Origin of the sequence: Gordonia sp. WA4-43 (genome assembly GCF_020520305.1) — a bacterium.
GTDB classification, from domain to species: Bacteria; Actinomycetota; Actinomycetes; order Mycobacteriales; family Mycobacteriaceae; genus Gordonia; species Gordonia hongkongensis.
The window spans coordinates 3,449,005-3,506,675 of record NZ_CP084736.1 but is presented as its reverse complement, the minus strand read 5'-3'; the positions used below and the strand labels follow the sequence as shown (position 1 = coordinate 3,506,675).

The 57,671-nt window shown below is 68.1% G+C and carries 47 protein-coding genes (2 of these 47 only partly in view); 15 read left to right on the top strand and 32 right to left on the bottom strand.

Annotated elements, in window-relative coordinates; genetic code table 11:
* The 3 genes from LEL84_RS15655 to LEL84_RS15645 all read left to right on the top strand — a co-directional run.
* A protein-coding gene (locus tag LEL84_RS15655; protein WP_226512081.1) for an LCP family protein crosses the window boundary here: on the top strand, positions 1-396 show its final stretch. 837 nt of this gene lie to the left of the window's left edge; 396 of the gene's 1,233 nt are visible here — the last part of the coding sequence; its start codon lies off the left edge, out of view; the stop codon is at positions 394-396.
* An 85-nt stretch (positions 397-481) separates the two neighbouring features.
* A complete protein-coding gene (locus tag LEL84_RS15650) occupies positions 482-1,018 on the top strand; it encodes a ferritin (RefSeq protein ID WP_058253734.1) in 537 nt (178 codons plus the stop codon).
* Between the two features lie 287 nt (positions 1,019-1,305).
* A complete protein-coding gene (locus LEL84_RS15645) occupies positions 1,306-2,709 on the top strand; it encodes an IS1380 family transposase (RefSeq protein ID WP_319005242.1) in 1,404 nt (467 codons plus the stop codon).
* Between the two features lie 268 nt (positions 2,710-2,977).
* Here the strand turns inward: LEL84_RS15645 and LEL84_RS15640 are convergent, their stop codons facing one another.
* From LEL84_RS15640 to LEL84_RS15620, 5 genes are all read right to left on the bottom strand, one after another.
* A complete protein-coding gene (locus LEL84_RS15640) occupies positions 2,978-3,901 on the bottom strand; it encodes a DUF5926 family protein (RefSeq protein ID WP_159369796.1) in 924 nt (307 codons plus the stop codon).
* 55 nt (positions 3,902-3,956) lie between these two features.
* Positions 3,957-4,766, bottom strand: a complete 810-nt coding sequence (locus LEL84_RS15635) for a glycerophosphodiester phosphodiesterase family protein (protein ID WP_058253733.1) — start codon at positions 4,764-4,766, stop codon at positions 3,957-3,959.
* The gene (locus LEL84_RS15630) at positions 4,763-5,800 is read right to left on the bottom strand and encodes a DUF4328 domain-containing protein (protein WP_137809858.1); all 1,038 of its coding nucleotides are present in this window, start codon (positions 5,798-5,800) and stop codon (positions 4,763-4,765) included. The genes LEL84_RS15635 and LEL84_RS15630 overlap by 4 nt, the downstream gene beginning before the upstream one ends.
* On the bottom strand, positions 5,797-6,147 hold the full coding sequence (locus LEL84_RS15625; RefSeq protein WP_205333324.1) for a rhodanese-like domain-containing protein: 351 nt from the start codon (positions 6,145-6,147) through the stop codon (positions 5,797-5,799). The genes LEL84_RS15630 and LEL84_RS15625 overlap by 4 nt, the downstream gene beginning before the upstream one ends.
* Before the next feature lie 397 nt (positions 6,148-6,544).
* Positions 6,545-7,408 (bottom strand): S49 family peptidase, encoded by an 864-nt coding sequence (locus LEL84_RS15620; protein WP_226512079.1) that lies wholly within the window; start codon positions 7,406-7,408, stop codon positions 6,545-6,547.
* Positions 7,409-7,497: 89 nt separating this feature from the next.
* Here LEL84_RS15620 and LEL84_RS15615 point away from each other — a divergent pair, with 89 nt between their 5' ends.
* Positions 7,498-8,244, top strand: coding sequence for a VOC family protein (locus LEL84_RS15615; RefSeq protein WP_226512078.1), 747 nt, complete (start codon positions 7,498-7,500; stop codon positions 8,242-8,244).
* Between the two features lie 95 nt (positions 8,245-8,339).
* Here LEL84_RS15615 and LEL84_RS15610 read toward each other — a convergent pair whose 3' ends face one another.
* Positions 8,340-9,413 (bottom strand): winged helix DNA-binding domain-containing protein, encoded by a 1,074-nt coding sequence (locus LEL84_RS15610; RefSeq protein ID WP_065631281.1) that lies wholly within the window; start codon positions 9,411-9,413, stop codon positions 8,340-8,342.
* A gap of 51 nt (positions 9,414-9,464) precedes the next feature.
* Positions 9,465-10,175, bottom strand: coding sequence for a peptide-methionine (S)-S-oxide reductase MsrA (gene msrA, locus LEL84_RS15605; protein ID WP_226512077.1), 711 nt, complete (start codon positions 10,173-10,175; stop codon positions 9,465-9,467).
* Between the two features lie 174 nt (positions 10,176-10,349).
* On the opposite strand from msrA, the gene LEL84_RS15600 reads away from it, so the two are divergent.
* Positions 10,350-10,502 (top strand): hypothetical protein, encoded by a 153-nt coding sequence (locus LEL84_RS15600; RefSeq protein ID WP_175401143.1) that lies wholly within the window; start codon positions 10,350-10,352, stop codon positions 10,500-10,502.
* 208 nt (positions 10,503-10,710) lie between these two features.
* Positions 10,711-11,340 carry a superoxide dismutase gene (locus LEL84_RS15595; protein WP_004021423.1) on the top strand — a complete coding sequence of 210 codons (630 nt, stop codon included), beginning with the start codon at positions 10,711-10,713 and terminating at the stop codon, positions 11,338-11,340.
* A gap of 200 nt (positions 11,341-11,540) precedes the next feature.
* On the opposite strand, the gene LEL84_RS15590 is transcribed toward LEL84_RS15595, so the two are convergent.
* The 3 genes from LEL84_RS15590 to LEL84_RS15580 form a co-directional block, all read right to left on the bottom strand.
* On the bottom strand, positions 11,541-12,617 hold the full coding sequence (locus LEL84_RS15590; RefSeq protein ID WP_137811085.1) for an IS110 family transposase: 1,077 nt from the start codon (positions 12,615-12,617) through the stop codon (positions 11,541-11,543).
* A 420-nt stretch (positions 12,618-13,037) separates the two neighbouring features.
* Positions 13,038-13,790, bottom strand: a complete 753-nt coding sequence (locus LEL84_RS15585) for an energy-coupling factor transporter transmembrane component T family protein (RefSeq protein WP_065631284.1) — start codon at positions 13,788-13,790, stop codon at positions 13,038-13,040.
* Positions 13,787-15,928, bottom strand: a complete 2,142-nt coding sequence (locus tag LEL84_RS15580; RefSeq protein WP_226512076.1) for an ABC transporter ATP-binding protein — start codon at positions 15,926-15,928, stop codon at positions 13,787-13,789. Before LEL84_RS15580 ends, LEL84_RS15585 begins: the two co-directional genes overlap by 4 nt.
* A 214-nt stretch (positions 15,929-16,142) precedes the next feature.
* Here LEL84_RS15580 and LEL84_RS15575 point away from each other — a divergent pair, with 214 nt between their 5' ends.
* The 3 genes from LEL84_RS15575 (at position 16,143) to LEL84_RS15565 (ending at position 18,407) form a co-directional block, all read left to right on the top strand.
* Positions 16,143-16,664, top strand: a complete 522-nt coding sequence (locus LEL84_RS15575; RefSeq protein WP_058253731.1) for a hypothetical protein — start codon at positions 16,143-16,145, stop codon at positions 16,662-16,664.
* A gap of 148 nt (positions 16,665-16,812) precedes the next feature.
* Entirely contained in the window at positions 16,813-17,508 is a 696-nt protein-coding gene (locus tag LEL84_RS15570) for a TMEM165/GDT1 family protein (RefSeq protein ID WP_205333921.1), read from the top strand.
* Positions 17,509-17,645: 137 nt separating this feature from the next.
* The gene (locus LEL84_RS15565; RefSeq protein ID WP_165629234.1) at positions 17,646-18,407 is read left to right on the top strand and encodes an SDR family NAD(P)-dependent oxidoreductase; all 762 of its coding nucleotides are present in this window, start codon (positions 17,646-17,648) and stop codon (positions 18,405-18,407) included.
* A gap of 61 nt (positions 18,408-18,468) precedes the next feature.
* Here the strand turns inward: LEL84_RS15565 and LEL84_RS15560 are convergent, their stop codons facing one another.
* The 3 genes from LEL84_RS15560 to LEL84_RS15550 form a co-directional block, all read right to left on the bottom strand.
* On the bottom strand, positions 18,469-19,635 hold the full coding sequence (locus LEL84_RS15560; protein WP_226514329.1) for an MAB_1171c family putative transporter: 1,167 nt from the start codon (positions 19,633-19,635) through the stop codon (positions 18,469-18,471).
* Positions 19,636-19,686: 51 nt separating this feature from the next.
* Positions 19,687-20,199 carry a hypothetical protein gene (locus tag LEL84_RS15555; protein ID WP_058253708.1) on the bottom strand — a complete coding sequence of 171 codons (513 nt, stop codon included), beginning with the start codon at positions 20,197-20,199 and terminating at the stop codon, positions 19,687-19,689.
* A gap of 124 nt (positions 20,200-20,323) precedes the next feature.
* Positions 20,324-20,899: a helix-turn-helix transcriptional regulator gene (locus tag LEL84_RS15550; protein ID WP_058253707.1), complete on the bottom strand. Its 576-nt coding sequence runs from the start codon at positions 20,897-20,899 to the stop codon at positions 20,324-20,326.
* Positions 20,900-21,192: 293 nt separating this feature from the next.
* On the opposite strand from LEL84_RS15550, the gene LEL84_RS15545 reads away from it, so the two are divergent.
* On the top strand, positions 21,193-22,146 hold the full coding sequence (locus LEL84_RS15545) for a hypothetical protein (protein ID WP_226512075.1): 954 nt from the start codon (positions 21,193-21,195) through the stop codon (positions 22,144-22,146).
* A 44-nt stretch (positions 22,147-22,190) separates the two neighbouring features.
* On the opposite strand, the gene LEL84_RS15540 is transcribed toward LEL84_RS15545, so the two are convergent.
* Complete coding sequence (locus LEL84_RS15540; RefSeq protein ID WP_226512074.1) at positions 22,191-23,843, bottom strand: TM0106 family RecB-like putative nuclease; 1,653 nt, start codon at positions 23,841-23,843, stop codon at positions 22,191-22,193.
* 227 nt (positions 23,844-24,070) lie between these two features.
* On the opposite strand from LEL84_RS15540, the gene LEL84_RS15535 reads away from it, so the two are divergent.
* Positions 24,071-24,763 carry a DUF6474 family protein gene (locus LEL84_RS15535; protein WP_068969999.1) on the top strand — a complete coding sequence of 231 codons (693 nt, stop codon included), beginning with the start codon at positions 24,071-24,073 and terminating at the stop codon, positions 24,761-24,763.
* 207 nt (positions 24,764-24,970) lie between these two features.
* Entirely contained in the window at positions 24,971-25,648 is a 678-nt protein-coding gene (locus LEL84_RS15530) for a hypothetical protein (protein WP_226512073.1), read from the top strand.
* On the opposite strand, the gene LEL84_RS15525 is transcribed toward LEL84_RS15530, so the two are convergent.
* From LEL84_RS15525 to LEL84_RS15500, 6 genes are all read right to left on the bottom strand, one after another.
* On the bottom strand, positions 25,628-26,530 hold the full coding sequence (locus LEL84_RS15525) for an alpha/beta fold hydrolase (protein ID WP_226512072.1): 903 nt from the start codon (positions 26,528-26,530) through the stop codon (positions 25,628-25,630). The genes LEL84_RS15530 and LEL84_RS15525 overlap by 21 nt on opposite strands.
* Positions 26,531-26,661: 131 nt before the next feature.
* Positions 26,662-27,819: a PQQ-dependent sugar dehydrogenase gene (locus LEL84_RS15520; RefSeq protein WP_226512071.1), complete on the bottom strand. Its 1,158-nt coding sequence runs from the start codon at positions 27,817-27,819 to the stop codon at positions 26,662-26,664.
* Between the two features lie 349 nt (positions 27,820-28,168).
* Positions 28,169-29,722, bottom strand: coding sequence for a succinic semialdehyde dehydrogenase (locus LEL84_RS15515; protein ID WP_226512070.1), 1,554 nt, complete (start codon positions 29,720-29,722; stop codon positions 28,169-28,171).
* A gap of 67 nt (positions 29,723-29,789) precedes the next feature.
* Positions 29,790-30,284 (bottom strand): ribonuclease E activity regulator RraA, encoded by a 495-nt coding sequence (gene rraA / locus LEL84_RS15510; protein WP_226512069.1) that lies wholly within the window; start codon positions 30,282-30,284, stop codon positions 29,790-29,792.
* A 34-nt stretch (positions 30,285-30,318) separates the two neighbouring features.
* The gene (locus LEL84_RS15505) at positions 30,319-31,227 is read right to left on the bottom strand and encodes an alpha/beta fold hydrolase (RefSeq protein ID WP_065631298.1); all 909 of its coding nucleotides are present in this window, start codon (positions 31,225-31,227) and stop codon (positions 30,319-30,321) included.
* Between the two features lie 67 nt (positions 31,228-31,294).
* Complete coding sequence (locus LEL84_RS15500) at positions 31,295-31,909, bottom strand: sigma-70 family RNA polymerase sigma factor (protein ID WP_226512068.1); 615 nt, start codon at positions 31,907-31,909, stop codon at positions 31,295-31,297.
* Positions 31,910-32,285: 376 nt separating this feature from the next.
* On the opposite strand from LEL84_RS15500, the gene LEL84_RS15495 reads away from it, so the two are divergent.
* Entirely contained in the window at positions 32,286-33,218 is a 933-nt protein-coding gene (locus LEL84_RS15495; protein WP_226512067.1) for an MBL fold metallo-hydrolase, read from the top strand.
* Positions 33,219-33,333: 115 nt separating this feature from the next.
* On the opposite strand, the gene LEL84_RS15490 is transcribed toward LEL84_RS15495, so the two are convergent.
* Both LEL84_RS15490 and lysX read right to left on the bottom strand, forming a co-directional pair.
* Positions 33,334-33,876, bottom strand: coding sequence for a hypothetical protein (locus LEL84_RS15490; protein ID WP_226512066.1), 543 nt, complete (start codon positions 33,874-33,876; stop codon positions 33,334-33,336).
* 135 nt (positions 33,877-34,011) lie between these two features.
* Positions 34,012-37,425 carry a bifunctional lysylphosphatidylglycerol synthetase/lysine--tRNA ligase LysX gene (gene lysX / locus LEL84_RS15485; RefSeq protein WP_226512065.1) on the bottom strand — a complete coding sequence of 1,138 codons (3,414 nt, stop codon included), beginning with the start codon at positions 37,423-37,425 and terminating at the stop codon, positions 34,012-34,014.
* A 119-nt stretch (positions 37,426-37,544) separates the two neighbouring features.
* Between lysX and LEL84_RS15480 the strand changes: the two genes are divergently transcribed.
* Positions 37,545-37,790 (top strand): RNA-binding S4 domain-containing protein, encoded by a 246-nt coding sequence (locus tag LEL84_RS15480; RefSeq protein ID WP_226512064.1) that lies wholly within the window; start codon positions 37,545-37,547, stop codon positions 37,788-37,790.
* A gap of 726 nt (positions 37,791-38,516) precedes the next feature.
* Here LEL84_RS15480 and LEL84_RS15475 read toward each other — a convergent pair.
* The 4 genes from LEL84_RS15475 to gltB form a co-directional block, all read right to left on the bottom strand.
* Positions 38,517-39,188, bottom strand: coding sequence for a DedA family protein (locus LEL84_RS15475; protein WP_226512063.1), 672 nt, complete (start codon positions 39,186-39,188; stop codon positions 38,517-38,519).
* 122 nt (positions 39,189-39,310) lie between these two features.
* Positions 39,311-40,198 (bottom strand): cutinase family protein, encoded by an 888-nt coding sequence (locus tag LEL84_RS15470; RefSeq protein WP_226512062.1) that lies wholly within the window; start codon positions 40,196-40,198, stop codon positions 39,311-39,313.
* A 184-nt stretch (positions 40,199-40,382) separates the two neighbouring features.
* Complete coding sequence (locus tag LEL84_RS15465) at positions 40,383-41,837, bottom strand: glutamate synthase subunit beta (protein WP_205333930.1); 1,455 nt, start codon at positions 41,835-41,837, stop codon at positions 40,383-40,385.
* Entirely contained in the window at positions 41,830-46,413 is a 4,584-nt protein-coding gene (gene gltB / locus LEL84_RS15460) for a glutamate synthase large subunit (RefSeq protein WP_226512061.1), read from the bottom strand. Before gltB ends, LEL84_RS15465 begins: the two co-directional genes overlap by 8 nt.
* A 504-nt stretch (positions 46,414-46,917) precedes the next feature.
* On the opposite strand from gltB, the gene LEL84_RS15455 reads away from it, so the two are divergent.
* Positions 46,918-47,967, top strand: a complete 1,050-nt coding sequence (locus LEL84_RS15455) for an alpha/beta hydrolase (RefSeq protein ID WP_226512060.1) — start codon at positions 46,918-46,920, stop codon at positions 47,965-47,967.
* A 429-nt stretch (positions 47,968-48,396) separates the two neighbouring features.
* Here LEL84_RS15455 and LEL84_RS15450 read toward each other — a convergent pair whose 3' ends face one another.
* From LEL84_RS15450 to LEL84_RS15425, 6 genes are all read right to left on the bottom strand, one after another.
* Positions 48,397-49,773, bottom strand: a complete 1,377-nt coding sequence (locus LEL84_RS15450; RefSeq protein WP_319005279.1) for an IS1380 family transposase — start codon at positions 49,771-49,773, stop codon at positions 48,397-48,399.
* A 177-nt stretch (positions 49,774-49,950) separates the two neighbouring features.
* On the bottom strand, positions 49,951-51,360 hold the full coding sequence (locus LEL84_RS15445) for a carotenoid oxygenase family protein (RefSeq protein ID WP_226512059.1): 1,410 nt from the start codon (positions 51,358-51,360) through the stop codon (positions 49,951-49,953).
* 45 nt (positions 51,361-51,405) lie between these two features.
* Positions 51,406-52,029 carry a hypothetical protein gene (locus tag LEL84_RS15440; protein WP_065631305.1) on the bottom strand — a complete coding sequence of 208 codons (624 nt, stop codon included), beginning with the start codon at positions 52,027-52,029 and terminating at the stop codon, positions 51,406-51,408.
* A gap of 122 nt (positions 52,030-52,151) precedes the next feature.
* On the bottom strand, positions 52,152-54,308 hold the full coding sequence (locus tag LEL84_RS24850; protein ID WP_319005241.1) for a helix-turn-helix transcriptional regulator: 2,157 nt from the start codon (positions 54,306-54,308) through the stop codon (positions 52,152-52,154).
* 49 nt (positions 54,309-54,357) lie between these two features.
* A complete protein-coding gene (locus LEL84_RS15430) occupies positions 54,358-56,559 on the bottom strand; it encodes a DUF2254 family protein (RefSeq protein WP_226512058.1) in 2,202 nt (733 codons plus the stop codon).
* Between the two features lie 54 nt (positions 56,560-56,613).
* Positions 56,614-57,671, bottom strand: the 3' portion of a protein-coding gene (locus LEL84_RS15425) for a phytoene desaturase family protein (RefSeq protein WP_226514327.1). It continues 358 nt past the right edge of the window; 1,058 of the gene's 1,416 nt are visible here — the last part of the coding sequence; the start codon falls outside the window, past its right edge; it ends in the stop codon at positions 56,614-56,616.

Below are 57,671 nucleotides of genomic sequence, written 5' to 3'. Positions count from 1 at the left end.
CTCGACGGCAGGCAGGCTCTCGGGCTGGTCCGGACGCGCGCATTCCCGCGCGCCGACCTCGCGCGAGTGGTCAATCAACGGAAGTTCCTCGCCGCACTCGTGTCTCGGGCGACCAGTCCGTCGGTCCTGCTCAACCCGTTCCGACTCTTCGGATTTGTCGGCGGCGCCATCGACGCGCTCACCGTCGATGAGCGAGATCACATCTGGAACCTCGCGTCCCTCATGTTCGCGCTGCGCGACCCCATCACGACGACGACCCCGGCCGGCGAGAGCACCTTCACCGACGAAGGACTGGCGCTGCCCGTCACCGAGCAGACCGAGGAGTTCTTCGGCTACCTCCGCGCAGGTCAGCCCGTCCCCGACGAGCTTCTCGTCGACGCCGGCGGGCCGTCGTGAAAGGGTCGCCAAACGCAGGCCAGACTTGCCTTACTTAGCCTGAACTTGCTGGTGAGAGCCATTTTTCGGTTCTACGATGGGCCGCATGTCCGAACACACGAAGTTCCATCAGCTGCTGCACGACCAGATCAGCAACGAGTTCTACGCCTCGCAGCAGTACATCGCGGTCGCCACCTATTTCGACAACCACGACATGCCCCAGCTGGCAAAGCTCTTCTACCGCCAGGCCGTCGAAGAGCGCAATCACGCGATGATGATCGTGCAGTACTTCCTCGACCGCGACATGGAGGTCGAGATCCCCGGCATCCCGGCACCGAACAACCGGTTCGAGGACTACCGTGCGCCCATCGATCTCGCTCTCGCACAGGAGAAGACGGTGACCCAGCAGGTCGTCGACCTGGCGAAGTCGGCCCGCGACACCGGCGACTACCTCGGCGAGCAGTTCGTGCAGTGGTTCCTCAAGGAACAGGTCGAGGAGGTCGCGACCATGACGACCCTGCAGACCATCGCCGAACGCTGCAACGGGAACCTCTTCGACCTGGAGAACTTCGTCGAGCGAGAGTTCAACGGCGAGAAGACATCCGACGCCACCGCACCGGTCGCGGCCGGCGGGAACATCTGACGGAGTTCCATCCGCCCCAATCCGAAAGAGCCGCGAAACCCCCGCTCCAGATCCGAGAGAACGACATAACCCTCGCTCCCTGAGGTGCGAGGAGCGCAAGCGACGAGCCACGAAGGGCTGGCGACGGACGTCACCACGCCCTTCGTGGCTCGCTTCGCTCGCACCTCAGCCTGGATATTTCACTGATGTTGCTGGTGTTCGGCGTGTGATACGCGAAAGTGCCTGTCTGCCTTGTGATTATTGATTCACCACAAACAAATAGTCACAAGAAGAAAGGCACCTCGCAGGTGAAGAATAACGTGTATCCCGAGTTGATTGTCGACCCCACGCGCACTGAGTCGGTGGTGACAACCTCGGGAGCGGTGTTGCTGACGAAAACCGTGCAGGTCTGCGGCCTGGGCGCCGCCCTGACCGCGGCAATGGCGCCATGGCGAACGACAGCCACGGTCCATGATCCGGCCAAGATCGTGCTGGATCTGGCGATGACCTTGGCGACCGGTGGTGACTGTGTGGCCGATGTGGCCACAGTCCGTGCTCAACCACAGTTGTATGGGCAGGTGGCCTCTGATCCCACGATCTCGCGGGTGATCACCCGACTCGCTGCTGATGTCGAGGCGGTCAGTACCGCGATCGGTGCGGCTCGCGCCGCCGCGCGGGAACGGGTGTGGGACATCGCCCGCCCACTGGAAGGCGCCGCGGGCAGCGTCGATGGCGGGCTGGTGACCGTCGATCTCGATGCCACGACCGTGACGGCCGGATCGGCCAAAGAACAGGCCCAGAAAACGTATAAACGGGTGTTCGGGCATTCCCCGATGTGTTCGTTCGTCGACCACGGCGCCTACGGCACCGGGGAAACACTGAACCTGGACCTGCGGCGTGGGGGCGCCTCCCCCAAGGGTGCGGACATGCACATCGCCGCCACCGAAAGGGCGGTGGCGCAGTTGCCCGCTGCCGAACGCGCCCACGTGCTCATCCGTACCGATTCGGCCGGGTGTGCCAAAGAGTTCCTGGCCTACCTGGCCGAGCAGAATCTGCAGTACTCGGTCGGGTTCACCATCACCGAACTGGTCAAAGAAGCCCTAGACGTGCTGCCCGAGGCTGCCTGGGTCACCGCGGTCAACAACGCCGACGCCGATCCGCGAGCTGATGCCCAGGTCGCCGAGATCACCCGCTACCTACCGCCGGCCACCCGTGCCGCAGAACCCGGCTACAAGTCCTGGCCATCGGGGATGCGGCTGATCGTGCGCCGCGAATATCCCCACAACGGAGCCCAACACCTCATCACCGATATCGAGGGCCGCCGCTACACCGTGTTCGCCACCAACACCCGCGGCCGCGGCTGGACCCTACCGACCCTGGAACTACGACACCGTCAACGCGCCCGCGCCGAGGACCGTATCCGCTGCCTCAAAGACACCGGCATGGCCAACCTGCCCTTCGAGGAATTCGCCAAAAACCAACTGTGGCTCGACATTGTCGCCCTAGCCTCCGACCTACTCGCCTGGACTCAAACCCTCGGCTACACCCGCCACGACCCCATCCGCCGCTGGGAACCCAAACGCCTACGCCACCGCCTACTCACCGTCGCCGGCAAAATCATCACCCACGCCCGCACCACCACCCTGCGACTACCCACCGACTGGCCCTACAACCACCACATACACCACGGCTGGCAACGCCTCACCGCCTAACCAGCCCCCTGTCACACGCACCCGGTCACCGCAGCCCCCACCCCCACCAGGAACTGAGAACAACCAGCGAACCGAACGCTGGCGACCCACCCTGCCCACACACCAACACCAACCCCACAACCCCACACCGACCGTTGATCGACGAAAACCCAGCCACCCATGAAAGATTCAGGCTCAGGGAGCTGAAGAAGGTTCGCTTCGCTCGCACCTCAGGGAGCAGAAGAAGGCTCTCAGGGAGCAGAAACAGCGCGGTTACGGACCACGCCGGTCAGCGCAGCGTGACCTGGCGACCGCGAATGCCGTTGCGGGAGCTGCGCTGTTCGATCGTCAGCGGCGAGGTGTCCGCGAGTGCTTCGCCGAGGCGGCGATCGAGCTCGTTGAGACCCGCGTACCACTCTTCGTGGTGCATCTCGTTGTCGAGGTCGAAGACCGGGACGAGCAACCCGTGGGTGCGGAACGATCCGGCGAACCGGGAACCCTCACCCATCGTCAGATGACCGGCCGCGTGGAGCCGGGCCATCGCCGACATCAGGTCGTCCTCCGGCTCGGGTCGAATCCAGCGCAGGTGCGCACGTTCGCCCGCATCGACCCACCAGGGCGCACCGGCGCCGCTGTCGACCACGAGCCGCGCGGTCGGCAGCACCGAGTCGTTGGCGCGCTCGAACATGGCCGTGATCTCCGCCGGGACCTCGGTGCCCTCCACGAACCACCAGCCGAAGTCCTGGTGCACCGTGATGTCCAGGGTGGCGTCGGTCTTCACGACCTCGTCGAGGCTGGGGGCCTCGTCGGCAGCCTCGAGGTCGAACTCACTGCCGGCGTCGGCGTGAGCGGCCCACGCGATGGCCGCGGCGAGTTCGACGGTCAGCGCCGAGCGATCGGGGTCGGTCTGCAGACCCACGAAACCCTCTGTCGCACCGTCGAGGTCGCGCGCGAGAGCAGGTACCGCGCCCGGCAGGATCGTCACGATCGAGACGTCGTTGCGGGAACCGGCCGGCTCGGTGAGCTCCAACCGCGCAGTCGCCGAGGCGACGAAGGTCCGCAGCGCGACGAAATCGCATTCGGACGCGAACCCGGCGAAGGGCCGGGGCGGCGGCGCCAGAGCTGCGGCCTGGCGTGCCTTACGTGCTGCGACGCGCTCGGCGCGATTGCTTCCCGGACGTGGTCCACTACCCCGTTTGCTCTTCTTGCCCATCGGTCCACTCTCTCACGTCGGCCCGCGGCGCCCGACAGGTCGTGCGGGCGGCAGCTCAGTCGACGGTGACCAGCCAGTCGCGCACCTTCGCCGGGTGGTTGGTGGCCAGCCACCGCACACCGAGATCGGCACACAGCTGGACGTCGACCTGCTCGTCGACGGTCCAGCAGTAGGTGACCCGACCGGCGGCGGCGGCGCGATCGACCAGGTCCGGGTACTGCCGCAGGGTCATCACCGACGGTCCGATGCCGGTCGCCCCGACCGCGGTCGCGGCGCCCCCGCCCAGGACCCGGGCGGTGTCACCGAGCAGGATCGTCGGCAGCATCGGGGCGTGGCGCCGGATCCGCCAGACCCCGGCCGACGAGAACGAGATGACCACGGCGCGGCTGTGATCGGCCGACGGCGGCGTCGCCACCCCGAACTCGTGCAGCATCTCGAGGAGCTTCTGCTCGACGAGACTGCCGAACCGCACCGGATGCTTGGTCTCGATGAACAGGCGGACGGGTCGGCGCCAGTCCAGGGTCAGCGTGAGCAGCTCCCGCAGCGTCAGGATCGACGCGGGTCCACCAGCCGCATGCCAGCTCCCGAAGTCGAGCTCGCGCAGTTCGGCGAGCGTCATCTCGCTGACGATCCCCGAGCCGTCGGACGTCCGGTCGACGGTCCGGTCGTGCACGCACACGAGTTCGTGGTCGGCGGTCAACCGGACATCGCACTCGAGGCCGTCCGCACCCTGTGCGAGAGCCAGTTCGTAGGCGGCCAGGGTGTGTTCCGGACAGTCGCCCGACGCCCCGCGGTGCGCCACCACCGCCGGCTTGCCCGATCGGGAGACCTTTTCGGCCGCGCCCACGTTCACCCCTGAGTTCATCCGACCGCCACCCACCGTCTCGTCGGGACCGGGGCCGCCGCGGCGGCGTCGAACAGTGTCCGCACCCGGCGTGCCATCCAGAAGGCGAAGGCAGCCGAGACCGCTGCGCTGACGATGACCATCACCATCGCGTTCGCCCCGGTCTGCAGCGAGTCCGAGCGCCACGCGACGAGCCGGGCGATGATCGCCGCCCCGGCCGCCACATTCACCACCACCCAGGCGACCCACAACTTGCGGAGTCGTCGGCCGACGAGGTCGGCATCGAGCGCGGGGTCCTGGCCGACCCGATGCACAGCGACCTCCTGCACCACCAGCGGCGCACCGATGAGGTTGACCAGCGGCAGGCCGGCGAGCGCGGCGACCCAACCGGGCCGGCGCGGGTCGACGAGACCGGCCGCGGCGTAGGTGTCCGCGCGCAACTCCAGGACCCAGCGCATGAAAGCCAGCGTCGCCAGGACGAATCCGAGGAATGCGACGACACCGACGAAGATGGTCAGCCAGTCGGACGCGACGATGAGGAATTCGGGCAGCGGACGGTCGCGGTTGACGACCAGCAGGAGGTAGCGCACGAGATGGACCAGTGCGGACGCGGCCAGCGCAGAGCCCGCCACGTTCAGGGCGAACTGCAGTCGAACACGCGAACTCTCGAGTTTCTGGTGCGCGGTGTCGACCTCCGCCGGTTCGTCGTGCAGACCCCAGGTGGGTATGTAGACGTACCGGGGAATCAGTCGGGGGCCACGTCGACCCGAGGGGCCGCGGCGGACAGGAATCGCCTCGGGTGGGCGGCGGGCCACCCACCGGACGTTGCGACTGCGGTAGAGACGTCCGGCGGACACCGGGGCCGGGCCGGAGCGAGACGGGACGTGCGGCGGGCGCACCGCGCCGGGCGCCGGCGATCGTGCCGGCGTCTGCCGGGCGGCCAGCGCCCGCGCGGCATCCTCGACGACGCTGAGCGGTCCGCCGCATCGGGGGCAGTGTTCACGGCCGGGACGGTGCGGTGCCTGGATTCGACACCGCGGGCACAGGTCGATCATCGGCCGGCGTCGCCCGCGGGTCGCGTATCACCGATCTCGACGGGCTTGCCGTGTTCCTGCCAGGCGAGCATGCCGCCGCGGACGCAGATCCCGTCGTATCCGACCTGGGCGAGGTACTGCAGCACGCGCATCGATCGGCCGCTGGAGTGGCAGACCACGTACAGATCGTGATCGGGGTCGAGTTCGGCAAGGCGGCCGGGCACCTCGGCCAGCGGGATGTGCACGGCGCCCCGGATGTGACCGGACGCCCATTCGTCGTCCTCACGGACGTCGAGCATCACCGCGTCGGTCTGCCCGGTGAAGTCATCCGGAAGGTCGGTCACCGGCACCTGAGTGATGTCGCCCATGCTCACGTTTTCCATGGTGGCACAGAGACGGCCGGGCGCGGCGGCAGCTCGACCGGACCACTGCCCGCGCGCCCCGCTGTCATCACCGAGACGGGTGTGGAGCAAGGCGCTATGTAGACCTACATAAATTTATCCACATGTACGTCCTGGACATTTGTCCCTCGTTCGCGCACTGACCGTCTACTTGGGGATGAGACTGTGGAATTGTGGAAAAACGCTGGCCACCGGCCCGCGACTTGTGACCGCGATCACTCGTTTAGCCGAATGTGCGCGTAGGAAATTCACGAAAGTGCACACGCCGGAACGTCGTGAACTCTTCCTTCGATGAACAGCACCTGTGGATAACGTGGGGACAATTTACAAGCAAAACCATGTGAACGGGCTGTGATCGGGCCTTTCAGTCCCGGTGGAGCAGCGACAGCCGCAACGACGGGGCGCGGTCGAATGCCGCCAGAACGCCGGTCGTCACGCTCTCCGCAAATCCGGCAACCGATGTCTGGCTTCCCACGAGTCTCATGAGCAGCGGCTTCGGCGTCTCCACGACGGTGATCTCCGCGTCGGGGTACCGCTCGGCGACGACCGAGCGCATCACCCCGATCCCGTCGACGACCCCGAGTTCCGCGGCGCGGTGACCGATCCACACGTCGCCGTTGAAGAGTTCCGCGTCGGAAGCGGTCAGCTTTTTACCGCGGCGCTGCCGGACCCACGCGATGAACGCCTCGTGCAGCTGGCCCTGCAATTCCTTCAGCCATTCGACGTCCTCGGGCTGTTCGGGCGAGAAGGTGTCGAGTCGCGCCTTGTTCTCACCGGTCGTGTACAGCCTGCGCTGTACACCGAAGCGGTCGAGCACGGCCGAGAAACCGAAGCCCGACGACACGACCCCGATCGAGCCGACGATGGAGGTGTGGGCGGCGAAGATCTCATCAGCCGCGCAGGCGATCCAGTAGCCACCGGAGGCCGCGACGTCCTCACAGAACGCGAGGACCGGCACGCCCTTCTCCGCCGACAGCTGGCGGATGCGTTCGGCGATGTACTCCGACTGCGCAGGCGAGCCACCGGGCGAGTTGACGACGACCACGACGGCCCGCAACCGTTCCGTGGCGAACGCCTTCTTCAGAACCGGCTCGACGGACTCGGTGTTGACGCCGTGCTTGCCCATCCCCGCGATCCCGATCGGGCCGTCGAGACGGACGACGGCGACCTGCTCGGTCCGCGCCTTCGAGAATTTCTTCCCCACCGCCCCCAGCGGTCCTGCAGTCATCTGTCCGAGTGTAACGACGGCGACCCGCCTGCTGTTTTCCCACGCGCCGCGACAGTCCGCGACGTGGGACGCACCGTAGAATCTGCCGGGTGCAGGTGCGGTGGCTCAGCGCATTCCTCGACTTCCCCGCCGAGGTGTTCGGCAGCGAGGTGACCTTCTGGCGCGCGATCTCGGGCAGCACGGTCTCACCGCCGCGGGGTGAGCACCGCGAGTTCGCCTCGCTGGAGCCCTTCTACGGCGACCCGCATCTGCGAGTCCAGCGCATCGACGACGGACCGGGTGGAGTCCACCTCGACATCCACACCGACGACCCGCACGCCGCCACCGCCGAGGCACAGGCACTCGGTGCGACCCTCGTCGTCGACGCCGGCACCCACCTCACCCTCCGGTCACCCGCCGGTTTCGTGTTCTGCCTCGTGCCGTGGGAGGGCGAATCGAAGCGTTCCCGGCCCATCCGTTGGCCCGGCGACGCCATCAGCATCATCGACCAGCTGTGCATCGACATCCCCCCTGGCATGTTCGACGCCGAGGTCGACTTCTGGACCGGGTTCACCGGCTGGCCGACGAAGCCCCGGGGTCGGCCCGAGCTGGTCGCGCTTCGCCGCGACCCCGCGGTGACCCTCGGAATCCTGTTGCAGCGCAAGCAGGATGAGTCAGACAACGATGTGGCGACAGCGCACCTCGACATCGCCACGAATTCCGTCCCCGACGAGGTCGCACGGCACGAGGACTGGGGCGCCCGCGCGATCGAGCACTTCCCGCACTGGACGACGATGGCGGATCCGGTCGGTCGCCGCTACTGCATCACCTCGCGGAACCCGCGCACCGGCGATTGAGTCGCGGGCTCCTTCGATCCGGTTCGCAGACGTAGTGTGTCGTTGCGCTCGGCGCCACGATGTGCGACATCTGCCGGGCCCCGTCGCTCCGAGCTTCAGGTATCGACCAGGAATTCACGGAGCCGGTCGACCTCGGCGTCGACCTCGCGCCGTTCGGCGGCGGTCACCGGACGCAGGTACTCGACCGCCGGAACGTCCTCGGCGTCGAGAGACCATGTCCCTGCGAGGAATCCGTCGAGGAACACGAATCCGGGCGACCGGCCATTGGGAGTCACGGTGCGCCGGTACATCTCCGGGTCGGCGACCCGGATTCGGTCGGCCTGGGCGCCGATCACGTGGTCGAAGGGGGCGATCAGCCGCGCCGGCGCCGGCGCATCCGGGTCGGCGAGGGCGAGACCGTCGAGGTCGTAGAGAACCTCGCCGTTCGGGCCGTCGAGCCGGACGAGCTCCCAGTCCGCCTCCAGCTTTTCGACGAGGGGTCGCAACCGGGTGAGCCCGGACCACGTCTGGATGGCCTTCACGGTTGCCGGGCCGAACCCGCGCAGATACATCCGGACGAGATCGGCACGGGCTTCGTCGTCGACGACGGCCGGCACGCCCGGGCCGGCCCACTCGTCGAACAGGCGGTACGTCGGAGCGCCCCGCCCGCGCCACAAACCACGCGGGGGGACCTGGACCAGTGGCAGCCCGCACCGTGCGATGGCGGTCAGGGTCGACGCATCCTCCGCCGGATGGCGGGCAACCAGTTCGCTCCCGAGGTCGGCGACGGCGAGTTCGCGACCCGCGAGAATCTCGGCGGCGGACCGCACGACCTGCGCCGGGTCGGCGTTCACCAGTCGCTGGGCGTGGATGTCGGTGAGTCCACGCCGCAGCGTGGGCTCGGCGAGTGGACGAATCCAGCGTGCGTCCTCGGCGTCGATCAGGAAGATCGTCGCGCGCAGCAGCGTCATGCGCACGACCTCGCGGTCGGTGAGCAGATCGTCCAGCTCGAGGGGATCGAAATCCGCGATCCGCGACCACAATCCGAAGAACGCCGCCCGCGGGTCCTGGGACTGCAGTCCGACGCAGCGGTCCAGGACCTCGATGGCGTCCTCCGCGACGCGGGTGAGCAGGTGCTGGCGCTGCAGCAGGGTGCGATTCCACTGCCGCAGCGAGATCCGTTCGGTCACCGCGTGTCTCGTCGGGTCTGCGACCGATGGGTACGACCGCGCACCGCGACGTCAGGCGGGGTAGGCGACACCGGTCGCGGCATGGCAGCGGTATCCATGCGGGTTCTTCGCCAGATACTGCTGGTGGTGGTCCTCGGCGTAGTAGAACCGTCCGTCGCCCGCCTGCGCCAGCGGCTTGATCTCGGTGGCGATCGCACCCTCGCTCGCAGCGTCGAGTGCGGTCTGGAAGGTTGCGGCGGTGCTGCGGACGACGTCAAGGTCCGCGTCGGTCAGGGCGTACACGGCTGACCGGTACTGGGTGCCGATGTCGTTGCCCTGACGCATCTCCTGCGTCGGGTCATGCGACTCCCAGAAGACCTTCAGCAGGCCTTCGAGATCGACGACGGCCGGATCGAAGACCACCAGCGCCGACTCGGTGTGACCGGTCCGCGCGGTGCAGGTCTCCTCGTAGGTCGGATTCGGCGTGTACCCGCCCGCGTATCCGACCGCGGTCGTGTACACACCGGGGACCTGCCAGAAGATCTCCTCGATCCCCCAGAAGCAGCCACCGGCCAGGACGATCGCGTCGAGGCCGTCGTCGAAGCGTCCGATGCCGTGTACGTGGGAGCCGTCGGCCTCGGCCCGACCCCGCATCGGCGTTCCGAGAACGAGGTGCTCGCCCGGGACCGTGATCTCGGACGAGCGGCCGGGCAGTGCAGCGTCGGCGGCGACGAGATCCTGTTTGCGTGAACCGGCGGCGAAGAGCTGGTCGAGCCATGACATGCGCCAAGTCTACGCGCGGTGGGATACGGCCCGGCGACGACGAGTTGAGCTGACCGTTCGAGTCTGTTTATGATGGCGGTCACATCCGTGGCACTGTGATACCGATCACTCGTACGCCATCGCGGCCCGTCCGCCAGCAGGGATGTGCAGCCGTTCCAGGGACGAGAGGCGACGATGGCGACGCACGCGACCGGAGATCTCCGACGCGCCCCCGGGCTCGGTCGGACCGCTCCAGGCGCCAACTACGACGTCGCGAGGAGTTGCCGCACAAGCGCCCTGACCATTCTCGCGCTCATCGCGGTCTTCATCCTGCTCATCCTCATCTGAACCCAGCCGCCTCGATGCGGCCTGGTCAACTCTCAGCCGACGCACTCTCGCGTCGTTGACATCTCAACCGCACTTGATGTTTCTTGGCGCGGGATTGTTGCAATCACCCATGCTCTGGGGAAGGCTGGAAGCATTCGCGTGGCGCCCGGCGGAGTCGTCGGAGCCATGCGTGGACAGGGAAACGAGTAGCACCTCAGAGAGGAACATCGTGGCTGAATACACCTTGCCGGATCTCGATTACGACTACGCGGCACTGGAACCGCACATCTCCGGCAGGATCATGGAGCTCCATCACAGCAAGCACCACGCCACCTACGTCAAGGGCGCGAACGACACCCTGGAGAAGCTGGCCGCGGCCCGCGACGACGACAGCATCGCCGGCAAGGTCTACGGACTCTCCGCCACCCTGTCGTTCCACCTGGGCGGTCACACCAACCACTCCATCTTCTGGAAGAACCTGTCGCCCAACGGCGGTGGCGAGCCCGACGGCGACCTCGCGGCCGCCCTCACCGAACAGTTCGGTGGCTTCGACAAGTTCAAGGCCCACTTCACCGCCGCCGCCACCACCCTGCAGGGTTCGGGCTGGGCGATCCTGGGTTACGACACCATCGGCGGCAAGCTCGTCATCCTGCAGCTGACCGACCAGAGCGGCAACATCCCCGCCGCCATCATCCCGGTCGTCATGCTGGACATGTGGGAGCACGCCTTCTACCTCGACTACCAGAACGTCAAGCCCGACTACGTCAAGGCGTGGTGGAACGTCGTGAACTGGGCCGACGCCAACGAGCGTCTCGCCCGCGCGAAGAGCCAGGGCAGCGGCCTGGTCGTCCCGGCCTGATCCCGGTTCGCCGAACCTCAACAGCGCCGGTCACCTTCGGGTGACCGGCGCTGTTTGTTGTTCGGGGCCACGTTCTCTGCTGCGAGCAAACCCCTGCTCCCTGAGTAGCGACTTGCGAGCTTTCCCTCCGCTCCCTGATCCGAGAGTGCGACACATCCATTGCTCCCTGAGGTGCGAGGAGCGTTAGCGACGAGAGGGTCCTATAGCTTGTCAAGTGCTCCGAGGTCAGTGGTGAGGTCGCGGAACACTTCGCGGGCGATGTAGCGCTTGAGGCAGCGGAGGATGTCTTTCTTCGTTTTGTGTTCGGCGGAACGTCGCTCGACGTAGGCGCGGGTGGGGGCGTGGGATTTCATGCGTCCGACCGCGATCATGTGCAGAGCACTGTTGGCTTGCCGGTCCCCGCCCCGGTTGAGTCGGTGACGGCTGGTTTTGCCTGAGGATGCCGGTAACGGGGCGGCGCCGACGAGTTTGGCGAACCGTGCCTCGGTGCCCATCCGCTCGACGTTGTCACCGGCGGTGATCACCAGGCGGGCGGCGGTGATCGGCCCGATCTGCGGGCGCGAGAGCAGGGTGGGTACCAGCTTGCTCAGCAGTCGTGTGAGTTCGCGGGCCAAAGACCGGGCTTGTTGTTGGGCGAGTCGGTGTCGGTCGAGCAGCGACCGCGCCGCGCGCACGAACGCCGCGGCCGGCCCGGACAGATCAGCTTTCTCGGCTGGTACCGGCAAGTCTTTGATGAATGCTGCCCGCTTGGCGATGGTGCGGGCCTGGCGCGCTTGATCGGCGTACTCGGCTGGTGCGGTGGTACACAGGTCACGGATCTGGTTACCGATGCGGGTGGCTTCCTCGACGGCCGAAGCCCTTGCCACGGTGAGCATCCGAATAGATTCGACCGCGCCGCGGGTGTCTTTGGCCACCGCGGTCGCGCGGCCGGTGATGACTGCCATCGCTGCGGCGTAGGCATCGAGTTGATCGGTCTTACCGTGGGCGTAGCGGCGCGGCAGATCGGGGGTGTTGACCTCGATCACTCGCACCCCTTCGGCGGTGAGCATCCGGGTCAACCCGGCCCCGTAGGAGGCGCTCGATTCCACTGCGGCATCCTCGACGCGGCCGAAGCCACACGCCCACTGCCACAACTGGGTGTAGCCGGCGGTGGTGGTCGGGAACTCGCGATCGGCCAGCGGGCGGCCGTCGGTGGCGACGATCGCGGCGTGATGGGTCTGTTGATGGGTGTCGACTCCGAGTACCACCACTTGCGTGGTCACTGCTGTCTCAGCCATTCTGGCGGTGTCTCCCTTCACTGCGGTGTGGGATGACCTCACCGGGGCGGGTGGACAGGACAGTGAAGAGTCACGGCCTACCAGCCAGACAGGGTCCTAATCAGGTCACACCCGCCCCGGTCCTCACAGGTCACTTGGTGCAGGTGATCGACCGGAGTTCCGGGCCGACACATCTCGCCCATGACAGCACCGTCAGCCACGAAGTAAGTCAGACCCAAACCCGGTCAACCACCCACACCCATTCTCACTGCCACGAAGGGTTTGGCGACGCATCTCACCAGGACCCTTCGTGACGGCCTCCGCAAGCTCCGGCCTCCTCAGGGAGCAGTGGGTGGGCCGCTCCGAGACAACGAGTTCCGTCGCGGTCCACGACGGCCGTCGGGCCGCAGATACTGAGGAGCGAGCTTACGAGTGTCGCCCTCAGAGAACGAGCGTGACCGTGATGGCAACCGCGCAGGCCAGGCCGATGACGATGAGCGCCACCACATCTGCGCGCCCGGGGCCGGCCTGATGGGCGGTCAGGCGGCCGGTGCCGCCCCGGGCGGTGATCGCCTCGGACATCTCGGCGCTGCGTCGGAGCGCCGACGACATCGCCGCGGTGATCAGATCCATGATCCCCATCTCTGCCGACGGATGGTCGCTGCGGCCCTTGGCCGTCGGCCGGAGGCGATGCGCCGCACGCAGCATGCGCAACTCCTCGATGAGCAGCGGAAGACCCCTGAGGCACAACGCGATCGCGACCGCCCACTCGTCGACGGGCAGCCGGAGCCACCGCAGCGGGCGCATCAGCCGCGCCAGCGCCGGCGCCACGTCGGCCATGGGAGTGGTCCAGATGACGAGGATCGAACTGGCGACGAGGACGAGTGCCAAGGTGATCGCGCGTAGGAAGACCAGGGCGCCTGGGATGCCGGCGAACGACACGTTGAACGCGACGCCGATGCCGATCAGACCCCAGAACCACCACGGCGGACGAGGTATGGCGCCCAACGGGATTCCCGCGACGAGGGCGGTGATCACCACCACCGCGGCGACCATGCCCAGCGCCGGCCACGAGGGCAGTACCCAGGTCATGATCCCGAGGATCAGCACGATCACGAGTTTGGTCCCCGCCCACAGCCGGTGCACGAACGAGTCGCCGGGAACCTGCCGCAGCGGGACGGTACGCATCGTCATCGGGTTCCTCCGTCCCAGCCGGGAGCCTGGTCGATCATCTGCTGCGAATCGGGCAGGAGACGCCCGTCGACCAGCCTGACGCGCCGGGTACACACCGACTCCAACGACTCGAAGTCGTGCGAGATGATCACGATGGTCATCCCGTCGGCGCGGAGCCGGGCCAGCAGTGCGACGATCTCCTCGCGTGCCGGCGGATCGAGACCGGCCAGCGGCTCGTCCAGGACCAGCAGGTCGGGATGACGCGCGATGAGACCGGCCAGCACGACACGCCGCATCTGTCCGCCCGACAGCGCGTCGACCTTGGTGACCGCCATCCGGCGCGGCAACCCGACGAGTTCGAGGACCCGGGCGACCTCGGCGGTGCCCACCTTCTCCCCACCGGCCGCCATGATCTCGTCGGCGACGGTGACCTTCTGCAGTTGCAGACGCGCGTGCTGGAATCCGAGTCCGACCGCGCCGACCCGCTCCGTCATCGGCGTTCCGGCGTCGAAACCCGCTCCGGGAGTGATCTTCTCGTGGATGTCCAGCAGACGGCAGGTACCGGTCCCGGGCAGAAGCAGGCCGGCCATGATCCACGCGAGTGTCGTCTTGCCCGATCCGTTGCCGCCGACGACGAGGAGTCCCTCGCCGCGGTAGACCGTCAGCGAGATGTCCTGCAGGGCAACGACCTCCCACGGTGAGCCCGGCAGGTGCGCGTAACCCACCTGGTCGAGCACGAGGAGCGGCCCGCCGATCCGCGAGGTCGGTGCGGGCGGGGGCGACGGGCGCGGGTTCGGCGCGCCCAGGTCGGCGTCGGGACCCGGCATCCAGTCGGGCGCGTGCGGCACGAGGCGTCCCCCGGCCAGGTGGATCACCCGATCGGCCGCCGCCGCCTCGCTGCCGCGGTGCGTCACCAGGACGACGGCGATCCCCCGGCGTGCCGGGAGGCCCGCCAGCAGCGCCAGCAATTGTCCCCGGCCTTCCGGGTCGACCATCGACGTCACCTCGTCGGCGATGAGGAGCTGCGGATCCCGGGCGAGCGCCGCGGCGATTGCCAGCCGCTGTTGCTGACCGCCGGACAGGTCTGTGGTCTCCCGGTCACCGAGTCCGGCGAGACCGACCTCGTCGAGCAGTGCTTCGACGTCGACGTCGACGCCGGGCGGCAGACCCCAGACGACATCGTCGGCGACGCGGGAACCCAGCATCTGTATCTCGGGACGCTGCAGGACGAGCGCGGTCCCGCCGTGCGCGCCCAGACCGGGCAGGCCCGGCCGGTGGACCACACCGGTGGACGGGTCACGCCCGGCCAGGATCTTCGCCAGCGTCGACTTCCCGGAACCGTTGGCGCCGACGACGGCGACGAACTCACCGGGATCGATCCGCAGGTCGATGTCGTGCAGCACCGGGCGCGCCTCCGGTGCGTAGGCGAATCCGACATGTTCGAAGACCAGCGGAAGCGGCGCGATGCCCGGATCGTGGGCCGCGGTGACCACCGCGGCCGGGGCGAACCCCGACGGGACGGCGTCGAGTGTGTCCTCGCTCGGCACGTCCCGCAGCCTGCTGATCACGGAACCGAGGATCCACCACGCGACGAGCAGCGAGATCGCGGTGCCGAGGGTTCCCGACACCCAGACCCACACCCACCAGTCGTCAGCGATGCTCCGGCTCATGGCGTCGAGCCCATCGGCGACGCCGCCGGTCGGGCCCCATCCGTGCAGCCACTTCGCGACGCCGTGGATGGAGTTGGTCATCGCCTCGATCGTCAGCTCACGCAGCGGCACCAGGATCAGGAGGATCAGCACGGAGATCCCACCGAGCACCGGCGAGGCGACCAGCGTGGCGACCCCGAGCACACCGATCCCCCGGCCCCGGCGCTTGATGTCGCCGACCAGGCCGCCGACCAGCGCGGATCCGAGGACGGTGGCCATCGCGCCGGTGCCCGCCATCGCGAACGCGACCGCGGTGGTGGCGACCGTGGCGGTGACCAGGGCCCGCGGCCGCGTACGCGCCGCGATGAGTGCGAGCGGCACCGGGGCGAGCAGTCCGGCGGCCTGGGCCAGTGGGATGACCGACGCGATGACCACCGCCGCGACGGTCAGTCCGCCGAAGATCGCGACGGACGCGAACTCCATGGGTCGCAGCGGGGGCGAGTTCTTCACCGGTCCAGTGTGCCTGGTGTCGTCGCCCCCGCCGGCGGGGACAGTGCTCCGCGACCACCGCTGTCGTTCGTTCGCATGTTAAAGATCCATCACAACACGGTGATTCGAGTTGTCGACGCCTCGTCACCGGTGGAAGGTCTTCTCACCAGGGTCGGCCGTCGGTCCCCAGTCCGTGGATCACCCCGAGGTCGTGCCCGGGTCGGAGGAGGACATGATGCAATCGATTCCGATCGGCCTCACACCGTTCCAGCACGAGGGCACGCTGAACGGCATTCTCATCTCGGGCCGCTGGCCGGAGTCGACGCTCGAGTGGACGCAGACGCTGGTGGCCTCGGTCCGGATCGCCTGCCGGCCGGGTTTCCTGCCCACGACGACGATCTTCGGCGTGGTCGAGCAGCGTCCGGAGCAGGGTGAGGCGGACACCGTCGGGATGATGGTCGCGATCGGCAATGTCGTCGACGACAGCTTCGTCGAGGCGGGCCGCTTCCTGAACAATCCGCCGGCGCTGGTCATGCTGCATCCCCCGTCGCAGACGCGCCCGTCCCTGCCCGAGTGTTCCCAGGTCGCCTCCGGCTGCGTGCTGCTACCCGGACTCCCCGAACTCGGGCTCGAACACCGGGCGGGATGGGCCGAGGCGGAGGCCGACGGCACGGTGGTCAACCTCCGCAATCAGGTGGGTATCGACCCCAACGCCGACCCCGACACCGCCGTGCTGGCCATGCTTCTCGCAGCGTAGGGCGGGGCGGCTGTCCGAAGGCCATACGACGGGTCACCGACCCCGTGGATACGGGTCCCCGAACATCTGATTTTGATGGCCCTACCTGCGGAAATACGGGTCTTCGACGAGTTGCTTCCGCGAGTTAGCGCTGACTAACCTGGCGTCCGTGATTGCCGCCCTGCTCCTCAGCTTCGGCGTGATCTTCGTGGCCGAACTCGGTGACAAGTCACAGCTGATGGCGATGACCTACGCCCTGCGCTATCGCTGGTGGGTCATCCTCCTCGCGATCACTGTGGCCACCACCGCAGTGCACGCGGTCTCGGTGTTCTTCGGCCACTTCCTCGGTCTGTCGATACCCACCACGCTCCTGACGATCCTCGCCGGCCTGGCGATGCTTGTCTTCGGCCTCTGGACGCTGCGCGGAGACCGGCTCGACGACGAGGAGTCCAACCGGGCGACCCGCGTCGGCGCCTCGGTGTTCTTCGCCGTCATGTCGGCGTTCTTCCTCGCCGAACTGGGCGACAAGACCATGCTCGCGACCATCACGCTGGCCACCGACAACGACTGGCTCGGGGTCTGGATCGGGTCCACGCTCGGCATGGTCGCCGCCGACGCTCTCGCCATCGGCGTGGGTGTGCTCCTCGGCCGCCACCTCCCCGAGCGCGTCATCGCGATCGGCGCGGCAGTTCTCTTCTTCGCGTTCGCGGCCTGGCTCATCACCGACGGTCTGATCGGTGCGTCGGTGCCCGTGATCGCCGGCACGCTCAGTGCAGTCGTGATCATCACCGGGATCGGCATCGTGCTGATCCGCCGGGAGAACCGCCTCCGTTCCGACGAGAGCGTCCGAGCGCTCGTTCGGTAATTCAGGGGGTCTTTCGCGGTTGGTGCGAGCCGTCTGACTATCGTGAAACTGCAGCACGAGCCGGAGCGGCGTCGCCGACGACGGCGGCGCGGCCGGCAGGAGAACGGGTCGGGTACCGCGAAAGGATCACCTCACACATGGACGTTTCAGGCGCTTCCGTACTGGTCACCGGCGGGGCCTCCGGCCTCGGTGCGGCCACCGCACGGCGTTTCGCCGCAGCCGGCGCCCAGGTCTTCGGCCTCGACCTGCAGGCCTCGATCGACAAGGCCGCGCCCACCGACGGAGTCACGCTGGTCGCGGCCGACGTCACCGACGAGACCCAGGTCCAGGCCGTCATCGACACCATCGCCGAGTCCGGGGCACCGCTGCGTGTCGCGGTCAACTGCGCCGGCGTCGGCTGGGCCGCACGGATACTCGGCAAGAAGGGCCCGCACGAGCTCGACCTCTTCCGCAAGGTCATCGACATCAACCTGGTCGGCACCTTCAACGTCATGCGACTGGCCGCCAACCGCATGCAGGAAGAGTCCACCATCGACGGCGACGGTCAGCGCGGCGTCATCATCAACACCGCATCGGTGGCCGCGTTCGAAGGCCAGATCGGTCAGATCGCCTACGCGGCGTCGAAGGGTGGTGTGCACGCGATGACCATCTCGGCGGCTCGCGACCTCGCACGCGTCGGCGTGCGCGTGTGCACCATCGCCCCCGGCACCATCAGCACGCCGATGCTGGCTGGTGTCACCCCCGAGTTCCAGAAGACCCTCGCCGAGGGCATCCCGTTTCCGCAACGTCTCGGCGAGCCCGACGAGTACGCGCAATTGGCGGAATTCATCGTCGCGCACAACTACCTCAACGGAGAGACCATCCGCATGGACGGCGCGATCCGGATGGCGCCGCGCTAGTCCGACCGACCCGCCTTGTTCACCTGAGGCGACTTCGCCTGTTCGAGGGCCGGCCGGCGCGTCACCGGTCGGCCGGCTCCTCGACCAACTGCACGGCGTCGAGCGCCCGGGCCAGTCTGATCAACGGCACGGCATCAGCTTCGAGACCCTCGCCATCGGCCGGCGCCAGGTCTCGGACGGCACCGCCGTCACCCTCTCGCGGATCGTGTCCGGCCACGGCGGCCCGCAACAGCCTCGCCTGCACCTCGGGTTCGGCATACCCGAACACCGCCGGGACCCGAGGACTCAACTGCGTCAACGCGTCTCGGGTCTCGACGACGCGCCGATGCAATCGGGTGGTCGGTGTCAGCCGGCCGGCATCCGGTAGCACCACTTCGGGGACCGCGTCGGTCACCAGTCGCCACAGGGGCACGAGTTCGGCGTCGAGGCGTCGACGACGCCGGTTGGCCGCGACCGACTGAACCCGCGCGTAGACCATCGGATAGCTGATCCCCATCAGGAACGTGACGACGCCGACGATGGCGACGGCCCGATTCGTCGTCAGGAGCCACGGCGACCGAACGACGTTCGTCGCGGACACGATCACGAACACGATCTGACAGACCGCGCCGACCGCGAGACACGTCAGACCCGTCATCAGAAGGCCAAGGGACACACGGAGATAGCCGTCCGCCGTCGCATAGAACTTGCGGACGCTGTTGACGCAGGCGACGAAGCCGTAGGCGAGGTAGCCGCTGGCGATCAGCATGAACAGCGCGAAACCCCAGTTCTGGACGGTCCATTCGTCGATGGTCGCGGTCCGGATCTCGACCGGGATGACCATCATGGTCACCTGCAGCCCGACGAGTGCCACGACGAGGGGCAACGCCTCCCATCCGGCCCGGCGTTCGCGCGTGACCTTGCCGGGGAAGAAGAACACCACCACGAGCGCCGCGACCCCGATCGCGAGGAGCGCGTAGAACGCCACCCTCGACAGGCCGGTGAAACCGACCTCGTTGAGCACGTCGGCGACCGAGTCGTCGACGACGACGAATGCGAGGGTCAGCGCCGCCACGGCGATCATCATCGCCAGCGGCTGCAACCCCCATCCCGCACGGCGGATCTGATCGAGGCGCCAACAGAACGCGAGGGCGAAGACGACCGCGGCGACGGCGTTGACCGCGCCGATCCCGACGTCCACCCCGGAGGCCAGCAGATTGACCGTCGGGCCCCCGCCCGCGACAGTCATCACGCCCAACAGGGACTCACATTCTTCCCGGTGCCGCAACCGACCGGCGTGTCACAGCCATCCGCGATGACCCCCCAACAGTTTCTGGAGTCCACGCAGTTCGCCGTGCGACGCGGTGCTCCCGACGCCGGTGCCGGCGTCCTCGGCCCAGCCGAGAATCAACGAGGCGAGCATCTCGGCTTCCCACTCGGCGTCGTCGGAGTAGCACGTGCGCCGGAGCGCGGCTGCCGACTCGTCCTGCGTCAGGGCGGCGATCCCCGCCGCCGAGGCCTCACCGAGGATCTGATGGCCGGCGATCAGATGGCCGAACTCGTGGACGACGATCTGGTTGCGGTGCAAGCGTGAGGTGTGGGCCTGGTGGAAGAAGTAGTCCGCGTCGGTCGCGGCCAGCCAGATGCCGTTGGGAACCCCCGCGGGCAAGGCATGCTCGATCAAGCGGATGGGCCGACCGCGACGGTCACCGTACCGTTCGCAGAGTTGAGCCACGTCGAGGGGCAGATCGAGATCGAGCCCCTTCAGCTCGGCGCGGCACAATGCGCGCAATGCGCGCTCGGATCGACGCATGAGCTCATCGAATCACGAGCGCGCACCACGCCGGAATCCACCCGCAGCGATCGACTTCGCTGGCCTGTCCGGGCCGACACCCCTCGGTCCGGAACGAATGGCTCCGCGAACGCCTCACCGGCGGTCAGTCGTCGCTGTGGTCTCCGACGACGCGAAGCCGCGAATCGGCCGACGGCTTGGTGTCGCTCAGACCGGCCGCGATCACGTCCGGCGGATCCTTGGGCAGACCCTGCTGCTCGCGCAGCACCTTGATCAGCTCGTTCACCACCGTGACCGAATCACTCGACAACCCGGCCAGGCGGAAGGCCGCCAGCTGGACGTTCGTGTCGGCCTGCAACCGCATCAGATCGATCTCGTCGCGGGTACGCTGCGCGGCCCGATCCTCGAGAAAGTAGTGCACGTCGACCCCGAAAGCGGCCGCGATGCCCTCCACCGTGCGGAACGAGGGAGACTTGGCCTTCCCCGATCGCAGTTGGCTCAGATACGACTCGCCGAGTCGGAAACCCCGCTCGGTCGATCGCGCCGCGATCGCCTTCGCGCTGTACGCCCTACCGTTCGGACCAGGAACCGTCCGGAACAGTTCCTCGAGCCGCCGGGCGAACAGCCCGGGGTCGAGAGCATCCGCGTCCGTCGTCCTCGAACGATCGGAGTCGGTGCGTCCGGTGTCGCCCATAGGCTTCTCCGCCCCTCCTGAAGTCATGACAATCTTCTCCGAAACGCAAAATTTGAATTTGCAAGCATTAAAGCCCGCTGTACACGGCCGTTGCAACGATCGGTACGATCAGAAAGTACCGGACCGCCGCGCTCTGCGCGTATCACCTGTAAAGATGGTGTAACGATCGATAGTGTGGCGTTCTTCACATTCATGGGGGTCATGGGTTGCCGACGCGGATCCGTCAGATGAACATTCGGGTTCGGCCCGCGGTGCGCGTCGATCCGCCGCATGGTGTCAGCGACGATGTTTCACCCCCTCGACTGTACGCCTGACGAACGATGAGCCACCGTCTCCCGACCCCCCGCGGCGCCCGTGCCAAGCCGCGTGGTCTCGCCGTCCTTCTGATCGCTCTCGCCGCGATTCTCTTCATCGTCGTCGCGCCCGGGGTGGCCTCGACAGCCCCACCCGGCCCCGATGCGCCAGGCGCGGACTGGGCCGGTGACGCCCACTCCGACTCCGACTCCGACTCCGACTCCGACAGCGATCCCGATGACACGGACGAGGTCGACGACACCGACACCGACACACCCGCGGGCTCGGCAACCGATGACCCCGAGACGACCGAACCCGAAACCACGGACCCCGAGACCACGGACGAGTCCTCCGCACCGTCCCATCCCACGGGCTGCGGTTGTGGATCGTCGCCCATGCCAGGGACGTCGGACACGACGAGCGAGACCACGACCACGACCACGACCACGACCACGACCACGACCAGTACCGGCGATCCGGATCCGTCGACGTCCGGGCGCGAAACCACGTCCGGGCGCGATGGCGACGGTGACGACCCGTCCCGCGGCACCCGCCGGGAGGAGGACGCTCCCTCGGCGTCCGATGGCGATGTGAGCGGGTCCGACCTGGCCGGGGTCCCCGCGAACACCGGTCCGGCCGTCACCGACGTACCGACGGTCGCCCCGCCTGGTGGAGGTGGTTCGACCGGGCCGACTCCGGACTCCGGCTCCGGCAGCGGGCCGGACACCGATCGTCGTTCTCCACAGCCCGACACCGGCGTCGAAGCCGACGGCACCGACACCTCGCAGACGGTTGCGGGTGCAGCGGGTCCGCCGGTCGATCCGCCGCAGGCCTCGACCGGTGTGCCGGAGGACTCGACGTTGACGTCGGTGCGGAAGTTCGTCCTCGGCGTGGCGCCGGGAGCACTGTTGCTGCTCGGCGCCGTCGCCCTGCTCGGCAGCGGGTCGTTCCTCGACTCGTTGCGCTCGATGCGTCCCTGAGACGCGGCGGCGAGACGTTCGACCCAACGGTTCGGCTGAGGTCGTCAGCTCGCCCGGAACCGGTCGAGCAGATCCCGCTCGTGCGGCACCTGCGCGGCCGCGCCGTCGGTCATCCACTCGCGCAACACTTTTGTGGCACGGACATCGTCTTCGTTGTATTCGAGAAGTCGCCGGCGCTGCCCGTCGTCGGGGCGCCCGCCCCCGAGCGCGACAGCCGCCCGGTACCACTCCATCGACGCCTCGCCGCTCGCGTCGTCGTCGCGCCACGAGAACCCGGCGACCGGCGCCACTCGTTTCAAGCCCTTGCCCCGCGGGCAGATGAAGTTCTCGCCGACCGCCTCGTAGATGTCCACCCATTCCGACGATGCGATGAAGGCCTGGACCTCGGCGCGCGCCGGGATGCCCGGCTCGCCGGCAAACCTGTCGGCCGACCCCAGCAGCCATCGGTTCTCCGCCTGCTGGGAGTAGCAGTAGGCCGCGAACGTCTTCCCGGCCTCGCGGGCGGCGGCGCGTTCGGCCATGAGCCATCCCCAGAACTCGGCGAACGACCGCGCTTCGTCGCGCGTGGGCAGCGGATCCCAGGTGACGAACGGGCGGTACTCGACGGGCGCGGACGAGTCGGTGGTGTCGGTGCGCAGTGTCCCCCACAGATACGCCCCGTGCTCGCCGTAGCTCTCCATGTCGACGTCGATCTCGATGTCGGCGCGGTGGACCCGCGGCGAGTCGACGCGCCGGACGAGCTCGGTGCCGGTGAGCCAGGCGATCGCGTTGATGATCGCGTCGCCGAACCGGACGCCGCCCGGCCAGCCCTCCGGTGGGGCCCCGCGCTGTGCGGCCAGTTCGTCGATCGTCGTGATCCCGGCATCGATCAGGACCGAACCCTGGTTGCCACTCGCCACGAGACTGACGTCGCGCTTCTCCTCGAGCTCCGGTCCGCAGCGCACCCACCACGGGCACGAACGGCATTCGCTGATCCGGCGGGGCTCGGTGGGGACCTTCCCACCCGCGACCGCGAGCCGATGCTCGAGGATCGCCGAGTAGTCCTCGAGCATCGCCCCGGTGTCCAGGACGACGATGCAGTCCGCGTCCACGCCGATCACGCCGCCGCGCAACTCCGTCGTGTCGGTCGACGACGCCCTGCCGATCTCCACGAGCATGGCGGTGAGATGAGCCAGCCGGAGGTTGTCCCGTCGGTTCGGCCGGCCGGTCCGATACGGGTCGGGGCTCGGTGCCCACATCCAGAACGGACTGGTCACCAGGCTGGGCGCACGCCCGTCCGGTTCCGGCGTCGATTTCGCCGGCTGGCTGACCCGGTGGTTGACGACGATGACCGGTGTGTAGCCGTCCCCGACCCGCACCAGCAGTTCGGAATGGCCACGGCGCCCGTGCTCCCGGTCGGTCGGCAGGGTCGCGTTCCAGATCCACGACGCCCCGGCGTCGCAGGCACGCAGCGTGGCCGCGACGCGCTCAGCGGTGCTCGCATCGGCGTCGACGACCACGAACGCGCCCGGCTGATCGCTGTGTACCCCGCGGAGCAGCTCGCGGATCGCCGCTCGATGGTCGGCCGCGGCCTCCTTGCGACGCTGCACGCCAGGCGGATCGGGTTCGTCGGCGGGACGTCTGTCGTGCGCGAAGTCGAGGGCGACCCGGTGCTCGCAACCGGCGAGGTCGCGCGGCGACAACACGACAGGGACCACGCCATCCCTTTCCGGGCTCGAACGGACGGACACGTGGTCGGATACAACCACATGTCATGCTTGTACTTGTTATCACGCGCGCCTGACGTCGGGAGCGAAGCGAGCGGGGCCACCAAGTGCGGCGCCGGACGCGATCGAGCGAGCCGGTCGACACCGGCGCCGGGAGCGGAACGAGAGCAGGCCGGGGGTCGACTGCGGTCTTCTCGGCAGCAGCGAAAGGGCATTCGATGGGATTGTTCTCCTCCGACGGTACGACTCGTGCTCAGCGCAAGGCAGAGGCCAAGGCTCTCAAGGCGAAAGCCAAGCTGGAGGCCAAATTCGACGCCAAGTCGCGGCGCAAGGAACAAAAGGCCCGGCGCAAGAACGAGCACAAGTACTTCCAGAAGGAGATGAAGGCCGAGCGCAAGACCGCCAAGCAGCTCGCCAAGTCCCAGACGAAGGTGAGCAAGGCCGAGGCGAAGAAGTTCGCCGTCGAGGCGCAGGCCGCCGCCGACGCGAAGGCTCTCAGCCCGGCCAGCGTGAAGCGCTACCTCACCGTCGCCCGGCTCGTGGCACCGATCGCCGCACCCGTCGTCTACCGGGCCGCGGTCGCCGGACGCGAACAGCTCTCCACACTGCAGGCGAACCGCGCGGGGGTCTCACCGGAGGTGTTGCGCCAGTTCAGCGGTCACGGAGCGACCCTGTCCGCGCGGATCGCGACCACCCGGACGGCACTGGAAAAGGTCGTGGCGCAGGACACCAGCTCCGACTCCACGGATTTCGTTGCGGCGATGACCAAGCGCCTCGACAATCTGGACATCGCGGTGCAGACCGCCGAGACGATGTCGGCCGGTCAGCGCCGCACCGCCCACAAGTCCATCGCCGACGAACTCGAAGCCGTCGACGCCGACATCCTCGCGCGGCTCGGGGTCCGTTCCTGACCCACGGTCCGAGCCGGGTCCTCGCCGTGCCGGTGGGCGGCGGCCCGTCGGGTGAGATCGGCGAGCGATCAGCGGCACGTGTGGAACAGGCTGCGGGATCCGGTCGCCGGTGCCCGGTTCCGGGGCACACCATTAGGATGGGTGCGAACGTGTCGCGCGGCGCAGCAGTTGCCGGGCGCCTGCCGGACACTTGCGAGGGAGCGCCGTATGACCGAGCCGGATCCGAACGCCACGCCGTCCGCCGGGGAGTCGAACCAAGACGAGCAGGCGCTGTTCCCGATCGCCGCACCGGAAGAGTCCGCCTCCGCACCCGACGCCGCACCCGCCGCGCCGGTAGCGAAGAAGGCCTCGCCGGAGACGGCAGCCGCGGAATCCGGCGGCGACAAGCTCCCGTCGAAGAAGGCGGCGAAGAAGAGCCCCGCGAAAAAGGCGCCGGCCAAGAAGAGCCCCGCGAAGAAGGCCGCCGGGGCCGCACCGGCGAAGAAGTCGGCAGCCAAGAAGGCACCGGCCAAGAAGGCGCCGCCGAAGTCGGCGCCGCCCGCCCCGGAGCCAGTGGATCCGCCGACTCCGACCCCGGAACCCGAAGCGCCTCAGGTGTCGTCGGCCACGACCCCGGCGTCGCCCCCCGAGCCGCCGGTGACGCACTCCCCGAAGCCGGCCCCGACCGCGTCCTCGGCCCCCGCGCCCGCCGATCCCACGCCCGCGCCCACACACCCGCCGGTCGATGTGGTCGCCGAATCAGACGCCGCCCGTGCGACTTTCGCGCAGTTGCGTTCGGGTTCGCCCACCGAACCCCCGACCACCAATCTCACGCCAGCGTATGCCGGGCTCGCAGCTGTGGTCGCGCTGATCGTCTTCGTCGTGTTACGCCGAGTCCTGCGCTGACGGTCCCACCGCCGACGGGGCGGTGGTCGACCCGTTCGCCGGGGCGAGATCGCCGACCCGGTCGAGGACCGCGGCGACAACGTCGTCGGCGTGCGCTTCCGGCAGCCAATGGTCGGCGCCGCGCAACGCGATGAACTCGTACTTCGCGTCGACCCACCCCGAACACAGGCGGGCCGCCTCCTCGCCGATGGCCGGGTCGGCGTCGCCCCACACGAACGTGGTCGGGACGCGGACCGGCCGGGGCGCGGATCGCTTGTCGGGGAGCGGCATCGCGCGATACCAACCCAGCGCGCCGGGGAGGGCGCCGTACTCACCGATCTCACGGGCGATCCGCGACGCGAACGGTTGCGGAAGTCCCATCCGCTCCCCGAAGTCCGGTTGTGTTCGCATCGCCCAGTCGAGGAACTTCTCGGGCAGGACCGGAATCTGGAAGGCGGCCATGTACCAGGACCGGAAGACCTGTCCGTGGCGCATCGAGCGCAGGAAGGCCCCTGGGTGCGGAACAGACAGGGCGGTCAGCGTCTTCACCCGCTCGGGATGGTGCGCGGCGACCGCCCACCCGACGAGTGCGCCCCAGTCGTGGCCGACGACGTGGGCTCGTTCGAGGCCTGCGGCGTCGAGCAGGGCGAGCACGTCCGCGGTCAGTTCGCTCTGCACGTAGTCCCGTCGGCGTGCGGGGCGAGCACCTGGCGAGTACCCACGCTGGTCCGGTGCGAGGGTCCTGAACCCGTTGTCGTGCAAGATTTCCGCGACCAGTTCCCAGCACGAGGCCCGCTGGGGGAACCCGTGCAACAGCACGATCGGTTCACCGTCGATCGGACCTTCGTCGGTGACGTCGAAGGTGTGGGGTCCGCGGTCGAACCGGGTGATGCGCGTCGTCATCGATGACCTTTCTGTGTCCGATTCACACCATGGCGATCACGCGCGCCGGACCGCCGGTACCACCGGCGAACTTCGGTGCGCCGACGATCACGGTCGATTGCGTGTCCGACGGCCAAGTTGTCGCACATTGCTCAGCCGTCCCAGCGCACCCGCAGGATGCGGTCTGCGCCTTCGCCGTCGCTGGTTGTCAGGATCAGCGAGCCGTCGGGCGCAACGGCCACCCCGCGCAGGCGACCATGCTCGTCCTTCAGGGCCTCGGTTCGCGACACCACGTGGCGTCCGTCGTCAGAGAGCTTAAGGAACACCAGTCGTTCACCCTTGAGCGCCGTCAGCACGACGCCGCCGTTGTATGCGCCCCAACCGGTTTCGGGCAGGAATGCGATTCCCGGCAGAGCGATCGTCTCGTTGCCCGAACTCCAGACCGGACCGATCGCGCCGGGGACCCGTACCGGATCGGTCATCGGCACCGATTCGTCGTAGATGATCGGTGTGCGATCGGGCCTGTAGCCGTAGTTGCCCCCGGCGACGATGCGATTCAGCTCGTCGTCGCGGCTCGTGCCCTGCTCGATGGCGTACACGCGACCCGTGCCGGGCTGGACCGCCACGCCCTGTACGTTGCGATGCCCGAGGCTGTAGATCGGACTGTGCGGGTTCGGGTTACCCGGAGCGGGCGCACCGTCGAATTTGATGTGTAAAACTTTGCCGCCCAGCGACTTCCGATCCTGGGCAACGGATGGTGTGCCTGTGTCGCCGGTACCGACCCAGAGGCTGTCGGCGGTAGCGGAAAGGCCGCATCCGGCACGACTGCCGGAGGACGTCACGGGGATTCCACCGAGGACCGTCCGTTCACGGATCATCTGCGTCCAGTCCGCACTCACCCGCCACGACACCACCTTGATGGTCTGACCAGTCTGTGGGGCCGGAAGAGGTGCGCCGGCAAGAGGTTCCGGCACGACAAAGGCGCCGGGCACCGTGTACTCCGCTTGACACGAATACACACGCCGGTTGTCCGAGAACCGTTGGTCGATGGCGAGCCCCATGAGGCCCGCCTCGTGGACCGCGAAGATCTTCGACAGATCTGCTCTGACGTTCACACGTTTTCCACCGGGGCGCACCGCAACAAACCGCCCCGCGCGCTCACCGGAAAGCACGGTGCCATCGGGTGCAACCACTACACCCCAGGGGATGGTCATCCCGCCAGTCACAGCAGTGACCTGCAGCGGCACTCGAGCATGAGCCGCCGGGCCGGCGAAGAACAACCCAGCCACGACAGCCGCGGACGCGGTCATCGTCACAAGCCCACGGGCCGGTGATCGGACGGATTTTTTGCGTCCATGACGTGTTCGGGTCACAAGGCCTACCGTAACCACGCTCACACCGACGGGGCAGGACATCGGGCGTCTCGATCAGCGAAATCGTGCTCCCGAGGCACGCCAGATGGAGACGTCGCGGCCCGACCGGAGCGACCGGGTGGTGGCGACGCCGTCCGAGGTGAGGAATTTGCGTCCCTGTGAACGAGGTCGAAGGGCAATCAATCTGCCCTTCCCACACCCTGAGGTGGACGGAAATTCGTCCTACTCGACGCCCGTCGCGGGAACGAGTCATCCCACTCCCGAACGAAGCAGAGTGTGAATTCGCTTACCGCCCCGGCAGGTACTTCAACGCGCGGACGGCGGTCGGCGTGATGGCGCGGTAGATGCTCGTCGGGACCACCGGCATGCGATCGATGCCGATGAACCGCTGCTCGGCGATGGTCTGCGGCTCGGTGTACTTCAGGAGGCCCTCCTCACCGTGGCGGCGTCCCATGCCGGAGATACCCATGCCGCCCATCGGGGCCGCCGTCGACGCCCACGCCGCGGCGTAACCCTCGTTGATGTTCACCGTCCCGGCGCGCAGTTGCTCGGCGACCTGCTGCGCCTCGGCGCTGCTACCGGCGAAGACGCTGGCGTTGAGACCGTAGTCGGTGTCGTTGGCGAGCTTGATCGCCTCGTCGGTGGAGTCCACCGGGTAGATCGAGACGACCGGTCCGAAGGTCTCGTTCGCGAAACACACCATGTCGTCGGTGACGTCGGTGAGGACCGTCGGCTCGAAGAAGAAGGGGCCCAGGTCCGCGCGACGCTTGCCGCCGGCGAGCACCTTCGCGCCCTTGGCGACCGCGTCCTCGACGTGCGCTTCGGCGGTGTCGATCTGCGCGGCCGAGGCCAGCGAACCCATGTCGGCGCTGAAATCGTAGGAGGCCGACAGCTTCATCGTGGAGACATACGCAGCGAACCGCTCGGCGAAGTCGTCGGCGATCTTCTTGTCGACGTAGATCCGTTCGATCGAGATGCACAGCTGCCCGGAGTTGGAGTACGACGCGCGCGCCGCGCCGCGCACGGCGTTGGCGATGTCGGCACTCGCGGTGACGACCATCGGGTTCTTGCCGCCGAGTTCGGCCGAGAAGCCGATGAGCCGACGCCCGGCCTGTTCGGCGAGGGTGGCCCCGGTCTCCGAGGAGCCGGTGAACATCACGTAGTCGGTGCTGGCCATGATCGCCTGTCCGACAACGCTTCCCGGCCCGGGCACCACGGCGTACAGCTCACGCGGCAGACCCGCCTCGTACAGCAACTCGGCCAGGGCCAGCGCGCAGTACGGCGTCTGGCTGTCCGGCTTGATCACGACGCCGTTGCCAGCGATCAGGGCGGCCACCGCATCGGACACGGCCAGTGTCAGCGGGTAGTTCCACGGGCTGATGATGCCGACCACACCCTTGGGCAGGTAGCGCACGCGCACGCTGGTCGCGCCCGGAAGCATGCCCTTGACCTTGCGATCGGCGAGCAGCTTGGGCCCGTTCGTCGCGTAGTGCCGCGCGGTGATCGAGACGTCGATGACCTCTTCTTGCGCGTAGATGCGCGCCTTGCCGGTCTCGGCCTGCGCGATGTCCATCAACGACGCCGCGTTGCGGTGGACCAGGTCGGAGAAACGGTCGATGATCGCGGCGCGGTCGGCCGGCGTGCGGGCCGCCCATCCCTCCTGCGCCTGGCGGGCCCGAGCGACCGCCACCTCGAGATCGTCGGCGGTGGCGACCGGGATGGTCGCCATCTCCGTCCCGCTGAACGCCTCGAGGACGGGGCGCGTGGGACGACTCGCGGCGTCGTCGATGGCGACGAGCGCACCCAGGCGAGCGAAATAGTCGGCGGTGGGCTTCGGCATGGCGGTGCTCCTCAGCGCTGTGCGGGTGTCCGGTCTTCGATGTCGATCGTGGTCTGCGGTCGGGGCTCTACTGGTTGTCTCCCGCCGCGACGAGCACGATGCCGTCGTCGTCGGAGTAGACGATGTCGCCGGGGGTGAACGTCTCGCCGCCGATGGTCAGCGGGACGTCGCGTTCACCGGCGCCGGTCTTGGTCGACTTGCGCGGGTTGGTACCCAGGGCCTTGACCCCGATCGCCATCCCGCCGATGGTCTTGGCGTCGCGGATGGCGCCGTTGACGATGATCCCCACCCAGCCGTTGGAGCGGCCGAGCTCGGCGATGAGGTCTCCGACCAGTGCGGTGTGGACCGACGCGTCGCCGTCGACGACGAGCACCCCGCCGGGGTTGGATTCACCCAGAACCGACTTCAGCAGGGCGTTGTCCTGGAAGCACTTGACCGTCGACACCCGTCCGACGAACTCCCGGTTTCCGCCGAACTGCGTGAACTGGGTGTCGCAGCTACGGACGTCGGCGCCGATCTCGTCGACGAGGTCGGCCGTCGGGGTGAAGGTCAGCTCGCTCATGCCGAACAGTTTAGGTGTAACCGCAAGTAGCTGGTTACTCGCGGGTAGGGATGGGCCGCACCCCGCCGATGATCTCGGCGACGTCGTCCGGGCGCTCCGACACGAGGAAGTGCCGCGCCCTCGGGAGTACCGCGATCTCATCAGCGTTCAACACCTCGGCGTACCGTCGCTGCTTCCATTCCCAAAAGTGGCGCCACCCCGGGAGCCTGGACGACGCCACGACGACGATCACCGGGACGTCCGGCATCGGCTCGGACCGTCGCAGACTCCGCAACGTCTGGTTCATCGACCCGAACGCGGCGTTCTCGACGAGAAGGGCCAGCAGGTAGGGCGGCTGCCCGAAGACGCGCGTACTCCATCGGCGCTGCTGCTCGCCTCGACCCTCCGGTGGCGCGGGCACGACGCGGCTCCACACCTGGAAGCTCGGCCAGCGACGTATCCCGACGCGGCTCGTCACCGCGCGCGCCGCACCGACCACCCGATGGGCGTTGCCCACCCGGAACGACAGCGGGACGATCCGCCACGGGAACAAGACGAATGACCCGTCGAGGATGACGACACCCGCGGTCCGCTCGGGATATCGGCGTGCGAACGCCTCCACATACAGCGACGCCAGCGAATGCCCCACGACGACAACCGGTTCGGCGATACCCCGAGCGTCGAGCACCGCGGCCATCCGCTCCACCTCGCCCAGCAGCGACGGATGGTGACGCCGACCGATGGGATCGGACAGCCCGTAACCCGGGCGGTCGTACCGCACGACCCGCCACGACGAGACGAGCCGCGCGACAAGCGGATCGAGGTCGAACCAGTTGCTCCCGAGCGCCGCCATGAGCAGCAGCGGCGGACCCGCCCCCTCGTCGAGCACGTGGAGCCGATGCTCCCCGACCGTCACGAACTCACCGGGTGAATCCAGACCCGCGTCGGGTGTCGTCTCGTGCACCCGTCCAGTGTGCCCGCGCGGATGGCGCGGCGTCGCCGGACGGCACGACGCGCTCACCGCCGATCCGTCAGCGGTCGTCCTGCGCGTCCAGGCAGCTCCGCAGCCGTCTCAGGCCTTCCCGGATACGGGATTTCGTGGTGGGCAGGGGCGTGTCGGTGCGCGCCGCCACCTCGGGATAGGTGAGTCCTCCGAAGTACGACATCTCGAGGCTTCCTCGTTGCAGTTCCGTGAGATGTCCGAGGCAGGTGTGCACTGCGCTCACCTCCACCGACCGCAGCACCGCTTCGAGCGGAAGATCCTGCGTCATCTCGGGTTCGGCGGCCCGGACGCCGTACTCCGACAACCGCTCGGTCTGCATGTCCTCGGTACGGACCCGGTCGACGGCGCGCCGGTGCGCGATCGTCATCATCCACGTGATCACCGATCCGCGGGTCGGGTCGTAGTCGGCCGCCCGCTGCCAGTACTGCAGGTAGGCCTGCTGGACGATCTCCTCGGCGTAGTGCCGATCACGCACCACCCGGACGGCCAGACCGTAGATCCGCGAACTGGTCAGGTCATAGAAGCGCGTGAACGCCGCTCGGTCCCCTGCGGCCACCAGAGCCAGCAGGTCGCGTAGGACCTGCGATTCTCCCCCGCCCCCATGATCCGCATTCGCGGTGGCGTCGCTCTCCCTCGGCGCCACGGTTTCAGGTATTGCCGGGTCGAGGACGAGGCACGGGAAGGCTCAGTGGCTGCCTGGGAGTCGCCGTGAACCAGATGAGGGTCGGGTGCATGTCAGCGACGGTCCGCCCGACGGTCCTGGTGTACGAGCTCTTCGACAACCACTCCGGTACCTCTCGTCAGACGTCGGGGGTCGATGAGTAGGTCGTTGGACCCTAGCGCGTCGTTACACATTGTGTTTTGTTGTAGCCCGTTGGGAGGACAGCAGGCCTTTCGAGGGGCCAGGACCATTCAACGACGGCGGAGTGGTACCCAAAACCTCTCCTCGGTGAACTACACATGACATCCGCTTACCCGGAATCGGCGCGCACACCTGGCGGCCGGGGTAGGAATACGCGGTGGCCACCTTTCGCCAGCCGGGCCCGGCGCCGGCCGAGATGCTGCGCACAGGCGCACTCGCCGTGCGTGGCGCGTTCCGTCCACGCCCACCAGACCTGCGACTCATCGACGCGATTGAGGACGCCAGGCTCCCCGACAGCGAGGTGACGGTCCGGGTGCGCGCGCTGCCCCAGGTCGCACGACGGGTGCCGCTCGCCGGCCTCGTCGAGGGAGCTCGTACCCTGCGTCGCGCGTCGTCGGCGATGACGACCTTCGTGGTCGAGCACCCCGAGGCCACGTTCTTGGTCGATCCCGGCTTCTGCCGCGACGCCCACCACCGCGTCCTGCCCGAATTGCCGACGATCTTGCGCCCGCTGATCACCCCGCCGCGGTCGACGGTCAGCACCGCCGACGGTCTCGAGCTGCGGCCGCTGCACCGCTCCCCCGACTTCGCCCTGCCGACGCACTTCCACTGGGATCACGTGTGCGGCCTGCTGGACCTGCCCGGCCTGCCGGTGTGGCTACCTCGGCCCGAACGCGAATGGATACTGGCGGGCACGCGACCACCGGTCGGCGGGGTGCGGGCGGCTCTGACCGACGGCCGACCGATCCTCGACTACGAACTCGACGGCCCGCCCGTGTCCACATTCGTCGCGAGCCACGACCTGTTCGGCGACGGCTCCGTGGTCGTCGTCGACCTCGGCGGGCACACCCCCGGGAGCGTCGGCGTCCTGGCCCGCACGTCCTCCGGCCCGGTCCTGCTCGCCGGCGATGCGGCCTGGCACTTCGAGCAGGTGGCGCGCCTGCGCCAGAAGCCGAGCATCCCCGGCGAATTCGTCGACGACGACCGCGACGCGGCGTTCGCGACGCTGCACCGGCTCCACCTGGCCCGCCACACCGTGCGCGTGATCCCCACCCACGACCACGACGCCGTCGGAGCACTCTGCGGCTGAGGCGAACTGGAGGGGCTCAAACGTGGAAAAGTCACACGCATCGACCTGTCCCGTGCGACACCTCAACTGCCACCCCGGGTCAGGCGGGTTTCGGCGAGCGGCGGCCGGATCAGAATCAGAGGCCCTGATTCGAATCCCCGCCTCGGTTGTCCCCGCCGCCTCCGTTGTCCCCGCCGGTTTCGCAGACGGCCGCGACATCTCGGGGCGTGTTCCCGGGAGTGCGGTAGGTCTGGACGGCCCACGCGACCTTCTTTTTCGTCACCGGAGACAGCACCTCGGTCCGCCGGATGCCGACCGCGAAACACCCACCGGTCATTACGAGTTTCTGGAGTTCCCCTCCATCGAGCCACCTGCCGATCCCGCTGTACGGCAGATCCGTTCCGGCAAGAGCCGGCACGATCCCGGTACGCGCGATGTCACGCGTCTGCGCCGCATTGAAGAGCGTATTGAACTCCATACGGACACCGACGTTGGGCCAGAACCAGTTCTGGTAAATCGTCGGGAACGAGCTGAAACCCGCTCCCGCAGGGGTACTCAGGCCGTGACCCTCGCCAACGGGTGCCGCCCCGGCCACACCGCCGTAGAGTCCCACACCCGACCCCGTCAGCATCACGGCCGACGCGGCGATCGAAACGACAACTCTCCGCGCACTTTTCATCTCTCTGAGCCTCCAGGTCAGCTATTCATGAGACAAGTTGCGCTGCACAGCGTCTTCAGCGTCGCACAGATTGAGGATGGTGTACATCACGCTTAGGAACGCTCATCACACAGGAGCCCAAGTCGCCAAGGCGCCTCAGGCGTCCTGCGGTTTCGCCAGCGGGAACGCGAGCGACTCGCGGATCGACTGTCCGGTGATGAGCATGACCACCCGGTCGACACCGACCCCCAGACCTCCGGTCGGCGGCATCGCGTATTCCAGTGCCTGCAGGAAGTCCTCGTCGAGTTCCATGGCCTCGGGATCACCGTCGGCAGCCAGGATCGACTGTTCGGTGAGGCGTGCCCGCTGCTCCACCGGATCGGTGAGTTCGGTGTAAGCCGTACCGAGTTCGACGCCCCAGGCGACGAGGTCCCACCGCTCGGCGACGCCCGGCTTGCTCCGGTGTGCGCGCGTGAGGGGCGACGTCGACGTCGGGAAGTCGGTGTAGAAGGTCGGGAAGGTGGTGCGATCCTCGCCGAGGTGCTCGTACAGTTCCAGGACGATCTGCCCGGCGTCCCAGTCGGGCCGGTGATTGATTTCCAGGCGGTCACACACCGCGCGCAACTCCTCGACGGAGGTCTCCGGCGTGATCTCCTGCTCCGCGCCCTCCGAGACCACCTGATGAACGGTCTTGACCGGCCACTCCCCGGAGATGTCGACGCGCTCTTCGTTTCCGTCGGCATCGGTGCGCACGATGACCGGTTCCCCGTAGGCCGCCGTCGCCGCGTACTGGATCATCTCGCGCGTCAGGTCGAGCATCTTGAGGTAATCACTGTGCGCCTCATAGGCTTCCAGACTCGTGAACTCGGGGTTGTGGCTGAAGTCGACACCCTCGTTGCGGAAGTTGCGGCCGATCTCGAAGACCTTCTCGACACCTCCGACACACAGTCGCTTGAGGTAGAGCTCCGGGGCGATCCGCAGATACAGGTCGAGGTTGTAGGCGTTGATGTGCGTCTGGAACGGGGTGGCGTTCGCGCCGCCGTGGATCTGCTGCAGGATCGGTGTCTCGACCTCGAGAAAGCCACGAGCGCCGAGGAAGTCACGCAACGACTTCACCACGAGACTGCGGGTCGCCAGCGACTTGCGCGTCTGCTCGTTGATGGCGAGGTCGACATAGCGCTGCCGGACACGCGCTTCCGGATCGGTGAGACCGGCCCACTTGTCGGGCAGCGGGCGCAGGCATTTGCCGTTGATCCGCCAGGCATCGATCAGGATCGACAGCTCGCCCTTACGACTCGTGCCGACGACGCCGCGGGCCTGGATCAGATCCCCGAGGTCGACGTCGGTACCGAAATCGGGTGTGCCCGGGATGATCCGGGAATCCTCGACAAGCACCTGCACCTCGCCGGACCAGTCGTGGACGTCGGCGAACACCACCTTGCCGAAGTCCCGAAGTCGCGTCACGCGCCCGGCGACGGTGACGACGGTTCCCTCGGGCTCGGCCTTGGCCGCCGCGATCGTATGAGTGGGTTGATCGGCCGGCGGGTACGGATCGAAGCCGCGCTCGACGAGCCGGTCCATCTTCTCGAGTCGGACGCGCACCTGTTCCGGTCGGTGGACGACCGCACCCTCGGGTGTGGCTGCCTCGGCGTCGAGCTCGGCGATGAGCGCGGGCGCGTTGACACCGGGCGGGATCGACGGCGGCCCCTGTGTGTAGTGCTTGGCCCGTCCGAACCGCGGCAACGTGATGAAACCCTCGGTCACGATCGCGGCGAGCCCCACCCGGGGCAGGATCCGACTGTCCTCGAAGCACAGGTAGCGCGACTGCCAGTCCGGCAGATACTTCGCATTCGACTTGTACAGCGACTCCATCTGGAAGAACCGCGAGCCGAACATGAGGATCGAGTAGCCCATCCGCATCACCGGCCCGGCCCCGATCTGGGGGCCCTGCTCGAAGAACGCCCGGAACGCCGCGAAGTTCAGCGAGACCTCGGTGATGCCCAATTGCTCGGAGTTGCGGCACAATTCGGCGACCATGGTTTCCACGACGCCGTTGGGTCCGTGCCGGTCACGACGCATCAGGTCGAGCGAGACACCCCGACGCCCCCAGGGCACGAAGGACAGCATGCCGACGACCCGCTCGCCGGGGGTGCCCTCGCCCATCACGGCCTCGACCAGCAGGCAGTCGCCGTCGGCGGGATCGCCGATGCGCGAGAGCGCCATCGCGAAGCCGCGTTCCTCGTCGGTGTCGCGCCAGTCGTCGGCGCGCGCGACGATCTGCGCCATCTCGGTGTCGCCGATCTCGTTGTGCCGTCGGATGCGGACACCGACCCCGGCACGACGGGTGCGGGTCACGGCCTGGCGCACCGCCTTCATGGCCGGCCCGCTGAGGCTGAACTCGCGCGTGTGCAGGATGGCCTCGTCGCCGATGTTAAGTGAGACGAAACCGGCGGCGTCGAAGGCGGCCGCGCCACGCGGGCTCGACCCCATGGATGCCGGATGCCACCCGTATTTCTCGCACAGGGTGAGGAATTCGGCGATGGCATCCGGCCACGACTCCGGATCGCCGATCGGGTCACCGCCCGCCAGTCCGACGCCTACCTCTACCCGGTAGGTGATCGCTGCCCGACCATCGGGCGAGAACACGACGGCCTTGTCGCGACGGGTCGAGAAGTACGCGAGCGAATCGTCGTCGTTGAATCGCGTGATCAGCGCCCGGATGAGCGCCTCGTCCTCGGCGGTGATGAGCCAGCGCAGCCGTTGCGACCGGAACAGCACGACGGCCGCGGCGATCAGCGCCAGGGCGCCGAACAGTCCCAGCAGGCCGTTGACGAACAGGTGGGTGTGCCGGCCGTCGAACGAGGCATCCTGGTCGATGGCGCCGAACGCCACGACCCGGTTGAACGCGTACGGCAACCGGTCGCCTCGGGTCAGCGTGTGCGGGAACGCCCACACCAGGGCCCAGCCCAGCAGCGTCGCGATCGCCAGTCCGGCGATCAGGGTGCCGAACGCCGCCAGGACGGCGCCTTTGCGGACCCGTGTGTAGAACTGGCGGTATGTCGACAGCAGGAACATCAGGGCAAGCGCGTCGATGAACAGTCCGAGGTAGATGTTCGTGCGGTCCCACCGCGTCACGCCCAGGTCGTCGGCCAGCGACGGCACGAGATAGAGCGCGTTGGTCGCCATGAACAGGATCAGGTAGATGACGCTGATCCACCAGGCGATCCGCTTGCGGGCCGAGAGCGCGACGGCGATGAGGGCGAGCACGAACGCCCAGGCGAAGCTGGTGTCGGGGAGGGTGATGAGGTAGTCGTCGACGTAGCGGCGGGGGTCGTGGATCAGATGCCGTATCGCCGGGAAGAGGCTGGACAGCAATGCGATTGCCGCCAGGACACCGACGATCGTGCCGGCGATGTGCGGGGCGCGGGACCCGAACCCGGAGGGCCGTCGGATCTTGTCGAGCAGCGCGAGGGACCTGCGGTCGGCCGCGGTGGGCGTCCGCGGTCCCACGTCGCGGTGCTCGCCGGGATTCTCGGGGTCGACCGGCGCGAGGGGGGTGTCGGTGGCCATGCGTAAAAGGTAGTCGGGATGAGAGGTATGTCCCGGCACTCCACGCGGATTGGCCCCGCCCGGCACAGATCGTCTTGCGTCCCCGACGGCCGAGGTGGCCCGGCGGGCGGTGGACCGGCATGATCGAAGCCGTGTACGACGTGACGATCCGGGACGACTCCATCCGACTCGGCCAATTCCTCAAACTCGCCAACCTGATCGAGTCAGGGGCCGAGGCCAAGGAGGTGATCGCCGACGGTCTGGTCACGGTCAACGACGAGGTGGAGACCAGGCGCGGCCGTCAGCTGACGATCGGCGATGTGGTGTCGGTCGGCGGGATGAGCGTGCGAGTCGTCGCCGAGGGAGACGTACCACCTGCCCCCTGATCCGAAGAAGCGTCCCCCATTGCTCCCTGAGGTGCGAGGAGCGATAGCGACGAGCCTCGAAGGGCGCTAGGACCGAACGCCGAACCGTCTGAGCTCGGCGGGTGTGATGAGTCGTTCCGCTTCGGCGGGGAACATCGTCGTGGAACCGCGGCGGCCTCCGAGTCGCCCGCCGGTCAGCGAGTTCAACAGAGAGCCCCGGCGGGGCGAGTGAAATGTGTCAGCCAACTTCATGACCAATCACTTCCTGATACTTCACATTCGTTACAACGGACTGGAACTTTGTTTTACTGTAGCGGCGATTCCCGGTCGTGTCGCCGGACTTTCCAGTGGCTTTCGCCACGCCCCCGCGACTGCCGACACGTGTGAATCCCGCAGCTCCGGTTCCCGAAACGGCGAGTGCCGCACACGACGGCTAGATCGATCGTCGCACGAGAACTGTTACCTCGCGCGTAGCGACGCGCCCCTCACCTGCATGAATGACCCGGGCGCGGCCAGGCGACCACTCGCCTCCGCGGGTCGCCGTCGAACGACCGAAGCCGCCGACCCGGGAATCGGGCCGGCGGCTTCGGTGTGATGGACGACGATGGCGGTCAGTGCGCCTCTCGGCAAACAGGCCGCTCGAAGCGGCAAAGGGTGGGACCCGGGGCATTGAGTCCGTCACCGTCGCGGGGTACAACCGCGCCTCCGTACGAGGTATTCCACGGGTCGACCCACTCTCCCGGCCCGCTATCCCGCGGCACTGGCGCGGCGTCGGCGGACCCGCTTCACGACGAACCAGGCGACCATGAGGACCAGCACGGCGATCACGATGTTGCTCAGCACGCCACTCCACCGTTCGAGCGCGGGGGCGATCGCCGGACCGAAGCCGAAGCCGATCCCGATCCACAGTCCGTTCCACACGCCGGAACCGAGCGTCGTGTAGGCGGTGAAACGCCAGAACGGCATCTTCTCGATGCCCGCCGGGATGGAGACGAACGACCGGACGAGCGGCACGCACCGACCGAGGAGAACCGCCATCCCGCCCCATCGGACGAAGTACTCCTCCGCCTTGTCGAAGTCGTCGTAGTCGAGCAGCGGCATCCGGCCGACGAGTCGCCGGGTGCGGTCGCGACCCAGAGCCGCGCCGATCCAGTACCAGAGCCAGGCCCCGACGAGCGAACCGATGGTCGCCGCGGCCCAGGCGAGCCAGACGTTCATGCGGCCCTCGTAGGCGAGGAACCCGGCGCCAGGGAGAACGGCTTCGGACGGGATCGGCGGCAGGAAGGTCTCGAGGAGGATCGCCACCCCGACGCCCAGCTCGCCGAGCGTGTCCATGAGGTCGAGAATCCAGCCGATGAAACCGCTGTGACCTTGCGACGGGTCGGTCTGGGCGAGTACGGCGGCGAGCTGCGTTGGCAAGGAGATGTTCCGTCTGTCCGAGGGCGGGCGGCTGGTCCCCGGGATCGGTGACCACTTCGGCCGCCACTCTAGTCGGACGTCCGATTCATCCGGTTCTCGTGCAGGTCAGCCGACCGGCGTCGTCACGCGAGGCCGGCGAGGAACCGGTTGGCCCACCGCACCGCGGTCACGCCGGGACGGACCTCGAAGTCCCGGTAGGTGCCGTGCGACCCGGACTGGAGGAATTGGTTGAACGACCTGATCTGCTCGCGGGCGCGCGCGTCACCGAGCTCCTGCGCGATCTCGCCGGGGCCGCCGAGGGTGAGCAGTTCGGAGAAGATCGCGCCCGCCTCGGCCTGATACTGCACGATCTGGCTCGGCGTCGGGTCGCTGGTCTCGGCGAGGTAGCCGACGATCCGCGTCACGTAGTAGTCGCGGGGCACGTTGCAGTAGACGTCGGTGGGTTCGCAGATCGTGAAGGCCCTGGGCAGGACCCACCCCATGCCATCGAGGCGTGGTCCGCCACTGCCCTCACCCCTCAGGGCGGGGCCGATGAGATTGTCCCGCTTCGACCGCCGCGGGTCTGCGATCAGCACGACCCCCGCGACCTGGCTCGGACGGATCGCAGCGCGACCGGTGCCGATCTCGGATGCGAGGTCACCGGCGGCGTCGGCGCCCTGGCTGTAGCCGACGAGCGCGATCCGGGTACCGGGGCATCGTCGGAGCATCTGAAGGGCGAGCCCCGTGGTGTTGGCAACCGCCTGTGCCTTGGACTTGCCGTAGATCGCCTTCTCCCACGGGAACGCCGTCGCGTCGTATCCGACGTACTGCACGCGGGTTTCCGGTCCGAGCCCGGCGGTGATCTCCCCCAGCACGCCCGGGCTGGCGCCGTTGGACCATGTCCCGGGGACCGCGAGCACGTAGATCTCCGGGCAGCCCCGGGGCGCGGCGGTCGCCGTCGGGACGGCGAGCACACCGCCGGCCAGGATTGCACACAGCAGGGCGCATACGGTCGCGATGATCCGACGCATGGTCCGTTCCCTTCGTACCAGCCGAGGAGGCAGCTTCACCGCCGAGTCTAGGTCGGGCGTCCGGCGGGCGTGTTGCCGCCTGCGGAACTCCCGGGGAACGACGGATCTGCCTACGCAGAACTCCCGCCCACCCTGAGCGGGTAAGCGGGAGTTCGGTGTCGTACGTACTACACGAAGCTCGCGATCAGCGCTGCGCGACCTGCGTGGGCACGATCGGTGCGGGCAGGTCCGACGCCCCGGTGAGGAACGCGTCGGCGGCCGCGGCGGCCGAGCGCCCCTCGGCGATGGCCCACACGATGAGCGACTGTCCACGCCCGGCGTCGCCCGCGACGAAGACACCCGGCTGACCGACAGCCGCGAAGTTGCCGTCACGCTTGACGTTTCCGCGGGGGTCGTACTCGACGCCCATCTTGTCGAGGAGGTCCTCGCGCTCGGGGCCGACGAAGCCCATGGCCAGCAGCACCAGGTCCGCCTCGAGCTCGAAGTCCGAACCTTCCACCTTCTCGAAGCGGCCGTCGCGCATGACGACCTCGTGCGCCTTGAGCCCGGTGACCTTGCCGTCCTCACCGACGAACTGCTCGGTGTTGACCGAGAAGACGCGCTCGCCGCCCTCTTCGTGGGCGGACGACACCCGGTACATGAGCGGGTAGGTCGGCCACGGGGTCGACTCGGCACGCTCGATCGGCGGCTTCGGCATGATCTCGAACTGGTGGACGATCTCCGCGCCCTGGCGCAGCGAGGTGCCCAGGCAGTCGGCGCCGGTGTCGCCACCGCCGATGATGATGACCTTCTTGCCCTTGGCCGAGATCTGGCCCTCGACCTCGTCGCCGAGCTGCACCCGGTTGGCCTGCGGCAGGAACTCCATGGCCTGGTGGATGCCGTCGAGCTCACGCCCGGGGATCGGCAGATCGCGACCGATGGTCGAACCGTTGGCGAGGATCACCGCGTCGAAGTCGGCGCGCAGCTGCTCGACGGTGACGTCGACACCCACGTTGACGCCGGTGCGGAAGACGGTGCCCTCGGCCTCCATCTGCGCGAGACGACGGTCGATGTGGCGCTTCTCCATCTTGAACTCGGGGATGCCGTAGCGGAGCAGGCCACCGATACGGTCGGCCCGTTCGAACAGCGTCACGTCGTGTCCGGCACGCGTGAGCTGCTGCGCCGCAGCGAGTCCCGCGGGCCCGGAGCCGACGACGGCCACCGACTTGCCGGTCTTCTCCGACGGCATGACCGGGGTCACCCAGCCGTTGTCGAAGGCGTTGTCGATGATCTCGACCTCGACCTGCTTGATGGTGACCGGCGGCTGGTTGATCCCCAGCACGCACGACGCCTCGCACGGAGCCGGGCACAGGCGGCCGGTGAACTCCGGGAAGTTGTTCGTCGCGTGCAGACGTTCGATGCCGTCGCGCCACTGGTCCTTGTAGACCAGGTCGTTCCACTCGGGGATCAGGTTCCCCAGCGGGCAGCCGTTGTGGCAGAACGGGATACCGCAGTCCATGCAGCGGCTCGCCTGTGTCTTCAGATGGCCCTTGTCGAAGTCGGTGTAGACCTCTTTCCAGTCCAGCAGACGCAGTTCCACCGGGCGGCGGTCGGGCAGCTCCCGCTCGGGGTGCTTGAGAAATCCTCTGGGGTCAGCCACGTGCGGCCTCCATGATCGCTTCGTTCACGTCTCGCCCGGTCTTCTCCGCCTCGGAGATGGCCAGCAACACACGCTTGTAGTCGCGCGGCATGACCTTGGCGAACTTGGTCTGGGCGGTGTCCCAATCGCCGAGCAGCGCTGCCGCGACCGGGGATTCGGTCTCGGCGCGGTGCTCTTCGATGATCGTGGCGAGGAACTCGATGTCCTCGTCCTCGAGCGGCTCGAGGTCGACGAGCTCGGTGTTGAGGTTGTCGGCCAGCTTGCCCTCGGGGTCGAAGACGAACGCCATACCGCCGGACATGCCCGCCGCGAAGTTGCGGCCGGTCTCGCCGAGGACGACGACGCGTCCACCCGTCATGTACTCACAGCCGTGGTCGCCCACACCCTCGACCACCGCGGTGACGCCCGAGTTGCGAACGCAGAAGCGCTCACCCACGATGCCGCGCAGGAAGATCTTGCCCGCGGTGGCACCGAAGCCGATCACGTTGCCGGCGATGATGTTGTGCTCGGCGACGAAGTCGTCCGGCGCGTTGCGTGCCGGACGGACCACGAGGCGACCGCCCGAGAGACCCTTGCCGACGAAGTCGTTGGCGTCGCCCTCGAGGCGCAGCGTGATGCCCTTGGGAACGAAGGCACCGAAGCTGTTGCCGGCCGATCCGGTGAAGTCGACGATGATCGTCCCGTCGGGAAGACCCTGTGCGCCATAGGCCTTGGTGACCTCATGGCCCAGCATGGTGCCGACGGTGCGGTTCACGTTGGTGATCTTCGAGGTGAAGGACACCCGCGTGCCGTGGTCGATGGCCTCGCGGCTCTGGGCGATGAGCTGCTGGTCGAGCGCCTTGTCCAGGCCGTGGTCCTGCACGCCGGAGCAGTACAGGTCCTGGTTCATGAACGGCGACTCGGGCATCGCCAGGATCGACGACAGGTCGAGCTTGCCCGCCTTCTCCGACTTCCAGTGCGCGAGCGCCTTGGTCGTGTCGAGCGCCTCGACGTGACCGACGGCCTCCTGGAGAGTGCGGAAGCCCAGGCGCGCCAGCAGTTCCCGGACCTCTTCCGCGATGTACAGGAAAAAGTTCTCGACGAACTCCGGCTTGCCCGCGAAACGCTCACGCAGCAGCGGGTTCTGGGTGGCGACACCCACCGGGCACGTGTCGAGGTGACACACCCGCATCATGATGCAACCCGCGACCACCAGCGGCGCGGTGGCGAAACCGAACTCCTCGCCACCCAGCAGGGCGGCGACCACGACGTCGCGACCGGTCTTGAGCTGGCCGTCGACCTGCACGACGATCCGGTCGCGGAGTCCGTTGAGCAGCAGGGTCTGCTGGGTCTCGGCCAGGCCGATCTCCCACGGCGCACCGGCGTGCTTGACCGAGGTCAACGGCGTTGCGCCGGTACCGCCGTCGTGCCCTGAGATGAGGACGACGTCGGCGTGCGCCTTCGAGACACCGGCCGCGACGGTGCCGACGCCCACCTCGGAGACCAGCTTCACGTGGATGCGGGCCTGCGGGTTGGCGTTCTTCAGGTCGTGGATCAGCTGCGCGAGATCCTCGATCGAGTAGATGTCGTGGTGCGGGGGCGGCGAGATGAGGCCGACGCCCGGCGTCGATCCACGGACCTCGGCGACCCACGGGTACACCTTGTGCGGCGGCAGCTGCCCGCCCTCACCCGGCTTCGCACCCTGCGCCATCTTGATCTGGATGTCGGTGCAGTTCGACAGGTAGTGCGAGGTGACGCCGAAGCGGCCCGACGCGACCTGCTTGATCGCGCTGCGACGCCAGTCACCGTTCTCGTCGTGATGGAAGCGCCGCGGATCCTCGCCACCTTCACCGGAATTCGAGCGACCACCCAGCCGGTTCATGGCGATCGCGAGGGTTTCGTGCGCCTCCGCGGAGATCGAACCGAAGCTCATCGCGCCGGTCGAGAACCGCTTCACGATCTCGCGGGCCGGTTCGACCTTCTCGATCGGAATCGGGTCGCGGTCACCGAAATTGAAGTCGAACAGGCCGCGCAGCGACGCCATCTGGCGGGACTGGTCGTCCACCAGCTTCGTGTATTCCTTGAACACCTTGTACTGGCCGGTGCGCGTGGAGTGCTGGAGCTTGAAGACGGTGTCCGGGTTGAACAGGTGGTACTCGCCTTCGCGGCGCCACTGGTACTCGCCGCCTACCTCGAGCTCGCGGTGGGCGCGCTCGGACGGGCGATCGGAGAATGCCAGCGCGTGGCGGGTCGCGACGTCGGCGGCGATCTCGTCGAGACCGATGCCGTCGAGCTGGCTGTTGAGCCCGGTGAAGAACTCGTCGACGGTCTCCTGCGAGATACCGATGACCTGGAAGAGCTGTGCACCGGTGTACGAGGCGAGGGTCGAGATGCCCATCTTGCTCATCACCTTCAGCACGCCCTTGCCGGCGGCCTTGATGTAGTTCTTCTGCGCGGTGGCGAAGTCGAGGTTGCCGAGCACACCGCGCTCGGTCATGTCCTCGATCGATTCGAAGGCCATGTACGGATTCACCGCTGCCGCACCGAAACCGACGAGTGCGGCCACGTGATGGACCTCGCGGCAGTCACCCGACTCGACGATGAGACCGGCCTGGGTGCGCTTGCGTTCCCGCACCAGGTGGTGGTGCACCGCAGCCGTCAGCAGCAGCGACGGGATGGGTGCGTAGGTCTCGTCCGACTCGCGGTCGGACAGGATCACCAGGTTCACGCCGTCGTCGATCGCGGCGCTGACCTTCGCACGCACCTCGTCGAGGGCCTTGCGCAGACCGGCGCCACCCTCGGCCACCGGGTAGAGGCCGTGGATGTGGACGCTGCGGAAACCGGGCAGCGCGTCGTTGGAGTTGATCTCCACCAGTTTCGCGAGCGTGTCGTTGTCGAGGACCGGCGACGGCAGCTCGATCTGACGGCACGACTCGGGGCCGGGGTGCAACAGGTCGGCCTCGGTGCCGATGGTGCCGCCGACGCTGGTCACGATCTCTTCGCGGATCGCATCGAGCGGCGGGTTGGTCACCTGGGCGAACAGCTGCTGGAAGTAGTCGAACAGCATGCGCGGACGCTTGGACAGCACCGCGATCGGGGTGTCGGTACCCATCGAGCCGAGTGCCTCGGCACCGGTCTTCGCCATCGGCGCGACCAGCAGGTCGAGTTCCTCACGGGTGTAGCCGAACACCTGCTGGCGCAACGCGACCCGGTCGTGCGGCATGTGCTGATGCGGCGGCGCCTCGATGTCGTCGACCGCGACCAGTCCCTGCTCGAGCCACTCACCGTAGGGGTGCTCGGCGGCGAGCTCGTCCTTGATCTCCTCGTCGGCGACGATGCGGCCGGCAGCGGTGTCCACCAGGAACATGCGGCCGGGCTGAAGACGCATCTTCTGCACGACGTCGGAGTGATCGATGTCGAGCACGCCGACCTCGGAGGCCATCACGACGAGCCCGTCCTTGGTGACCCAGATCCGACTGGGCCGCAGGCCGTTCCGGTCGAGCACGGCACCCACGACGGTGCCGTCGGTGAAGCACACCGACGCCGGTCCGTCCCAGGGCTCCATCAGTGCGGAGTGGTAGCGGTAGAAGTCCCGGTGCTCGGGCTTCATCGACTCGTGACGCTCCCAGGCCTCCGGGATCATCATGAGCACGGCGTGCGGGAGGGAACGTCCACCGAGGTGGAGCAGCTCGAGCACCTCGTCGAACCGGGCGGTGTCCGACGCACCCGGGGTGCAGATCGGGAAGATCTTCGACGCCGCGTCGGCCCCGAAGGTCGCGGTGTCGATGAGCGCCTCGCGGGCCCGCATCCAGTTCTCGTTGCCGGTGACGGTGTTGATCTCGCCGTTGTGGGCGACGCGGCGGAACGGATGCGCCAGCGGCCACGACGGGAAGGTGTTGGTGGAGAAGCGCGAATGCACCAGACCGAGCGCGCTCTCGACACGCGAGTCCTGCAGGTCGACGTAGAACTCCCGCAGCTGCGGGGTCGTCAGCATGCCCTTGTAGACGAAGGTGCGTCCGGACAGGCTCGGGAAGTAGACGGTCTCACGTCCGGGCCCGTCGGCGCCGGCGCCCTTGTTGCCGAGTTCGTACTGGACCCGCTTGCGCACGACGTAGGCGCGGCGCTCGAGTTCCATGCCCTCCGCGCCGCCCACGAACACCTGCCGGAAGGTCGGCATGGCATCGCGGGCAAGTGCTCCGAGCGAGTTCTCGTTGGTCGGCACCTCGCGCCAGCCGAGCAGGGTCAGACCCTCTGCCTCGATGACCTTCTCCACGCCCTCGCAGGCGAGGCGGGCGTCTTCCGAACCCTGGGGCAGGAAGGCGATACCGGTCGCGTAGCTGCCCTCTGCGGGCAGCTCGAAGTCCACGGTCTCCCGCAGGAAACGGTCCGGGACCTGGATCATGATGCCCGCACCGTCGCCGGTGTTGGGCTCGGCACCCGCGGCGCCGCGGTGCTCGAGATTGACCAGCGCCATGATCGCCTTGTCGACGATGTCGCGACTGCGCCGCCCGTGCATGTCCACGACAAACGCCACGCCGCACGAGTCGTGCTCGTTGCGTGGGTCGTAGAGACCCACCGGTCCCGGAGCCTGCTTCATAGTTCGCCTCACTTTGCGCGCGAGGAGTGCACGCACTACCCGTCGTCGATGTCTGGGGCCACACCGGCCGTGTCGGGCCGCGGACCACGATGTCCCCGGCGTCGTCGTGCTCCACCCGCATCGGGGCTGACCTGGGCAGAGCCGACGATCACAGCGGCGGTGAGTCCCGGTCAGCGCCGTTGCTGACGGTCCCTTCGGGCCGCATCGTCGGGACCCGAACCACCCTGCTCATCGCAGCTACCGCGCGCAGCACGCCAGAGCGCCCCCGGGCAGCCGTATGAGCATTGTGAGTCATTTTTCCACGCGAAGGGCCCACTCTCGAAATCCGGTTACCACAGAGACACCGCCGGTGCACGTCAGACGGAAATCCGGCGATTCGGGGTCCGCCCCGGAGACGGCCCGCGCGGGCGTTTCGGGAGCGTCGACGGTCGCGGCCCGATTGCGGCCGGGTCTCGCCCTGACCGATCCCGCACCCGCACGTCGTCGAGCCACTACCGTCAGGTGATGAGCGTCACCGTACCGGCCGATGAGCCCACCTCGGAAGCCGATCTCCTCGCGCATCCGTTCGGCCGCCTGGGCGTCGATCCGTACGGTTCGCGGCGTTCCCGAGCGGTCAACGCCTATCTGGCCCGCGTCACCTGGCCGATGATGACCGCGGCCGGGGTCAGCCACCCCCGCGTCACCGCGCAGATGATCCAGCGGACGCGCCCGGCATTGAACCGGACCATCGAGCGGATCAACCCACCCCCGGCCAACACCCGGGTGGAGATCGTGCGCGAGAACTTCCGGGGTGGGCAGGTCCGTGGTGAGTGGGTCATCGGCCGGCAGGCGAGCGCTCCGATCCCCGGTTCGCGGATTCTGTATTACATGCACGGGAGCGGGTACGTGGTGTGCTCGCCGCGAACGCACCGGGGCCTGGTCGGCCGGCTCGGCAACAAGACCGGGCTGCCCGCCTTCAGCCTGGACTACCGGCTCGCCCCCGAGCACGCCTGGCCGTGCGCGGGCAACGACGCCGTCCGCGGCTATCGCTGGCTGCTGTCCCAGGGGTACCGCGCCGAGGACATCGTGGTCGCGGGTGACTCCGCCGGCGGCCACCTGGCTCTCGACCTGCTCGCCGTCAACCACGCCACCGGGACCCCGCAACCGGGTTCGATGGTGCTGTTCTCGCCGCTCTACGACCCGACTTTTCAACTGGCCGTGCGCAATCAGCGCACCGGGGTACGGGACCCGATCATCGACGCGATGTCCGCCCGCAAGATCCTGCGGCTCTACACCCGGACCGCCGACCCCGATCATCCACGGATGCGCGTCCGTCTCACCCCGGACATGACCCTGCCCAAGACGCTCATCCAATACGGGGCGCGCGAGGTGATGGGGGCCGACGCCCGGGCCACCCACGACGAGATCACCGGCGCCGGAGGGGTTTCGGTGATCCAGGCCTGGCCGGACCAGGGGCACGTCTTCCAGCTGATCCCCCGCCTGTCGGCCGAGGCGCGGTCGGCCATCGACATCGCTGCGCGGTTCATCGAGTTGACCGCGCCGGTTGCTACATGATCCGAAGGGCCCCTCGTACAGAATCAAATCCGAATAATTCGCACACTCACTCTTCCCTGAACCGAAGGAATCGCAAGAGCACTGGTCCCTGAGGTGCGAGGAGCGATAGCGACGAGCCACGAAGGGCCTGGTGAGAAGCCTTGCGAGACCCTTCGCGGCTCGCTTCGCTCGCACCTCAGGGAACAGAGAATGAAGCTCGCTGCTCAGGAAGGAGGCACGAGTCTACGATCCCCGCTTCACCCCCCCGCTCCCTGAGCCTGAATCTTTCATGGGTGGCTGGGTTTTCGTCGATCAACGGTCGGTGTGGGGTTGTGGGGTTGATGTTGGTGTGTGGGCAGGGTGGGTCGCCAGCGTTCGGTTCGCTGGTTGTTCTCAGTTCCTGGTGGGGGTGGGGGCTGCGGTGACCGGGTGCGTGTGACAGGGGGCTGGTTAGGCGGTGAGGCGTTGCCAGCCGTGGTGTATGTGGTGGTTGTAGGGCCAGTCGGTGGGTAGTCGCAGGGTGGTGGTGCGGGCGTGGGTGATGATTTTGCCGGCGACGGTGAGTAGGCGGTGGCGTAGGCGTTTGGGTTCCCAGCGGCGGATGGGGTCGTGGCGGGTGTAGCCGAGGGTTTGAGTCCAGGCGAGTAGGTCGGAGGCTAGGGCGACAATGTCGAGCCACAGTTGGTTTTTGGCGAATTCCTCGAAGGGCAGGTTGGCCATGCCGGTGTCTTTGAGGCAGCGGATACGGTCCTCGGCGCGGGCGCGTTGACGGTGTCGTAGTTCCAGGGTCGGTAGAGTCCAGCCGCGGCCGCGGGTGTTGGTGGCGAACACGGTGTAGCGGCGGCCCTCGATATCGGTGATGAGGTGTTGGGCTCCGTTGTGGGGGTATTCACGGCGCACGATCAGCCGCATCCCCGATGGCCAGGACTTGTAGCCGGGTTCTGCGGCACGGGTGGCCGGCGGTAGGTAGCGGGTGATCTCGGCGACCTGGGCATCAGCTCGCGGATCGGCGTCGGCGTTGTTGACCGCGGTGACCCAGGCAGCCTCGGGCAGCACGTCTAGGGCTTCTTTGACCAGTTCGGTGATGGTGAACCCGACCGAGTACTGCAGATTCTGCTCGGCCAGGTAGGCCAGGAACTCTTTGGCACACCCGGCCGAATCGGTACGGATGAGCACGTGGGCGCGTTCGGCAGCGGGCAACTGCGCCACCGCCCTCTCGGTGGCGGCGATGTGCATGTCCGCACCCTTGGGGGAGGCGCCCCCACGCCGCAGGTCCAGGTTCAGTGTTTCCCCGGTGCCGTAGGCGCCGTGGTCGACGAACGAACACATCGGGGAATGCCCGAACACCCGTTTATACGTTTTCTGGGCCTGTTCTTTGGCCGATCCGGCCGTCACGGTCGTGGCATCGAGATCGACGATCACCAGCCCGCCATCGACGCTGCCCGCGGCGCCTTCCAGTGGGCGGGCGATGTCCCACACCCGTTCCCGCGCGGCGGCGCGAGCCGCACCGATCGCGGTACTGACCGCCTCGACATCAGCAGCGAGTCGGGTGATCACCCGCGAGATCGTGGGATCAGAGGCCACCTGCCCATACAACTGTGGTTGAGCACGGACTGTGGCCACATCGGCCACACAGTCACCACCGGTCGCCAAGGTCATCGCCAGATCCAGCACGATCTTGGCCGGATCATGCACCGTCGCTGTCGTTCGCCATGGCGCCATTGCCGCGGTCAGGGCGGCGCCCAGGCCGCAGACCTGCACGGTTTTCGTCAGTAACACCCCGCCGGAGGTTGTCAGCACCGACTCGGTGCGCGTGGGGTCCACCATCAACTCGGGATACACGTTATTCTTCACCTGCGAGGTGCCTTTCTTCTTGTGACTATTTGTTTGTGGTGAATCAATAATCACAAGGCAGACAGGCACTTTCGCGTATCACACGCCGAACACCAGCAACATCAGTGAAATATCCAGGCTGAGGAGCGCCCGGAGCCTGCGGAGGGCGCGTCACGAAGGGTCCGCGAGCCATGCCCCGTGCAGCCCGGCGGGGACGCGGATCGGGAGTTCGACGGTGGCGACCGGTCCGGCCGTCGGCTCGTCGGCGGCGAGAAGGTAGAAGTACGACCGCATGTCGGCGGGGTCGGTGCCGATCGCGCCCCAGTGATCGCGTTCGACGCCCGGGATGTAGATCGGTTCGCCGATCGCGGTTCCGGGACTCCAGAAGGTCTCGGTGCCGGCGGAGAGATCGTGGAACCAGAGACTGTCGGTGGCATCGGTGTCGCGGGGCCCCTTCGCCACCGTTGCCACGCGGTGGTGGTCCCGGGTGAGCAACCGGTCGTCGACTCGCGGGAACTCCATGTTGAAGGCGTTGTCGCTGATCGTGTTCCGGGTGATGGTGCCATCCGGGCGGATGATCGCGCGGGTGAGCGCCGACGTCGCCGGCCGGGGTTCGGCGGCGAAACCACCCGGGTAGCTCCACTCCACGTAGTCGACGGTGACACCGTCGTCGGGGCCCGGACCGTCGAAGGCGTTGGCGAAGTGCCACACCCAGAACGGGTCGGTCTGGACCCAGCGCACCGGACCGCCGTCGCGCGGGATGAGGGCGATGCGCGTGCCGTCGTCGGGTTGCCAGGACAGCAGCGAGCCACCGGTCATCGCGGCTTCGAGGTCGAAGATCAACGGGCACACGAAGAGTACGAGGTACCGCGACGTGAGGGCCATGTCGTGGATCATGACCGACTTGTCCAGACCGTCGACCGGCGTGGGCCCGGTGGTCGTCGTCCCGTCCGCGGACACCACCGACCACGTCAGGTATGGCGACTCGAGTCCGTAGTTGAACAAGACCATCTCTCCGGTGGACGGGTCGATCTTCGGGTGGGCGGTACTACCCACCCGCATCGCCCCGGAGCAGTCGGTCTTGGCCAGCGTCGCCAGCGTCGACGGCTCGAGCAGGTAGGGCTGGTCGGATTCGGCCATCGCCATCAACCGTCCGCCGTGGCGGACGATGTTGATGTCGGGCAGTTCGCGGTAGGTGCCGGCGAGTTCGTCCCCGACAACACTCGCGGGTGGCGTGTACCCGTCGGTGAGACCGGACCAGAGTGCATGTCCGGCAGCCTCTTCCGCGATGACCATCGGGGTCCGGACGAAGCGGTTGGTGTACCCGACGCGTCCGCCGTCGATGCTGATCCGGTGCACCATGCCGTCACCGTCGAGGGGATAGACGAACGATCCGATGGGATCGAAACGCGGATTGGGGCCGTTGCGGAGGTAGCTGCCGCGCAGATCCGCGGGGATCTCGCCGCGGACGGGCAGGTCGGTGACATCGACCTCCTCCCGCTGCGGGGCGTACACACCGGTGAGGTGGGCGTGATGCGCGAGGTCGACGGGAGCGGGCGTGGGGGGCGTGGCGATGGTCATCGGATGTCCTTCGGACGGGTCGGTAGGAGGGCTGTGCCGCGGGGGTCAGCCGGCGGTCGGGGCGGTGGAGGCGGCGGGCGCGCTGGGGGCCGCGTCGGCGATGGCCCGGGTCCGCTTGACCGCGAACACGATCAGCGCGATCGGCACGACCCAGTTGAGCAGGATGTTGCCAGGGTGGCTGCCGGACACCGATGCCGACGACGCCAGCAATCCGGCGACGATGTGCGAGCAGCCCATGAGTGCGATCGCCCCGGCCCACAAGAGGCTGATCTGGCGGTTCTTCGCGCGGAACACCGGTGAGTGCCACAAGGCGGGATCGACGGTCTCGCGGGCGTACTGCTCGGTGAACGGAACCGTGAACGCGGACACGGCCATGACCGCGGCGAGGACGAACGCCGAACCACCGCGACCGAAGAACACGAGCGCTTCATCGACCTGGGTGTCACCGACGATGCCGATGAGCGCGATGACGCCGAACAGGACGACCCCGGCGACGTCGATGATCTTCCAACCGCCGCCGGTGCGGACGGCCTCGTAGATGGTGACGGCCAGGGCCAGCGCGCAGGCGGCGATCGCGGCGAGCGTGACGTGGTCGGCACCCAGGCGTTCGGCCGCCCAGGCGAACACGAACCAGGGGGCTAGTCCCAAGATCATGGATTTGGCGTTCACGGCTGGTCTCCTTCGGTACGGCCGAGGTGGGTCCTCGTTGGGGTACATCCACTGTCCGCCGGGCCGATGACGCGTACATCTGCGTCATGACGGAGAAATCTGCGCCAACCGTGCGACGATGCTCAGTTCTGCTGCCGACCCACGACGAACGCGGCGAGTTCGACGCGGGTGCGCAGGCCGAGTTTGGCGAGGGCGTGGGAGACGTGGGTCTGCACCGTGCGGGTCGAGATGAACAACCGGTCGGCGATCTCGCCGCCGCTCATGCCGGCCGCGACCAGTTCGGCGACGGTCGTCTCGGTCTTGGTGAGACTGTCCCAACCATGGGTCGGCCGGTCGCGTGCCGCGGGGTCGAGCCGAATCCCCAACGGACGCAACCGCGAGGCCACGCGTGCGGAGCTGGTGCTTGCTCCCATGGCACGCGTCAGTCGCATCGCTCGCCGGGCGAGCTCGCGGGCGCGGTCCCGGTCTCCCGAAAGGGCGACCGCGCACGCGGCTTCCTCCCACATGCACGCCTCGGACTGCCGGTCCCCGACCGCCTGCACGATCTCGGCGTACTCGTCGGCGGCGTGCACGATCGTCAACGGGTCCGCGTCGTGGAGCACCACCGAACACATCGCGCGGGCCACCGCGACGGGCCCGGACATGGGCCGCGCGGGCGGTACCGGGAACTCGTCGAGCCCGTCCAGAATGCTGCCGAGCAGCGCGGTGTCGCCCGCACGCGCGCCGATCCGCGCGGTCTCGAGAACGACGGTGGGCAGCCAGGAGTACAGACCGAACCGGCGGCCGTGGTCCCATGCGCGGCCGGCTGTCGTCGCGGCCGCACGTAGTTTCCGGTTCGCCTCGAGCAGCAGGGCGCGGGCGCGGGTGGGCACCGGGAAACCGAACTGGTCCGGTAACCCCGTGTCGTCCCACGCGTCGAGGCGGGTCGACGCGGCCGCCAGGTCGCCGCGCAGCACGTCGACCATGGCCCGCCCGCCGACCGCCATCGACTTCCAGCCCATGTCCGCGGAGTCCGCGCGATCCAGTCCGGCATCGAAAGATGCCGCCGAGTCGTCGAGGTCGCCGAGCCCGAGAGCTATTCCGCCGCGGGTGAACTCGTGGTAGGCGGTCATCCAGTCGGCGCCCCGGCTCGATCGCAACCGGGCGGCACCCGCGAGCAGGTCGGCCGCCGCCGCCGGGCCGTGCGCATACTGTTCGATCAGCGACGGCCAGATGTCGGCCGACGACGTCGACAGTGTGCCGCCGGCGGATTCCGCCGCGTCCCGACGCGAGGCGAGCAGCGCGATCCCGAGCGCCTCCTCCACCTCGCCGCGCAGGAACCGGCGTAGCGCCTCGGCGATCAGGCCGGACACCGATCGGGTGGACGCGTCCCGCTCGACGTCGAAGAACGGGGTGTCCGGCGCGGGTCTTCGTCCGTCGAGAATGCCCACGTAGTGCCGCAGGTCGGTGAGCGTGCCGGCGACGTCGTCGCCGACCGGGAGCTGCAGGGTCTCGTCGATCAGGTCCCGCACCCGGTCGGTGTCCCCCTTGGCGATCAGGGCGAACAACAGGATCCGATGCAGCTCGGCGAACTCGGCGATCTCGGTCGCCAGTGCCATGCCGTCCTCGGCGACGCGTGAAGCCCGGTCGAGCTGCCCGGTTCGGGCGAGGGCGAGCGCGAGTGCGGTGTTGACCCCCGCCGACGGACGTGCGGTGCCGGCCAACGTCTCCAGGAGTTCCGCCGCGACCGCCGGTGTGCTGGCGAGTTCGCTCTCGGCGCGGCGTACCGCCGCGAACATCGCGGTTTCGTCACTGCCCGAGGCGATTCGGTGATGTGCCACGGACTGCGGATCGTGCCGGGTACTGGGATGGCTGGCGATCGCATCGTGCAATACCGAGCGCAGCATCGGATCGAGTTGTCCATAGGTGACGTCGGCGTAGAGGTCGTGCGTGAAGCGCAACGCTCCTCCGTCGTCGACGCCGACGATCCCGGCGTCGATCGCCGACTGGGCCGGCCCGACCAGAGAGGCGGGCGGAACCGCGTCGACCGCGGCCAGTTGCGCGAGTGCGAGCGGAGGTCGTCGACTGGTCCCTGCCCCCGCTGGGCGCCGACGAGGTCCGCCGTATCCGTCGGCGGCAGAGGCCAGTTCCCGGAGCGTATGGGTCTTTCCGGCGCCCGGGCCGGCGGTGATCACGCCGACCCCACGGCGGGCGGAACCCGAATCGCGTTGGGCAGCGGCGACGAAGTCGTGCATCTCGTCGACCACCGCACGACGCTCGGCGGACTGGGACGCGAGCACGGACTCAGGGTATCGGTTGTGTCCGATTCGCGTGATCTATCTGCTCACCTCACCGGCCGAACTCGGACCCGTATCCCTGCCGGTCCGCAGCCGCGGCCAGTCGCCGGTCGAGGTCGTCGGTCCAGTCGCGGGCGACCTGCGCGTCGAGTACGGCCAGTCGCTCGGCCACGGGCGCGCGCTGCGCGGGCCCGCACCCGGCGAGAAGGGACTCGAACAGCGCGCGCAGGCGGCGTTGCACCTGTACCTGGCCGGTGCTGTGCCTGCGGATCTCGTCGGTCCCGATCGCGACGTAGTCCGCCCAGCTGCGCCGGATGCCGCGGACCGAGCCGTCCGGCGTGGCGCGCTCACCGCACAGCCGGGGAGCCAACAGCAGCAGCAGGTCCTCGGTGTGATCCAGCGCCTGCACCACGACGCTGGGGTCGTTGCTGCCCGCGGACATCGCCTTGAGCGCGATGTCCGAGATCGCCTGCAGCGCCGCGGCCGGGCTCACCGAGGGTTGATGGGTGTCCCCGAACAACAGACAGGCCAGCACCCGCCGGGTCTCCACCCGCGTCGGGTCGCCGACGATCTCGACCACCGGGAGATCGTGCGGCACATGGTCTCCGACGGCGACCAGCACGTTGATCCGCACGTTCCACGACGCCGCGTACCGCCGCAGACGATCACCGTTGACCGCCAGCAGGACCCGCCCCCGCGCGGTCACCTCGCCCAGCCTGATCTGCGTTCGCATCTCATCCGTCGCATTCGGGTCCGTCGCCGCGCCCGGGCCGGTCCCCAATAGCTCGGCGTCGCTCGCGTCGGAATCGGAGCGGGTACCGAACTCGGTTGCGGCGGTGCTCTCGTCGTGCCTGTCCGCCGGCGGCAGCTGCCGCACGATCGCGGACCGGCCGTCGTCGGCGATCCACTGCAGTAGGCGCGCGGTGTTCAGGATCGTGCCGACCTTCCCGACGAGCGCGATGAACAGGTACGCGCTGACGGTGGTGAGCATGAACGCGATCGCCGTGGACAGGCCGGGGGTCGGCTCGTCCGGACCCCCGACCGACAGGTCGATCGCGATGATCACGCTGTAGACGAAGGTCGCGAGGAAGAAGCCGGTGGACCATCGCATGACGGGTTCTTGCTGCAGCATCGGGATCACCCGCACCGAGATCGACGACGCCCCGAACTGCATCGCGAGCGTGACGGCGGTGAACACGAGACCGGTCAGGGTCGCCATCGAACCGGCGATGACACTGAGCAGCGTCGCCAGGGTTCCCGGGTCGACCTCCAGTTCGAGCAGCTCGTCGAATCCGACGGTGGTCCACGCGGCGACGATCGCGAACGTCACCAGCACGACCGGCAACCGCCAGATCGGGACCGTGCGCAGGGCCCGGCGCGTGCGCCGCCATCGGATAGCGGTCGCCAGCGCGCTCGGTACCTTCTCGGTCACCACGCCGACCGCCGCCGGGACGGACGCCGGCGGGGGAACCGGAACGGGAGCCGGCGCGTCGGGCACCCCGAAACGCCCCGCCACCGCCTCCTGCACGACGATCTTCCATCGCATCAACGGTTCTCGATATCGCTGCTCACGCCCGATCGCGCGAGCCAGTTTGCGGGGGCGGTTCTTGTATCGCCACCGGGCCCATGGTGATCGCGGCCGCGCGAGTCGCGCGGCACCGAACCACAGCAGGACCGGGACGAACATGCCCACCAGTCCGGTCCAGACCTTGCCCTTGATCAGGGTGACGATCGCCAGGAGCACGTTGAGCACGACGACACCCGCCGCGACCAGCCGTGCCACCAGGCCGTTCTCGTTCCGGATGTCCCCGACGACCTCGAACGCCCCGAACGGCTGCAACCCGAGGAGGAAGAGCAGACCGATGGCGATCGCAACGAACACCGCGTCGATCGACGTCCGCCCCTCCTCCGCCCAGTAGACGTCGCGCAGGTGGAGGATGAGCGCGAACTCGTCGAGCACGAGCGCCGCTCCGATGCCGAACAGGGCCGCCAGGACACAGTCGATCACCGGTGTCCGGAGCGGGTCGACCGCGACGAATCCGAAGCCCGCCACCAACATCGCCATCATGCCGAAGAAGGCGTGGTGCACATGCACCCCGCCCGGCGTCACGTTGCCCGGCCACCAACTGACCTCAGCGCGGATCATCCGCACACTGAAGCGGATGAACAGGAAGGTCAGGACGAAGGCGAGCAACAGGAAGAACAACGGCAGACGACCGGTCTCGGCGATCCGCTCATCGAACCACCCGGTCATCCCCCGACCCTAGCGGGAGCGCCGGGGGTTCTCGCGGGCAATCGCGACTCTGATCTACGGGCCGAGCCGGCGCAGTGCACTCAGAGCCGCGTTGTGGCCACACATTCCGTGCACGCCGGCGCCCGGTGGCGTGGACGCCGAGCAGATGTAGACACCCGGGATTCCGGTTGCGTACGGGTCGGCAGCGATCCGGGGGCGCATCACGACCTGGAGGGGATCGTTTGCGCCGCCGATGATGTCGCCGCCGACGAGGTTGGCATTGCTCGCGGCGAGATCTGCGGGCGTGCGCACGACGGACCCGACGATCCGATCGCGCGTCCCCGGCGCGAAGCGTTCCAGCTGCGCGAGCACAGCGTTCGTGGCGTCGCCGCTGTAGCCATGCGGCACATGTGCATAGACGTACACCGGATGGACGTCACCGACCGACCGCGCCGAATCGGCCAGATATTGCTGGGCGACGAGGACGAAGGGCCGCTCCGGCATCCGGCCACGATGGATCTCGGCCTCGGACGCGACGACCTCGGCGGCGGAGCCGCACACGTGCACGGTGCCCGCCCGACCGGAGAACTCGTCCCGCCACGGAATTCCGCCGTCGACGGCGAGGTCGATTTTGACCGCGGCGGGCGCCCGCCGAAACCGTCGATACGCCTTACGGACTCGGCTCGGGAGTGCGTCCCCCGCAAGGTCGGCGACCGCGCCGGGCTCCAGGTCGAGCAGGATCACATCCGCCGGTGGGAGGTCGGAGAGGGAGCTGACCCGATGGCCGGTTTCGATGCGGCCGCCCAGCGTTGTCAGCACCGCGGCGAGGGCCTCCGGCATTCGGGCCGTCCCGCCCTTGATGATCGGCCAGCCATACCGATGCGAGATGGCGGCGAACATCAGCGCGAACGCAGAAGTGGTCGGCCGGGTGAGCGGGTACCACCCATGGGCGGCGTTCCCGGCGAACAAGGCCGCCGCCTCGTCCGTGTGCCACACCCGTCCCAGGACGGTTGCGGGCAGGAGAGCGGCGGGCCCGAACCGGGCAAGCGGGCCGAGATGATGCGGCACGTGCAGGAGCGGGCCCAGCACTTCCTGCGCCAGGTCGTCGAAGTTCTCCGCCAACGGACCGAACA

Excerpts from the sequence above, each read along its gene's own strand:
- LEL84_RS15575 (WP_058253731.1), top strand. The coding sequence starts at position 16,143 with ATGCAATCGATTCCGATCGGCCTCACACCGTTCCAGCACGAGGGCACG.
- LEL84_RS15625 (WP_205333324.1), bottom strand. The coding sequence starts at position 6,147 with ATGGGCGACATCACTCAGGTGCCGGTGACCGACCTTCCGGATGACTTC.
- LEL84_RS15640 (WP_159369796.1), bottom strand. The coding sequence starts at position 3,901 with ATGGGCAAGAAGAGCAAACGGGGTAGTGGACCACGTCCGGGAAGCAAT.
- LEL84_RS15525 (WP_226512072.1), bottom strand. The coding sequence starts at position 26,530 with ATGACGACGCGCATCACCCGGTTCGACCGCGGACCCCACACCTTCGAC.
- LEL84_RS15590 (WP_137811085.1), bottom strand. The coding sequence starts at position 12,617 with ATGGCTGAGACAGCAGTGACCACGCAAGTGGTGGTACTCGGAGTCGAC.
- LEL84_RS15560 (WP_226514329.1), bottom strand. The coding sequence starts at position 19,635 with ATGACTGTCGCGGGCGGGGGCCCGACGGTCAATCTGCTGGCCTCCGGG.
- LEL84_RS15620 (WP_226512079.1), bottom strand. The coding sequence starts at position 7,408 with ATGACTGCAGGACCGCTGGGGGCGGTGGGGAAGAAATTCTCGAAGGCG.
- LEL84_RS15515 (WP_226512070.1), bottom strand. The coding sequence starts at position 29,722 with ATGCCGAAGCCCACCGCCGACTATTTCGCTCGCCTGGGTGCGCTCGTC.
- LEL84_RS15450 (WP_319005279.1), bottom strand. The coding sequence starts at position 49,773 with ATGGTGGACCCCACGCGCACCGAGTCGGTGCTGACAACCTCCGGCGGG.
- LEL84_RS15535 (WP_068969999.1), top strand. The coding sequence starts at position 24,071 with ATGGGATTGTTCTCCTCCGACGGTACGACTCGTGCTCAGCGCAAGGCA.
- LEL84_RS15455 (WP_226512060.1), top strand. The coding sequence starts at position 46,918 with ATGAGCGTCACCGTACCGGCCGATGAGCCCACCTCGGAAGCCGATCTC.
- rraA (WP_226512069.1), bottom strand. The coding sequence starts at position 30,284 with ATGAGCGAGCTGACCTTCACCCCGACGGCCGACCTCGTCGACGAGATC.
- LEL84_RS15490 (WP_226512066.1), bottom strand. The coding sequence starts at position 33,876 with ATGAAAAGTGCGCGGAGAGTTGTCGTTTCGATCGCCGCGTCGGCCGTG.
- LEL84_RS15545 (WP_226512075.1), top strand. The coding sequence starts at position 21,193 with ATGAGCCACCGTCTCCCGACCCCCCGCGGCGCCCGTGCCAAGCCGCGT.
- LEL84_RS15650 (WP_058253734.1), top strand. The coding sequence starts at position 482 with ATGTCCGAACACACGAAGTTCCATCAGCTGCTGCACGACCAGATCAGC.
- lysX (WP_226512065.1), bottom strand. The coding sequence starts at position 37,425 with ATGGCCACCGACACCCCCCTCGCGCCGGTCGACCCCGAGAATCCCGGC.
- LEL84_RS15470 (WP_226512062.1), bottom strand. The coding sequence starts at position 40,198 with ATGCGTCGGATCATCGCGACCGTATGCGCCCTGCTGTGTGCAATCCTG.
- LEL84_RS15445 (WP_226512059.1), bottom strand. The coding sequence starts at position 51,360 with ATGACCATCGCCACGCCCCCCACGCCCGCTCCCGTCGACCTCGCGCAT.
- LEL84_RS15565 (WP_165629234.1), top strand. The coding sequence starts at position 17,646 with ATGGACGTTTCAGGCGCTTCCGTACTGGTCACCGGCGGGGCCTCCGGC.
- LEL84_RS15635 (WP_058253733.1), bottom strand. The coding sequence starts at position 4,766 with ATGAACTCAGGGGTGAACGTGGGCGCGGCCGAAAAGGTCTCCCGATCG.
- msrA (WP_226512077.1), bottom strand. The coding sequence starts at position 10,175 with ATGTCATGGCTCGACCAGCTCTTCGCCGCCGGTTCACGCAAACAGGAT.
- gltB (WP_226512061.1), bottom strand. The coding sequence starts at position 46,413 with ATGAAGCAGGCTCCGGGACCGGTGGGTCTCTACGACCCACGCAACGAG.
- LEL84_RS15630 (WP_137809858.1), bottom strand. The coding sequence starts at position 5,800 with ATGATCGACCTGTGCCCGCGGTGTCGAATCCAGGCACCGCACCGTCCC.
- LEL84_RS15520 (WP_226512071.1), bottom strand. The coding sequence starts at position 27,819 with ATGACCGCGTCCGCGGCTGTCGTGGCTGGGTTGTTCTTCGCCGGCCCG.
- LEL84_RS15555 (WP_058253708.1), bottom strand. The coding sequence starts at position 20,199 with ATGCGTCGATCCGAGCGCGCATTGCGCGCATTGTGCCGCGCCGAGCTG.
- LEL84_RS15550 (WP_058253707.1), bottom strand. The coding sequence starts at position 20,899 with ATGACTTCAGGAGGGGCGGAGAAGCCTATGGGCGACACCGGACGCACC.
- LEL84_RS15530 (WP_226512073.1), top strand. The coding sequence starts at position 24,971 with ATGACCGAGCCGGATCCGAACGCCACGCCGTCCGCCGGGGAGTCGAAC.
- LEL84_RS15480 (WP_226512064.1), top strand. The coding sequence starts at position 37,545 with ATGATCGAAGCCGTGTACGACGTGACGATCCGGGACGACTCCATCCGA.
- LEL84_RS15430 (WP_226512058.1), bottom strand. The coding sequence starts at position 56,559 with ATGACCGGGTGGTTCGATGAGCGGATCGCCGAGACCGGTCGTCTGCCG.
- LEL84_RS15585 (WP_065631284.1), bottom strand. The coding sequence starts at position 13,790 with ATGACGATGCGTACCGTCCCGCTGCGGCAGGTTCCCGGCGACTCGTTC.
- LEL84_RS15600 (WP_175401143.1), top strand. The coding sequence starts at position 10,350 with ATGGCGACGCACGCGACCGGAGATCTCCGACGCGCCCCCGGGCTCGGT.